The sequence below is a fragment of the Kitasatospora sp. NPDC127035 genome (assembly GCF_042726075.1).
GTDB lineage: Bacteria > Actinomycetota > Actinomycetes > Streptomycetales > Streptomycetaceae > Kitasatospora.
This window is the reverse complement of record NZ_JBHXDN010000051.1, coordinates 1-57,671: the sequence shown is the minus strand read 5'-3', so window position 1 is coordinate 57,671 and position 57,671 is coordinate 1. Positions and strand designations below refer to the sequence as shown.

Sequence of the window (57,671 nt, the reverse complement as noted above, 5' to 3'; positions counted from 1 at the left end):
GTTCGGCGCCGTCAGACCGTTCGACGCACCATCCTGGTTCACCGCCGTGCCCCGCACCACCGCCAGGACCTGACGACCGGCAGCCCGCGCCGACGACAACCGCTCGACCAGCAGGACACCGGCCCCCTCGGACCAACCCGTCCCGTCCGCACCCGCACCGAACGACTTGCACCGGCCGTCGGGCGCCAGACCCCGCTGACGCGAGAACTCCACGAAGATGTCGGGCGTCGGCATCACGGTGACGCCGCCGACCAGCGCCATCGAGCACTCACCCGACCGCAGCGCCTGCGCGGCCAGGTGCAGCGCGACCAGCGACGACGAGCACGCCGTGTCGATGGTCACCGCAGGGCCTTCGAGCCCGAACGTGTAGGAGATCCGGCCGGACATCACCGACGAGGCCGTGCCCGTCAGCAGGTGCCCCTCCAGGCCCTCCCCGCTCTCCACCGATCCGGTGCCGTACCCCATGAACGAGGCACCGACGAACACACCGACCGGCTCGCCGCGCAGGCCCAGCGGATCGACCCCACCCCGCTCCAACGCCTCCCACGACGTCTCCAGCAGCAACCGCTGCTGCGGATCCATCGTCAACGCCTCGCGCGGCGAGATCCCGAACAGCGCGGCGTCGAACTTGCCCGCGTCGTGGAGGAATCCACCCTCGCGGGCGTAGTAGGTGCCCGCGTGCTCCGGATCCGGGTGGTACAGCCCTTCCAGGTCCCAGCCACGGTTCGTCGGGAACGCGCCGATGCCGTCCCGGCCCTCGGCCACCAGATCCCAGAACGCCTCGGGTGTCTCCACCCCGCCCGGCAACCGCAGGCCCGTCCCGACGATGACGATCGGGTCGTCGGTGGCCACGGTCGTGACCTCGGGGCCCGCCACCGGGGCGGTCGCACCGACCATCTGTTCCAGGACGAACGCGGCGAGCCGCTCGGCGCTCGGGTAGTCGAACGCCAGCGTCGCCGGCAGCGCCAGCCCGGTCGCCGACCGCAGACGATTCCGCAGCTCGACGGCGGTCAGCGAGTCGAAGCCCAGCTCCTTGAACGCCCGCGACGCCTCGACCGCCCCGGCCGACGCGTGCCCCAGCACCGCCGCGACCTCGGCCCGGACCAGCTCCAGCACGGTCCGCTGCCGCTCCGCCGACGACAGGCCCGCCAACCGCGCAGCCGGCCCGGAGCCCGACTCCGGAGCGACAACGAGCTCGACGGCCTCCGGCAAGTCGGCCAGGAACGGCCGCTCACGCGCCGCCGTGAACAGCGGCAGGAACTCCGACCACCGCACGTCCGCGACGGTGACGGCCGCCTCGCCCGACCCGACGGCCGACGCCAGCACGGCCAGCGCCCGAGCGGGATCCATCGGATTCAGACCCCGCCGGCGCAACTGCGTGGCCGACTCGTCGTCCGCCGCCATACCCACGCGGGCCCACGGACCCCAGGCGACGGCGGTACCCGGCAGGCCCTGCGCGCGACGCCGCGCCACCAGCGCGTCCAGCGCCGCGTTCGCCGCCCCGTACGCCGCCTGCTCCCCGCTGCCCCAGACACCCGAGATCGACGAGAACACCACGAACGCGTCGAGATCCGTACCGACCAACGCGTCCAGGTGCAACGCCCCGTCGACCTTGCCGTCGACGACCCGGCGGACGTGCTCCTCGTCCGCGTCCACCAGAGCCATGTGCTCGCTGACGCCGGCCGCGTGCACGACCGTGTCGACCTTGCCGACCGTTGCCAGCAACGCCTCGACCGCGGACCGGTCCGCCAGATCACAGGCGTGGATCTCCGCCATCGGCAGCTCCGCCAGCAGCTCCGCCGCCCCCGGCGCCCGCACGCCACGCCGGGAGAGCAGCACCAGCCGCTCCGCACCGTTCGCCGCCGCCCACCGCGCGACCTCGGCCCCCAGGCCGCCCGTCCCACCGGCGATCAGCACCGTGCCCCGAGGCTTCCAGACCGACCCGGAAGCCACCGGCGCATGCTCCAAGCGCCGCACCAGCACACCGCCGCCGCGAACGGCGACCTGATCCTCCGCACCCAGCGCACCACCCAGGACCGCAGCAACACGACCCGCCGCCCGACTGTCCACGACGGCAGGAAGGTCCAGCAGACCGCCCCAGCGCTCGGGGTGTTCCAGCGCCAGCGTGCGACCGAGGCCCCAGGTCTGGGCCTGGACCGGACCGGCCGGGGCGTCCGCCCTCCCGACGGACACCGCGCCCCGGGTGATCAGCCAGAGAGGTGCCGTCGACTCGACGTCCAGGCAGGCCTGGACGACGGCGAACGTGTCCAGCAGGGGCGCGTCCTCAAGAGCGGCGAGGCTCACCACGCCCGCGATCGGCTCGTCCAGCGCCCGCAGCCGCCGGGCGAGCGCGCCGCGCTCGTCCGCTCCGACCGTCAGAACCCGCGCACCGTGGCCGGTCAGGGCCGCCGCGAGTCCGACGGTGTCCGCGCCGACCAGCACCCAGGTGCCCTCCAGCACCGACGTGCCCGGCTCGGGCACCGGCTGCCAGCCGACCCGGTAGCGCCAGCCGTCCGACCGGGAGCGCTCGCGGCCGCGTGCCCGCCAGGACGTCAGCGCGGGCAGCACGCTCTCCAGCGGGGACAAGGGGTCGACGCCGAGTTCCGTGGCGAGCGTGGTGAGGTCGCCACGGTCGATCGTGGCCCAGAACCCGGCCTCGGCGGGATCGGCGGCCACCGCCTTCGCGGGCCGGCTCTCCAGCCAGTACCGCTGGTGCTGGAAGGCGTAGGTCGGCAGCTCGGCCGGTCGGACGCCGGTGAAGAAGGGCGCCCAGTCGACCGGAACGCCGTTGACGTGCAAGGTCGCCAACGCCGTGAGCACGGTGGTGACTTCGTCGCGGTCGCGGCGCAGCAGCGGCGCGGTGACGGCGTCGGGCTGCTGGACGAGCGCGGACAGGACGCCGTCCGGGCCCAGTTCGACGAACCTGGTGACGCCGTCGAGGGCCGCGAGGGCGTCGGCGAAGCGGACGGGCTTGCGGACCTGGTCGACCCAGTACTCCGGGTCCGACCACTGCCCGACACCGACCGGGCGGCCTGTCACCGACGAAACCGCCGGGACCGAAGGCTCGGCGAAGGACAACCCACGCACCACGGCGCGGAAGTCCTCCAACATCGGCTCCATCAACCGCGAATGGAAGGCGTGACTGGTCCGCAGACGGCTGGACTTCCAGCCCCGCTCGCCCGCCGCCTCCGCGACAGCGTCGATCTCGGCTTCCAGGCCCGCGACCACCACGGCCCCAGGACCGTTCACCACCGCGACGTCCACATCCGGGAACGCGGCGAGGACGTCCGCCTCGGAGGCTCCGACGGCGAGCATCGCCCCACCGGCCGGAAGGGCCTGCATCAGTCGGCCGCGTGCGGCGACCAGCGTGGCGGCGTCCCCGAGGGACAGCACCCCGGCCACATGCGCGGCAGCGATCTCACCGATCGAGTGCCCGACCAGGACGTCCGGCCGCACACCCCAGCGGGTGAGCAGCGCATGCAACGCCACCTCGACGGCGAACAGGGCCGGCTGCGCGTACCCGGTGCGGTGGATCAGCTCCTCGTCCGCCAGCACCTCCGCCAACGGCCGGTCCAGATGGGCATCCAGGTGCAACGCCACCTGGTCGAAGGCATCCGCGAACACCGGGAACGCCTCGTACAACCCCCGGCCCATCGACGCTCGCTGCGCGCCCTGACCCGTGAACAGGAACGCCACCCGCCCGGCACCCGTCGTGCCCCGGAGTGCCGCAGCACCTATGGCGACTCGGCGCATGCCCTCGACGAGGGTCTCCCGGTCACCGGCGAGCACCACGGCCCGGTGCGGCAGTGCCGCACGGCGGATCGAGGCGGCGCCGAGTTCCACCGGGCGAGCGATGTCCACCCCGGCGCTGTCGATCAGCTGTTGAGCCTGAGCACGCAGGGACGCCTCGTCCGTACCGGACAACAGCACCGGAGCAAGCGGTAGTTCGACCGACACCGGGGCAGTGGGCTCGACCGTCGGCGGCTCCTCCACGATCACGTGCGCGTTGGTGCCACTGACGCCGAACGCCGACACACCCGCCCGACGAGGCCGGTCCCCGGGGTTCCAGGGCCGCGACTCCGTCAACAGCGACACCGCGCCGGAAGCCCACTCCACGTGCGGGGAACGCTCGTCGGCGTGGAGCGTCGCGGGCAGGGTCCCGTGCCGCATGGCCAGCAGCATCTTGATGATGCCCGCGACACCGGCCGCCGCCTGCGTGTGCCCGATGTTGGACTTCACCGACCCCAGCCAGAGCGGGTCGCCGCCGTCCCGGTCCTGACCGTAGGTGGCCAGGAGGGCCTGGGCCTCGATCGGGTCGCCGAGCGTCGTGCCGGTGCCGTGCGCCTCGACCGCGTCCACGTCGGACGCCGACAGGCCCGCCTGCGCCAACGCGGCCCGGATCACCCGCTGCTGCGACGGACCGTTCGGCGCCGTCAGACCGTTCGAAGCACCGTCCTGATTGACCGCGGTACCCCGGACCACCGCCAAGACCTGGCGACCGGCAACCCGCGCCGACGACAACCGCTCGACCAGCAGCATGCCGACACCCTCGGACCAACCCGTCCCGTCCGCGCCCGCACCGAACGACTTGCACCGGCCGTCCGGCGCCAGACCCCGCTGACGCGAGAACTCCACGAACACATCCGGCGTCGGCATCACCGTCACACCACCGACCAGCGCCATCGAGCACTCACCCGACCGCAGCGCCTGCACCGCCAGATGCAGGGCGACCAACGACGACGAACACGCCGTGTCCACCGTCACCGCCGGGCCTTCGAGCCCGAACGTGTACGAGATCCGCCCCGACATCACCGACGAAGCCGTACCCGTCAGGAGGTGCCCCTCCACACCGTCGGAAGCCTCGACCGGTCCGGAGCCGTATCCCATGAAGGAGGCACCGACGAACACGCCGACCGGGTGTCCGGCCAGTCCGGCCCGTGGGTCCACGCCTGCCCGTTCGAACGACTCCCACGAGGTCTCCAGCAACAGGCGCTGCTGCGGATCCATCGCCAGCGCCTCACGCGGCGAGATCCCGAACAGCCCCGCATCGAACTCGCCCGCGCCGTACAGGAACCCGCCCTCCCGGGCGTAGAACGTCCCCGCATGCTCCGGATCCGGGTGGTACAACCCCTCCAGATCCCACCCACGATCCGTCGGGAACGCCCCGATCCCGTCCTCGCCTGCGGAGAGCAACTCCCAGAACCGTTCCGGAGAGTCCACCCCGCCGGGCAGCCGCAGGCCCATCCCGACGATCACCACCGGATCGTCGTCGGTGGCGACAGCGAGCGCCGGAACGGCAGGACCGGCCGCCTCCGCGCCTCCCACCTCGGCCAGGACGAACGCGGCGAGCCGCTCGGCGCTCGGGTAGTCGAACGCCAGCGTCGCCGGCAGCGCCAGCCCGGTCGCCGACCGCAGACGGTTGCGCAGTTCGACGGCGGTCAGCGAGTCGAAGCCCAGCTCCTTGAAGGCCCGAGACGCCTCGATCTCCCCGGCCGACGCATGGCCGAGAGCCGCCGCGACCTCGGCCCGGACCAGCTCCAGCACGGTCCGCTGCCGCTCCGCCGACGACAGACCCGCCAACCGCGCGGCCAGCCCGGTACCCGGCTCCGGCACGGTGGCCGACTCGGCGGCCTCCGGCAGGTCAGCCAGGAACGGCCGCTCACGCGCCGCCGTGAACAGCGGCAGGAACTCCGACCACCGCACGTCCGCGACCGTGACCAGGTCGTCCCCGGCGCCCACGGCCCGGGCCAGTGCGGCCACGGCGCGATCGGGAGCCATCCCCACCAGGCCCTGCCTGCGGAGCGAAGCGGCGGCCTCGACGTCGGCCGCCATGCCGACGCTCGCCCAGGGACCCCAGGCGACCGACGTGCCGGGGAGCCCGGCGGCCCGTCGGCGCAGGACCAGGGCGTCGAGAGCGGTGTTCGCCGCCCCGTACGCGGCCTGCCGACTGCTGCCCCATGTCGCCGAGATGGACGAGAACACCACGAACGCGTCGAGATCCGTACCGACCAGCGCGTCCAGGTGCAGCGCCCCGTCGACCTTGCCCCGGATCACCCGGTCCAGATGCGCCTCGTCCGCGTCGACCAGCGCCACGTCCTCGCCCACACCGGCCGCGTGCACGACCGCGTCGACCCGACCGACCACGGCCAGCAACGCCTCCACCGCGGACCGATCCGCCAGATCACACGCATGGATCTCCGCCATCGGCAGCTCCGCCAACAACTCCGCCGCCCCGGGCGCCTGAGATCCACGCCGGGAGAGCAGCACCAACCGCTCCGCACCGTTCGCCGCCGCCCACCGCGCCACCTCGATGCCCAAGCCACCGGTCCCACCGGTGATGAGCACCGTGCCGCGCGGACTCCACGCACCGGCAGCACCGACCGCACCGGCCGGCGCATGCGCGAGCCGCCGTACGAGCACGCCACCACTACGCAGCGCGACCTGGTCCTCCGCGCCCAACGCGCCACCCAGGACCGCGCCGAGGCGACCGGCCGCCCGGGTGTCGACGACCGGCGGCAGGTCGAGCAGACCGCCCCAGAATTCCGGGTGCTCCAGCCCCACCGCCCGGCCGAAGCCCCACAGCTGCGCCTGACCGACGTCGACCGTGTCGTCCGCCCGGCCGGTGACCACCGCGTTCCGGGTGACCGTCCACAGCGGGGTCGTGCTCCGTACGTCCGTCAAAGCCTGCACCAGCGCCAGGTTTTCACCGACCGATCCGAGGACCGAAACGACGCCCTCCGCCTCCTGCCCGGCCAGCCGGGCCGCCAGCTCGGAGCGGGAGCCCGTCGGCACGGTCATGACCTCCGCGCCGAGCCCGGAGAGGACCGCAGCGAGGCCGAACCCGTCGTCGCCGACCAGCAGCCACGTCCCGCTGATCCGCCCGTGGCCCGCGACGGTGGTGGGGTTCCAGACGGCGCGGTAGCGCCACGCGTCGATCAGCGTCCGCTCCCGGCCACGCGCACGCCAGGCGGCCAGCGCGGGAACCAGGCCCGCCAGCGCCTCGGCCTCCACGCCGAGGCGGTCGGCGAGCGTAGCCACGTCGCCCGACTCGACCACGGTCCAGAACCCGTCGTCGTCACGGTCTGAGCGGGGCCGGGCCCCCTTCTCGGGCCAGAACCGCTCCCTCTGGAAGGCGTAGGTCGGCAGCTCGGCCGGTCGGACGCCCGTGAACAGCGGCGACCAGTCGACCGGGACGCCGTTGACGTGCAGGGTCGCGAGTGCCGTCAGCGCGGTGGTCGCCTCGTCGCGGTCGCGGCGCAGCAGCGGCGCGGTGACGGCGTCGGGCTGCTGGACGAGCGCGGACAGGACCGCGTCCGGGCCGAGCTCGACGTAGGTGGTGACGCCGTCGAGGGCGTCGAGGGCATCGGCGAACCGGACGGGCTTGCGGACCTGGTCGACCCAGTACTCCGGGTCCGACCACTGCCCGAGCCCCACATGGCGTCCCGTCACCGCAGACACCGCCGGGACCGAAGGCTCGGCGAAGGCCAGGGACCGCACCACGGCGCGGAAGTCCTCCAACATCGGCTCCATCAACCGCGAATGGAAGGCGTGACTGGTCCGCAGACGGCTGGACTTCCAACCCCGCCCACCCGCAGCCTCCGCGACGGCCTCGATCTCGGCTTCCAGGCCCGCAACCACCACGGCCCCAGGACCGTTCACCACCGCGACGTCCACGTCCGGGAACGCGGCGAGGACGTCCGCCTCGGAAGCACCCACCGCGAGCATCGCCCCACCGGCCGGAAGGGCCTGCATCAGTCGGCCGCGTGCGGCGACCAGCGTGGCCGCGTCCGTGAGCGACAGCACCCCGGCCACATGAGCGGCAGCGATCTCACCGATCGAATGCCCGACCAGCACGTCCGCACGCACACCCCAGTGCGACAGCAGCGCGTGCAACGCCACCTCGACGGCGAACAACGCCGGCTGCGCGTACCCGGTGCGGTGGATCAACTCCTCGTCCGCGAGCACCTCCGCCAACGGCCGGTCCAAGTGAGCATCCACGTGCAACGCCACCTGGTCGAACGCGTCCGCGAACACCGGGAACGCCTCGTACAACCCCCGGCCCATCGACGCACGCTGCGCACCCTGCCCCGTGAACAGGAACGCCACCCGGCCCGCCCGTGCGGTGCCGGTCAGACCACCCGCACCGGACACCACCGCATCCAGCCCGGCCGTCAGCTCGTCGGTCCCACCCGCGAGCACCACCGCACGATGCGCCAGCACCGGACGCCGCGCCGCAGCCGCCGCCACGGCCGGCACGTCGGTACCAGACACCGTCCTCAGCCGCTCCGCCTGCGCCCGCAGCGCGGCCGGGGTCCGGCCGGACAGCAGCACCGGCACGGTCGGGTACGGCGCCGGTCCGGTCACGGTCTCGTCGGCCGGCGCCTCCTCCAGGATCACGTGCGCGTTGGTGCCGCTGATCCCGAACGAGGACACGCCCGCCCGACGCGGCCGGTCCCCCGAGGTCCACGGACGCGACTCCGTCAGCAGCCGCACCGCACCCGACGCCCAGTCGACGTGCGGGGACGGCCGGTCCGCGTGCAGGGTGGCGGGAAGGGTCTCGTGCCGAAGCGCCAGGACCATCTTGATGATCCCAGCGACACCGGCCGCCGCCTGCGTGTGGCCGATGTTGGACTTGATCGACCCCAGCCAGAGCGGAACGTCTCCGTCCCGGTCCCGGCCGTACGTCGCCAGCAGCGCTTCCGCCTCGATGGGGTCACCCAGCGTCGTGCCGGTGCCGTGCGCCTCGACGGCGTCGACGTCCTGCGGGGAAAGACCCGCCTGCGCCAACGCCGCCCGGATCACCCGCTGCTGCGACGGACCGTTCGGCGCCGTCAGACCGTTCGACGCACCGTCCTGGTTCACCGCCGTGCCCCGCACCACGGCCAGCACCCGACGACCGGCCGCCCGTGCGGACGACAACCGCTCGACCACGAAGACGCCGGCGCCCTCGCCCCAGGCGGTGCCGTCCGCGTCGGAGCCGAACGACTTGCACCGGCCGTCGGCGGCCAGCCCGCGCTGACGGCTGAAGTCCAGGAAGGCCGTCGGGGTCGCCATCACGGTGACACCGCCGACCAGCGCCATCGAGCACTCGCCCGAACGCAGCGCCTGCGCGGCCAGGTGCAGCGCGACCAGCGACGACGAGCACGCCGTGTCCACCGTCACCGCCGGCCCCTCCAGGCCGAACGAGTACGAGACGCGGCCGGACAGCACGCTCGCCGCGTTCCCGGTGCCGATGTGGCCCGCCGAGTCCGCGACGTCCTCGGACCCGTCGTCCAGCAGCGCGACGTAGTCCTGACCGTTGGTTCCGGCGAACACGCCGACCTGCTCGCCGCGGAGCGACAGCGGGTCGACCCCGGCCCGTTCGAACGCCTCCCACGACGTCTCCAGCAGCAACCGCTGCTGCGGGTCCATCGCCAGCGCCTCGCGCGGCGAGATCCCGAACAGCCCCGCGTCGAACTCACCGGCGGCGGACACGAAGCCGCCGTCCCGGGTGTACGTGGTGCCGGGGTGCTCCGGGTCCGGGTGGTAGAGGGCTTCCAGGTCCCAGCCGCGGTCCGTGGGGAACCCGCCCATGGCGTCGGTCCCGGAGGCCAGCAGGTCCCAGAGGTCCTCCGGGGTGTCGGCCCCGCCCGGGAACCGGCAGGCCAGCCCGACGATGACGATCGGATCGTCGGTGACCGGCGCGGCCGGAGCGGCCGGTACCGCCGCCGCAGCCCGTCCGCCGACGAGCCTTTCCAGCAGGAACCCGGCAAGCCGGTCGGCGTCCGGGTAGTCGAAGACCAGTGCCGCCGGGAGGGTGAGTCCGGTCGCGGCGGCCAGCCGGTTCCGCAGTTCCATCGCGGTGAGCGAGTCGAGGCCGAGGTCCTGGAACGAGCGGTCGGGCGCCACCGCACCGCCCGACCCGTGCCCGAGCACCGCGGCAGCCTGGTCCCGCACCTCGGTCAGCAGGGTCCGGCGCGCCTCGGCGGGCGAGAGGTCCGCCAGCCGCAGCGCGAGCGGCAGCCGGCCGGTCACGGTCACCTCGCGGACCGACGCCCTGACCTCCGGCAGGTCGGCCAGCACCGACGCCGGCCGCAGCACGCCGGACTCGGCGGCGAACCGGTCCCACCGCACGTCCGCGACGACCACCGCCGGCTCGCCACCGCCCACTGCGGCGGCCAGCGCGGCCAGCGCGGCCGCGGGGGGCAACAGGGAGAGGCCCGAGCGGCGGAACTGCGCGGAGCCCGCGTGGCCGGCCATCATGCCGGCGTCGGCCCAGGGTCCCCAGGCGATCGAGGTGGCCGGCAGCCCGCGGGCCGCGCGGTGCTCCGCGAGCGCGTCGAGCGCCGCGTTGGCGGCGGCGTAGTTGGCCTGGCCGGGGTTGCCGAGCACGCCGGCGGTCGAGGAGAACAGGACGAACGCCGAGAGCGGGCGGTGCTCCGTCAGTTCGTGCAGCTGCCAGGCCGCACCGGCCTTGCTCGCCAGCACCGCGTCCAGGCGGGCCGGGTCGAGCCCGGCGACCACGCCGTCGTCCAGGGTCCCGGCGGCGTGCACGATCGCCAGGTCGGGCTCGTCGTCGAACTCCCGCACCAGCGCCGCGACCGCGTCGCGGTCGGTGAGGTCGCAGGCACGGGCCTCGACGTTCTCGAACTCCGCCGTCAGCTCGCGGACACCCTCCGCCCCGGTCCCCCGTCGGCCGACGAGCACGACCCGTCGGGCGCCGTGCTCCACCGCCCACCGGGCGACCTGGCGGCCGAGACCACCGGTGCCTCCGGTGACCAGAACCGTCCCACGCGGCTCCCAGCCGCCTCCCGACCGCCGAGGCGCCGGGGTCAGGCGACGGACCAGCAGCCCGCCGCCCCGGACCGAGACCTCGGTCTCGTCACCCAGCCCGCCGGCGAGCACGGCCACCAGACGGCCGCCCGCACGGACGTCCAGGTGCTCCGGCAGGTCGATCAGCCCGCCCCAGCGGTCGGGGTGTTCCAACCCGACGACGCGGCCGAAGCCCCACACCTCCGCTCGGTGCGGGTCGACCGCCGGATCGGCGGACCCGGTCGCGACCGCCCCCCGCGTGAGGAGCCAGAGCGGCGCCGCGATTCCGGCGTCGCCCAGTGCCTGGACGGCGGCGAGCACGCCGGTGAGCGAACCCGCCGGTACCAGCACGCCGACCGGCGGTGCGTCGAGCGTCCGCAGCCGGTCGGCCAGCTCGGCCCGCACCCCGATCTCCAACCGGAGCACGGTCGCGCCGTGACCGGTCAGGACATCGGCGAGGGCGGCGGTCTCCTCGTGGTCCTCACCGAGAAGCAGCCAGGATCCGTCGACCCGGGCCGCGCCGGGATCGGCGACCGGCTTCCAGGTGACGCGGTATCGCCAGCCGTCGATGAGCGACCGTTCCTGGCCGCGCGCCCGCCAGGTCGACAGCGCGGGCAGCACGGTGGCGGCGGCATCGGTATCGACACCCAACTCCGCTGCGAACGACGGGAGATCGCCCCTCTCAACGACGTTCCAGAAGCCCGCCTCCGCAGGTTCCACCGAACGGCCGGGCGCTGCTGCTTGCAGCCAGTACCGCTGGTGCTGGAAGGCGTAGGTCGGCAGCTCGGCCGGTCGGACGCCCGTGAACAGCGGCGACCAGTCGACCGGGACACCGTTGACATGCAGGGTCGCGAGCGCCGTCAGCGCGGTGGTGACTTCGTCACGGTCGCGGCGCAGCAGCGGCGCCGTGACGGCGTCGGGCTGCTGGACGAGCGCCGACAGGACGCCGTCCGGGCCCAGTTCGACGAACCTGGTGACGCCGTCGAGCGCTTCGAGGGCGTCGGCGAAGCGGACGGGCTTGCGGACCTGGTCCACCCAGTACTCCGGGTCCGACCACTGCCCGACACCGACCTGGCGACCAGTCACCGACGACACCGCCGGGACCGAAGGCTCGGCGAAGGCCAGGGACCGCACCACTGCGCGGAAGTCCTCCAACATCGGCTCCATCAACCGCGAATGGAAGGCGTGGCTGGTCCGCAGGCGGCTGGACTTCCAACCACGCTCGCCCGCAGCCTCCGCGACGGCGTCGATCTCGGCTTCCAGGCCCGCAACCACCACGGCCGCAAGGCCGTTCACCACCGCGACGTCCACGTCCGGGAACGCGGCGAGGACGTCCGCCTCGGAAGCACCCACCGCGAGCATCGCCCCACCCGACGGAAGGGCCTGCATCAACCTGCCGCGCGCCGCGACCAGCGTGGCCGCGTCCGGCAGAGACAGCACCCCGGCCACATGCGCGGCAGCAACCTCACCGATCGAATGACCGACCAGCACGTCCGCCCGCACACCCCAGTGCGTGAGGAGCGCGTGCAACGCCACCTCCACCGCGAACAGCGCCGGCTGCGCGTACCCGGTGTGGTGGATCAGCTCCTCGTCCGCCAGCACCTCCGCCAACGGACGGTCCAGATCGGCATCCAGGTGCAACGCCACCTGGTCAAACGCGTCCGCGAACACCGGGAACGCCTCGTACAGGCCCCGGCCCATCGACGCTCGCTGCGCACCCTGACCCGTGAACAGGAACGCCACCCGACCAGAAGCCGCCGTACCGGTCAAGCCACCCGACCCGGAAGCTACCGCGCCCAGCCCGGTCGTCAACCCCTCGGTGTCACCGGCGAGCACCACCGCCCGATAGGCCAGCGCGGCACGCCGGGCTGCCGCTGCGGCGAGCGCGTGGAGATCCCGATCAGCCACAAGTCGCACCTGCTGTGCCTGGGCACGGAGCGCCGCCTCGTCCGCACCGGACAACAGCACCGGCACCAAGGGAAGTTGCACTGCCACGACGGCGGCGGACTCGACGGCCGGGGGCTCCTCCACGATCACGTGCGCGTTCGTACCGCTGACGCCGAACGCCGACACACCCGCCCGACGAGGCCGGTCCCCGGCGCTCCAGGGCCGCGCCTCCGTCAGCAACTCGACGGCGCCCGCCGACCAGTTGACCTCGGTCGACGGCTCGTCCGCGTGCAGGGTGGCGGGCAGGGTCTCGTGCCGCATCGCCAGAACCATCTTGATGATGCCGGCGACACCGGCCGCCGCCTGCGTGTGCCCGATGTTGGACTTCACCGACCCGAGCCAGAGCGGGTCGCCGCCGTCCCGGTCCTGACCGTAGGTGGCCAGGAGGGCCTGGGCCTCGATCGGGTCGCCGAGCGTCGTGCCGGTGCCGTGCGCCTCGACCGCGTCGACGTCCTGCGGGTTCAACCCCGCCTGCGCCAACGCGGCCCGGATCACCCGCTGCTGCGACGGACCGTTCGGCGCCGTCAGACCGTTCGACGCACCGTCCTGATTGACCGCCGTGCCCCGCACCACCGCCAGCACCCGACGACCCGCAGCCCGCGCCGACGACAACCGCTCAACCAGCAGCATGCCGACACCCTCGGACCAACCCGTCCCGTCCGCACCCGCACCGAACGACTTGCACCGGCCGTCCGGCGCCAGACCCCGCTGACGCGAGAACTCCACGAACACATCCGGCGTCGGCATGACCGTCACACCGCCGACCAGCGCCATCGAGCACTCACCCGAACGCAGCGCCTGCGCGGCCAGATGCAGGGCCACCAGCGACGACGAACACGCCGTGTCCACCGTCACCGCCGGGCCTTCGAGCCCGAACGTGTACGAGATCCGCCCCGACATCACCGACGAAGCCGTACCCGTCAGCAGATGGCCTTCCAGGCCCTCCCCGCTCTCCGCCGCCCCGGTGCCGTACCCCATGAACGAGGCGCCGACGAACACGCCCACCGGCTCGCCGCGCAGGCCCAGCGGATCGGCACCCGCCGCCTCCAGCGTCTCCCACGACGTCTCCAGCAACAGGCGCTGCTGCGGATCCATCGCCAACGCCTCGCGCGGCGAGATCCCGAACAGCCCCGCATCGAAGTCCCCCGCCCCGTACAGGAACCCGCCCTCCCGGGCGTAGAACGTCCCCGCATGCTCCGGATCCGGGTGGTACAACCCCTCCAGATCCCACCCACGATCCGTCGGGAACGCCCCGATCCCGTCCCTCCCGGACGCGACCAGATCCCAGAACTCCTCGGGCGTCCCCACACCACCCGGCAACCGCAGACCCATCCCCACGATGACGATCGGGTCGTCGCCGGTGGCGGCCAAGGGCACCGGAGCGGCGGGACCCGCGGCGTCCGCGCCGCCGACCACCTGCTCCAGAACGAACCCGGCGAGCCGCTCGGCGCTCGGGTAGTCGAACGCCAGCGTCGCGGGAAGCACCAGCCCGGTCGCGGCCTGCAACCGATTCCGCAGCTCGACGGCCGTCAGCGAGTCGAAGCCCAGCTCCTTGAACGCCCGCGACGGTTCGACCGCCCCGGTCGAGGCATGACCGAGGGCAGCGGCGACGTGCGTCCGTACGACGTCCGCGACGAGCCGCTGCCGGTCGGCGACCGGCACGCCCGCCAACCGCTGGACGAACGCGGACGACTGGGAGCCACCCAGCGGCTCGGGGACGGCAAGGTCACGGGCGGCCGGGAGATCCGCGAAGAACGGCCGGGCGCGCGTGCTGGTGAAAGCGGGCAGGAAGTCGGCCCACCGGATGTCGGCGACGGTCACCTGGTCCTCGCCGGCCCCGACCGCGCCGGCCAGGGCGGCCAGCGCGAGCGCCGGGTCGACCGGGGTGATGCCGCGACGGCGCAGCCGGTCGGCGACCTCGGCCTCGGCGGCCATGCCGACCTCGGCCCACGGGCCCCAGGCGACGGCGGTGCCCGGCAGTCCTCGGGCACGGCGTCCGGCGACCACGGCGTCCAGCGCCGCGTTCGCCGCCGCGTAGGCGGCCTGGTCGGCGCTGCCCCAGATTCCGGCGATCGAGGAGAAGACCACGAACGCGTCGAGACGCGTACCGACCAGCGCGTCCAGGTGCAACGCCCCGTCGACCTTGCCGGACAGCACACGGTTCAGGTGCCCGGCGTCGGCGTCGGCCAGCCCGGCGTCCTCGGCCACACCTGCGGCGTGCACGACCGCGTCGACCGCACCGACCTGTGCGAGCAGCGCCTCGACGGCGGCCCGGTCCGAGAGATCGCACGCGTACGCCTCGGCACCCGGAAGTTCGGCGAGCAGTGCTTCCGCGCCGGGCGCGGCGGGGCCCCGCCGGCTGACCAGCACGATCCGCTCCGCGCCGTTCGAGGCCGCCCATCGGGCGACCTGGGCGCCGAGCCCGCCGGTGCCTCCGGCGATCAGCACGGTGCCGCGCGGACGCCAGGTGGCTCCGCCGGTCGCCGGGGCCGCCACCAGACGCCGGACCAGAACGCCGCTGCTGCGAACCGCCACCTGATCCTCGGGGCCGAGCGCACCGGCCAGCACCGGACCGAGCCGGGCGACCGCCCTGGCGTCGAGGGTCTCCGGCAGGTCCAGCAGTCCGCCCAGGAGCTCCGGGTGTTCGAGGCCGACCACGCGGCCCAGTCCCCACTTCGCCGCCTGCAAGACGTTCGGCGCGCCGTCCGCCCGGCCGACGGACACCGCGCCCCGGGTCGCCAACCACAGCGGCGCACCGCCCGCGACCTCGGCCGATGCCTGGACGACGGCCAGTGCGCCCGCGAGGGACACGGCCGGGAGCACGAGGATGCCTGCGGGCTCCAGCTCACGCAGACGCGTGGCCAGGTCGGCGCGGTCGCCGAGCGGTACGACCACGGCGTCGGCGCCGAGCGCGGTCAGCGCCTCGGCGAACTCGGACGCTTCGACGCGTACGGACGCCTCGTCACCGACGATCGCCCAGCGGCCACGGGGCGCCGCCTCGGCCAGATCGGTGACGGGCTTCCAGGTGACACGGTGACGCCACCCGTCGATCAGCGAGCGCTCCCGACCGCGGGCCCGCCAGGACGCCAGCGCGGGAACGAGCGGTTCCAGGGTGGTGACCGGGACACCGAGCCTGGAGGCGAGTCCGGCGGTGTCGCCACGGTCGATCGGGTCCCAGAACGCCTCGTCGGCGGCCACGGCCGGCGCTTGGGCGCGGGTCTCCAGCCAGTACCGCTGGTGCTGGAAGGCGTAGGTCGGCAGCTCGGCCGGTCGGACGCCGGTGAAGAAGGGCGACCAGTCGACCGGAACGCCGTTGACGTGCAAGGTCGCCAACGCCGTGAGCACGGTGGTGACTTCGTCACGGTCGCGGCGCAGCAGCGGCGCCGTGACGGCGTCCGGCTGCTGGACAAGCGCGGACAGCACGCCGTCCGGGCCCAGTTCGACGAACCTCGTAACACCGTCGAGGGCCGCGAGGGCATCGGCGAACCGGACCGGCTTGCGGACCTGGTCGACCCAGTACTCCGGGTCCGACCACTGCCCGACACCGACCGGGCGGCCCGTCACCGACGACACCGCCGGGACCGAAGGCTCGGAGAAGGACAACCCACGCACCACGGCGCGGAAGTCCTCCAACATCGGCTCCATCAACCGCGAATGGAAGGCGTGACTGGTCCGCAGACGGCTGAACTTCCAGCCCCGCTCGCCCGCAGCCTCGGCAACGGCGTCGATCTCGGCTTCCAGGCCCGCAACCACCACCGCCCCAGGACCGTTCACCACGGCGACGTCCACGTCCGGGAACGCGGCGAGGACGTCCGCCTCGGAGGCTCCGACGGCGAGCATCGCCCCACCGGCGGGAAGGGCCTGCATCAGTCGGCCCCGGGCCACGACCAACGCCGCCGCATCACCGAGCGACAGCACCCCGGCCACGTGCGCGGCAGCAACCTCACCGATCGAATGACCGACCAGGACATCCGCCCGCACACCCCAGTGCGTGAGGAGCGTGTGCAACGCCACCTCGACCGCGAACAGGGCCGGCTGCGCATACCCCGTCCGGTGGATCAACTCCTCGTCCGCGAGGACCTCAGCCAACGGCCGGTCCAGATGGGCATCCACGTGCAACGCCACCTGGTCGAACGCGTCCGCGAACACCGGGAACGCCTCGTACAACCCCCGGCCCATCGACGCACGCTGCGCACCCTGGCCCGTGAACAGGAACGCCACCCGGCCCGCCCGTGCGGTGCCGATCAGACCACCCGCACCGGACACCACCGCATCCAGCCCGGTCATCAGCTCGTCGGTGTCACCGGCGAGCACCACCGCCCGGTGAGCGAGCGCGGCACGGCGGATCGACGCCGCGCCGAGTGCCACCGGGTGAGCAGCGCCCACCTCGGCGCTGTCGATCAGCTGTTGAGCCTGAGCACGCAGGGACGCCTCGTCCGTACCGGACAACAGCACCGGAGCCAGTGGCAGTTCCACTGCTGCCACGGCGGCGGCCTCGACCGTCGGTGGCTCCTCCACGATCACGTGCGCGTTGGTGCCACTGACGCCGAACGCCGACACACCCGCCCGACGAGGCCGGTCCCCGGGGTTCCAGGGCCGCGACTCCGTCAACAGCGACACCGCGCCGGAAGCCCACTCCACGTGCGGGGAACGCTCGTCGGCGTGGAGCGTCGCGGGCAGGGTCCCGTGCCGCATCGCCAGAACCATCTTGATGATGCCGGCGACACCGGCCGCCGCCTGCGTGTGCCCGATGTTGGACTTCACCGACCCGAGCCACAACGGCTCGCCGTCACGGTCCTGACCGTACGTCGCCAGGAGCGCCTGGGCCTCGATGGGGTCGCCGAGCGTCGTGCCGGTGCCGTGCGCCTCGACCGCGTCGACGTCCTGCGGGTTCAACCCCGCCTGCGCCAACGCGGCCCGGATCACCCGCTGCTGCGACGGACCGTTCGGCGCCGTCAGACCGTTCGACGCACCGTCCTGATTGACCGCCGTACCCCGCACCACCGCCAGCACCCGACGACCCGCAGCCCGCGCCGACGACAACCGCTCGACCAGCAGCATGCCGACACCCTCGGACCAACCCGTCCCGTCCGCGTCCGCGCCGAACGACTTGCACCGGCCGTCGGCAGCCAGCCCCCGCTGACGCGAGAACTCCACGAACACATCCGGGTTCGGCATCACGGTGACGCCGCCGACCAGCGCCATCGAGCACTCACCCGACCGCAGCGCCTGCGCGGCCAGATGCAGGGCCACCAGCGACGACGAACACGCCGTGTCCACCGTCACCGCCGGGCCTTCGAGCCCGAACGTGTACGAGATCCGCCCCGACATCACCGACGAAGCCGTACCCGTCAGGAGGTGCCCCTCCACGCCGTCGGAAGCCTCGACCGGTCCGGAGCCGTATCCCATGAAGGAGGCACCGACGAACACGCCCACCGGCTCGCCGCGCAGGCCCAGCGGATCGGCACCCGCCGCCTCCAGCGTCTCCCACGACGTCTCCAGCAACAGGCGCTGCTGCGGATCCATCGCCAACGCCTCACGCGGCGAGATCCCGAACAGCCCCGCATCGAAGTCCCCCGCCCCGTACAGGAACCCGCCCTCCCGGGCGTAGAACGTCCCCGCATGCTCCGGATCCGGGTGGTACAACCCCTCCAGATCCCACCCACGATCCGTCGGGAACGCCCCGATCCCGTCCCTCCCGGACGCGACCAGATCCCAGAACTCCTCCGGCGTCCCCACACCACCCGGCAACCGCAGACCCATCCCCACGATCACCACCGGGTCGTCGCCGGCAGGCGCGACGGCTGCCGCGACGGTCGCGTCCGACACGAAGGTGCCCGGAGCGAAACGTCCCAGCACGAAGGCGGCGAGCCGCTCGGCGTCCGGGTAGTCGAAGACCAGCGTCGCGGGAAGCACCAGCCCGGTCGCGGCCTGCAACCGGTTCCGCAGCTCGACGGCCGTCAGCGAGTCGAAGCCCAGCTCCTTGAACGCCCGCGACGCCTCGACCGCCCCGGCCGACGCATGGCCGAGCACCACGGCCACCTCGGCCCGCACCAGGTCCAGCACCGCCCGGTGCCGCTCCACCGCCGACAGGCCGGCGAGCCGTGCGGCCAGACCGGTCTCCTCCGGCACGGGACCTCCCGTCATGGCGGGGGCCAGCCTGGCGAACAGCGGCCGCTCGCGAACGGCAGTGAACAGCGGCAGGAAGTCCGCCCAGCGGACGTCCGCGACGGTGACGGCCGCCTCGCCCGAGCCGACGGCCGATGCCAGCGCGGCCAGCGCCCGAGCGGGATCCATCGGGCTCAGACCCCGGCGGCGCAGCTGCGTGGCCGTCTCGTCGTCGGCCGCCATGCCGACCCGGGCCCACGGACCCCAGGCGACGGCGGTACCCGGCAGGCCCTGCGCGCGACGCCGCGCCACCAGCGCGTCCAGCGCCGCGTTCGCCGCCCCGTACGCCGCCTGCTCCCCGCTGCCCCAGACACCCGAGATCGACGAGAACACCACGAACGCGTCGAGATCCGCACCGACCAACGCGTCCAGGTGCAACGCCCCGTCGACCTTGCCCCGGATCACCCGGTCCAGATGCGCCTCGTCCGCGTCCACGAGTGGCACGTCCTCGGCCACACCGGCCGCGTGCACGACCGCGTCGACCCGACCGACCACGGCCAGCAACGCCTCCACCGCGGACCGATCCGCCAGATCACACGCATGGATCTCCGCCATCGGCAGCTCCGCCAACAACTCCGCCGCCCCCGGAGCCTGAGATCCACGCCGCGAGAGCAACACCAACCGCTCCGCACCGTTCGCCGCCGCCCACCGCGCCACCTCGACGCCCAGACCACCCGTCCCACCGGCGACCAGCACCGTGCCCCGAGGCTTCCAGACCGACCCGGAACCCACCGGCGCGTGAACGAGACGACGAACGAGCACGCCACCACCGCGCACCGCGACCTGGTCCTCCGCGCCCAACGCGCCACCCAGGACAGCAGCAACACGACCCGCCGCCCGGCGGTCCAACTCGACCGGCAGATCGAGCAGACCGCCCCACATCCCGGGGTGCTCCAACCCCACCGCCCGGCCGAAGCCCCACAGCTGCGCCTGGTCGATCTCTCCAACGCCGTCCGCCGGTCCGGTGACCAACGCGTTCCGGGTCACGAACCACAGCGGCGTGCTGCACCCGGTGTCCACCAGCGTCCGGACCAGGTCGAGCGCATCGGCCAGGGACGTCGGCGACGCGACGAGACCCGTGACGTCCAGACCCGCCAGCTGCTCCCGGCCGGTCACCTGCACCACTGAAGCGCCCAGTGCCGCCAGCACCTCGGCAAGGCCGTGGACGTCCTCGCCGACCACCGCCCACACACCGTCGAGCCGGGCTTCGGCGGACACGGTCGCCGGCTCCCAGTCGACCCGGTACCGCCAGCCGTCGACCAACGACCGTTCCCGGCCCTGCGCCCGCCAGGTGGCCAGCGCCGGAACGAGGCTCTCAAGTGCCGTCGCCGTGACGCCCAGCTGGTCGGCCAAGGTCCGCAGGTCACCGCGCTCGACGGTGGCCCAGAAGTCGGCGTCCTCACGGTCCGGCCCGGAGGTCCGGCCGACGGGCGCCTCGTCGGGCCAGTACCGCCGGCGCTGGAAGGCGTAGGTCGGCAGCTCGGCCGGTCGGACGCCGGTGAAGAAGGGCGCCCAGTCGACCGGAACGCCGTTGACGTGCAAGGTCGCCAACGCCGTGAGCACGGTGGTGACTTCGTCACGGTCGCGGCGCAGCAGCGGCGCCGTGACGGCGTCGGGCTGCTGGACGAGCGCGGACAGCACGCCGTCCGGGCCGAGTTCGACGAACCTCGTAACACCGTCGAGGGCCGCGAGGGCGTCGGCGAAGCGGACGGGCTTGCGGACCTGGTCGACCCAGTACTCCGGGTCCGACCACTGCCCGAGCCCGACCTGACGACCCGTCACCGACGACACCGCCGGGACCGAAGGCTCGGCAAAGGACAACCCACGCACCACGGCGCCGAAGTCCTCCAACATCGGCTCCATCAACCGCGAATGGAACGCGTGACTGGTCCGCAGACGGCTGGACTTCCAACCCCGCCCGCCCGCAGCCTCCGCAACGGCGTCGATCTCTGCTTCCAGCCCCGCGACCACCACGGCCCCAGGACCGTTCACCACCGCGACGTCCACGTCCGGGAACGCCTCCAGCACCTCCGCCTCGGAAGCACCCACCGCGAGCATCGCCCCACCCGCCGGAAGGGCCTGCATCAACCTGCCGCGCGCCGCGACCAGCGTGGCCGCATCACCGAGCGACAGCACCCCGGCCACGTGCGCGGCGGCAACCTCACCGATCGAGTGCCCCACCAGCACGTCCGCCCGCACACCCCAGTGCGACAGCAGCGCGTGCAACGCCACCTCGACCGCGAACAGCGCCGGCTGCGCGTACCCGGTGCGGTGGATCAACTCCTCGTCCGCCAGCACCTCCGCCAACGGCCGGTCCAAGTGAGCATCCAAGTGCAACGCCACCTGGTCGAACGCGTCCGCGAACACCGGGAACGCCTCGTACAACCCCCGGCCCATCGACGCACGCTGCGCACCCTGACCCGTGAACAGGAACGCCACCCGACCAGAACCCGCAACACCCGTCAGACCACCCGCCCCGGAAGCTACCGCGCCCAGCCCGGTCGTCAACCCCTCGGTGTCACCGGCGAGCACCACCGCGCGATGCGCCAGCGCAGCACGCCGGATCGAGGCCGCGCCGAGCGCCACCGCCGGGTCCCCGCCTTCTCCGGCGGAGGCCAACATGCGCGCGGCCTGAGCCCGCAGAGCTTCGGAGGTGTGACCTGAGAGCACCAGCGGCACGATCGGCAACCGCGTCGGCACCGGCGCGGACACGGGCTCGGTCGCCGGGGGCTCCTCCAGGATCACGTGCGCGTTCGTGCCGCTCATGCCGAACGACGAGATGCCGGCCCGGCGCGGGCGGTCCCCGGGGTTCCACGGCCGGGACTCCGTCAGCAGCTCGACGGCGCCGGACGCCCAGTCCACGTGCGGGGACGGCTCGTCGGCGTTCAGCGTCGCGGGCAGCACACCGTGCCGCATCGCGAGAATCATCTTGATGATGCCCGCGACACCGGCCGCGGCCTGCGTGTGCCCGATGTTGGACTTCACCGACCCCAGCCACAACGGCTCGCCGCCGTCACGGTCCTGGCCGTACGTCGCCAGGAGCGCCTGGGCCTCGATCGGGTCGCCCAGGGCGGTACCGGTGCCGTGCGCCTCCACCGCGTCCACATCGGACGCCGACAGGCCCGCCTGCGCCAACGCGGCCCGGATCACCCGCTGCTGCGACGGACCGTTCGGCGCCGTCAGACCGTTCGACGCACCGTCCTGGTTCACCGCCGTGCCCCGCACCACCGCCAGCACCCGACGACCCGCAGCCCGCGCCGACGACAACCGCTCGACGAGCAGCATGCCGACACCCTCGGACCAGCCCGTCCCGTCGGCACCCGCGCCGAACGGCTTGCACCGGCCGTCGGGCGCGAGGCCCCGCTGGCGCGAGAACTGAACGAAGGTCTCCGGGCCCGACATCACGGCCACACCGCCGGCCAGCGCCATCGAGCACTCACCCGAACGCAGCGCCTGTGCGGCCAGGTGCAACGCCACCAGCGACGACGAGCACGCCGTGTCGATGGTCACCGCCGGGCCTTCGAGCCCGAACGTGTAGGAGAGCCGCCCGGAGACGACGCTGCCGGCCGTTCCGGTCAGGAGGTGGCCTTCCAGCTCGTCCGGGAGCCCCGCCGCCAGGTCTGCGTAGTCGATGCTGTTGGCACCGGCGAACACGCCGACCTGCTCGCCGCGGAGCGACGACGGATCGATCCCGGCCCGCTCGAACGCCTCCCACGCGGTTTCCAGCAGAAGCCGCTGCTGCGGATCCATCGCCAGCGCCTCACGCGGCGAGATCCCGAACAGGTCGGCGTCGAACTCCGGTGCCTCGTAGAGGAATCCGCCCTCGCGGGTGTACGTGGTGCCGGCGTGGTCCGGGTCGGGGTGGTACAGCCCGTCCAGGTCCCAGCCACGGTCGGTCGGGAACGCCCCGATCCCGTCCCGACCGGAGGCGACCAGCTCCCAGAACGCTTCCGGGGTGTCCGCCCCGCCGGGGAGCCGCAGGCCCATGCCCACGATGACGATCGGATCGTCGTCGCCTGCGGCCACCGTGCCCACCGGCGCCAGCACCGCGTCCACCGAGCCGCTCAGCTCGCCCAGCAGGTGGGCCGCGAGCCGCTCGACGCTCGGGTAGTCGAACACCAGCGTCGCCGCGAGCACCAGTCCGGTCGCTCCCTGGAGGCGGTTCCGGAGCTCCACCGCCGTCAGCGAGTCGAAGCCGAGCTCCTTGAACGCCCGCCCCGGTTCCAGTCCCTCGGCCGAGGTGTGACCCAGCACGGCGGCGACGTGCGACCGCACGACCTCGCCGACCAGGCGCTCCCGCTCCCCTGCGGCGAGGCCCGCCAGCCGCTGCGCCAACGTGGAGAACACCGTGCCGCCGACGGCCGGCGCCGCCTCCACCTCGGGCAGACCGTCGAACAGCGGACGGGCCCGCGTCGCCGCGAACACCGGGACGAACGCGTCCCACCGGACCTCGGCGATGGTCAGTGCGGCCTCGTCGCCGTTCACCGCGCCGGCCAGTGCGGCCACCGCCAGTCGCGGGTCGAGCGGCACGAGGCCGCGGCGCCGGAGCTGGGTCGCGACCTCGTCGTCCGCGGCCATGCCGATCTCGGCCCACGGCCCCCAGGCCACGGCCGTTCCCGGGAGCCCGTGCGCGCGCCGCCTGGCGATCAGGCCGTCCAGGGCCGCGTTCGCCGCCCCGTACGCGGCCTGGTCACCGCTGCCCCAGACACCGGAGATCGACGAGAACACCACGAACGCGTCGAGACGCGTACCGACCAGCGCGTCCAGGTGCAACGCACCGTCGACCTTGCCGGACAGCACGGCGCGGAAGTGCGCCTCGTCGGCGTCGCGCAGCGGCACGTCGGCAGCGACGCCCGCCGCGTGCACCACCGCGTCGACGTCGCCGACGACGGCCAGCAGGGCCTCGACCTCGGCCCCGTCGGCCAGATCGCAGGCGTGCACCTCGGCGTTCGGCAGCTCGGCCAGCAGCTCCGCCGCACCGGGCGCCCGCGCTCCGCGCCGCGACACCAGCACCAGCCGCTCGGCGCCGTTCGCCGCGGCCCAGCGCGCGACCTCCGCGCCCAGGCCGCCCGTGCCACCGGTGATCAGCACCGTCCCGCGCGGACGCCAGGCGGAGGCCGCCGTGCTCGCCGGGGCGTGCTCCAGCCTCCGGACGACCACCCCGCCGCCGCGCACCGCGACCTGGTCCTCGACGCCGAGCGCTCCGGCCAGCACCGCACCGACCCGCGCGGCCGCACGGGCGTCGACGACCGGCGGCAGGTCGAGCAGCCCGCCCCAGAACTCCGGGTGCTCCAGGCCGACCACCCGGCCGAAGCCCCACAACGCGGCCTGGTCGACGTCGACCGGGCTGTCCGCCCGGCCGGTCGTCACGGCGGCCCGCGTCACCAGCCACAGCGGGCTCTCGTTCCGCACGTCCGTCAGGGCCTGAACCAGCGCCGACGCGTCGCCGAGCGAGGTCGTCGAGGCCACGACGCCGGAGATGTCGAGCCCTTCGAACCGGGCGGCCAGTTCGGCGCGGGTCCCTGCGGGCACCCGGACCACCGAGGCGCCGAGCCCGCTCAGCACCTCACCGAGCCCGTGGACGTCGTCCCCGACCACGGCCCACCGTCCGGCCGGTTCTGCGGCCGGCAGGTCGGCGGGCTTCCAGGTGACCCGGTAGCGCAGGCCGTCGATCAGTGACCGCTCCTGGCCCCGTGCCCGCCAGGACGCGAGCGCGGGCAGCACGTTCTCCAGCGACGCGGTCGGGACGCCGAGCTGCGCGGACAGGCCGGACAGATCGCCCTGCTCCACCGTGGCCCAGAACCCGGCCTCGACGGGGTCGGCGGCCACCGCCTTCGCGGGCCGGCTCTCCAGCCAGTACCGCTGGTGCTGGAAGGCGTAGGTCGGCAGCTCGACCGGTCGGACGCCCGTGAACAACGGCGACCAGTCGACCGGGACACCGTTGACGTGCAAGGTCGCCAACGCCGTGAGTACGGTGGTGACTTCGTCGCGGTCGCGGCGCAGCAGCGGCGCGGTGACGGCGTCGGGCTGCTGGACGAGCGCCGACAGGACGCCGTCCGGGCCGAGTTCGACGAACCTGGTGACGCCGTCGAGGGCCGCGAGGGCGTCGGCGAAGCGGACCGGCTTGCGGACCTGGTCGACCCAGTACTCCGGGTCCGACCACTGTCCGACACCGACCGGGCGGCCGGTCACCGACGAAACTGCCGGGACCGAAGGCTCGGCGAAGGACAACCCACGCACCACGGCGCGGAAGTCCTCCAACATCGGCTCCATCAGCCGGGAGTGGAACGCGTGACTGGTCCGCAGACGGCTGGACTTCCAGCCCCGCTCGCCCGCAGCCTCCGCAACGGCGTCGATCTCGGCTTCCAGACCCGCGACCACCACCGCCCCAGGACCGTTCACCACCGCGACGTCCACATCCGGGAACGCCGCCAGCACCTCCGCCTCGGAAACACCCACCGCGAGCATCGCCCCACCCGACGGAAGGGCCTGCATCAACCTGCCGCGCGCGGCGACCAGCGTGGCCGCGTCCGACAGGGACAGCACCCCCGCCACATGAGCGGCGGCAACCTCACCGATCGAATGACCGACCAGGACATCCGGCCGCACACCCCAGTGCGACAGCAGCGCATGCAACGCCACCTCGACCGCGAACAGCGCCGGCTGCGCATACCCCGTCCGGTGGATCAGCTCCTCGTCCGCCAGCACCTCCGCCAACGGCCGGTCCAGATCGGCATCCACGTGCAACGCCACCTGGTCGAACGCGTCCGCGAACACCGGGAACGCCTCGTACAACCCCCGGCCCATCGACGCACGCTGCGCACCCTGCCCCGTGAACAGGAACGCCACCCGCCCAGAACCCGCAACACCCGTCAGACCACCCGACCCGGAAGCTACCGCGTCCAGGCCACCGATCAACTCACCGGTCCCACCGGCGAGGACCACCGCCCGGTGAGCCAATGCCCCACGGGAGAGCGACGCGAGGCCGATTCCGGGCAGGTCCTCGCCCGCCACCGCCCCCAGCCGCTCGGCCTGGGCCCGCAGCGCGTCCGGGGTCCGGCCGGACAACAGCACCGGCACCAAAGGCAGTTCCGCCGCCGTCACGGCAGCGGGCTCGACCGCCGGGGGCTCCTCCACGATCACGTGCGCGTTCGTCCCGCTCACACCGAACGCCGACACACCCGCCCGACGAGGCCGGTCCCCGGCGCTCCACGGACGCGGCTCCGTCAACAGCGACACCGCGCCGGACGCCCACTCCACGTGCGGGGACGGCTCGTCGGCGTTCAGCGTCGCGGGCAGCACACCGTGCCGCATCGCGAGAATCATCTTGATGATGCCCGCGACACCGGCCGCGGCCTGCGTGTGCCCGATGTTGGACTTCACCGACCCCAGCCACAACGGCTCGCCGCCGTCCCGGTCCTGCCCGTACGTCGCCAGGAGGGCCTGGGCCTCGATCGGGTCACCCAGCGCCGTACCCGTGCCGTGTGCCTCCACCGCGTCGACGTCCTGCGGGGAAAGACCCGCCTGGGCCAACGCGGCCCGGATCACCCGCTGCTGCGACGGACCGTTCGGCGCCGTCAGACCGTTCGACGCACCGTCCTGGTTGACCGCCGTACCCCGCACCACCGCCAGCACCCGACGACCCGCAGCCCGCGCCGACGACAGCCGCTCCACGAGCAGCATGCCGACGCCCTCGCCCCAGGCGGTGCCGTCGGCGCCTGCGCCGAACGGCTTGCACCGGCCGTCAGGGGCGAGTCCCCGCTGACGGGAGAAGTCGATGAACGCGTCCGGCGTGGACATCACCGTCACACCACCGGCCAGGGCCATCGAGCATTCGCCCGACCGCAGCGCCTGCACCGCCAGGTGGAGGGCCACCAGCGACGAGGAGCAGGCCGTGTCCACCGTCACCGCCGGGCCTTCGAGCCCGAACGTGTAGGAGAGCCGCCCGGAGACGACGCTGCCGGCCGTTCCGGTGCCGAGGTACCCCTCCAGGTCGGTGGGGACGTCGTGCCGCTGGCTGGCGTAGTCCTGGCCGTTGGAGCCGGCGAACACGCCGATCTGGGCACCGCGCAGAGCCGTCGGGTCGAAGCCGCCGCTCTCCAGCGCTTCCCACGTGGTCTCCAGCAGCAACCGCTGCTGCGGGTCCGTCGCGAGCGCCTCGCGCGGCGAGATCCCGAACAGGTCGGCGTCGAACTCGCCCGCGCCGTAGAGGAATCCGCCCTCCCGGGCGTAGGAGGTGCCCGCGCGGTCCGGGTCGGGGTGGTACAGGCCGTCCAGGTCCCAGCCGCGGTCGGTCGGGAAGCCGCCGATCGCCTCGGCGCCGGAGGCCACGAGGTTCCAGAACGCCTCGGGGGTGTCCGCGCCGCCCGGGAACCGGCAGGCCATCCCCACCACGACGATCGGGTCGTCGTCGGCCGCGGCCGTCCGCGGGACGCCGACGGCGTCGACCGCGTCGACGGAGCCGCCGAGTTCTTCGAGGAGGTGGGTGGCCAGCCGCTCGACGCTGGGGTGGTCGAAGACCAGGGTCGCCGGCAGCGCCAGGCCGGTCGCGGCCTGCAGCCGGTTGCGCAGCTCGACGGCGGTGAGCGAGTCGAAGCCCAGCTCCTTGAACGCGCGGTCGAGCGCCACCGCCTCGTCGGACGTGTGGCCCAGGACCACGGCGACGTGCGTGCGCACCAGGTCCGCGACGAACCGCGCCCGTTCCCCTGCGGCGAGGCCCGCGAGGCGCTGACCCAGGGTGGAGAACACGGTGCCGCCGACGGTCGGCGCCGCGACCTCGGGCAGAGCGTCGAACAGCGGGCGCGGGCGGGCCGAGGCGAACAGCGGGACGAACTCGGCCCAGCGGACGTCGGCGACGGTGACGGCGCCGTCCCCGCCGCCTACCGCGGCGGCCAGGGCGGTGATCGCCTGGGCGGGCGCCAGCGGGAGGAGGCCCTGGCGGCGCAGCAGCTCGGTCTCGCCCTGGTCGGCGGCCATGCCGATCCGCGCCCAGGGGCCCCAGGCGATCGCGGTGCCCGGCAGTCCGTGGGCGCGGCGGCGGGTGACGAGGGCGTCCAGGGCGGCGTTGGCCGCCGCGTACGCGGACTGGCCGCCGCTGCCCCAGACTCCGGAGATGGAGGAGAAGACCACGAACGCGTCGAGACGCGTACCGACCAGCGCGTCCAGGTGCAACGCCCCGTCGACCTTGCCGGACAGCACGCGGTCCAGGTGGGCGTCGTCGGCCTCGACCAGCGTCGCGTCCTCGCCGACGCCTGCCGCGTGCACGACGGAGTCGATCGGGCCGACCGCCGTCAGCAGGGCTTCGACCGCGGACCGGTCGGCCAGGTCGCAGGCGTGGATCTCCGCGGTCGGCAGCTCGGCCAGCAGCTCCGCCGCGCCGGGCGCCCGCGCTCCGCGCCGTGACACCAGCACCAGCCGTTCGGCGCCGTCGGCCGCCCACCGGGCGACCTCGGCCCCGAGGCCGCTCGTGCCGCCGGTGATCAGCACCGTGCCGCGCGGGCGCCAGGCGGGGGCCGCCGTGCTCGCCGGCGCGTGTTCCAGCCGGCGTACCAGCACGCCGCCGGTGCGCACCGCGATCTGGTCCTCCGTGCCCAGCGCGCCGCCGAGGACGGCGGCGATCCGGGCCGCCGCACGGGAGTCGACGGCCTCGGGCAGGTCCAGCAGGCCGCCCCAGAACTCGGGGTGCTCCAGGCCGACGACGCGGCCGAAGCCCCACAGCGCGGCCTGGTCGACGTCCACGGCGCTGTCCGAGCGGCCGGTCGAGACGGCGCCGCGCGTCACCAGCCACAGCGGGGCGCGGCAGCCGGTGTCGGCCAGCGCCCGGACGTGTCGCAGTGCTTCGCCCACGGAGGACGGGGAGGCCACCACGCCGGTGAGGTCGAGGTCCGCCGCGGCCGCCGCGTCGGTCAGCGGCACGACGGTCGCCCCGAGCTCCGCGAGCAGCGCGCCGAGGCCGTGGGCGTCGTCGCCCACGAGTGCCCAGGTGCCGGTGAGGCCGGCCCTCCCGGCCTCGGTCGCCGCCACCGCCGTCGCGGTCGCGGTCGCCGCTGCGCCCACGGCCGGGGTGCCCGCCTCGGCCGCCGGCTGCCACGTGACGCGGTACCGCCAGCCGTCGACGAGCGAGCGTTCGCGGCTGCGGGTCCGCCAGGAGGCGAGCGCCGGCAGGACCTCGGCCACGGCCGCGGTGTCGACGCCGAGCTCCGCGGCGAGCGCGGGGAGGTCGGCGCGGTCGACCGCGGCCCAGAAGCCGGCGTCGCCCGGGTCGGTCGGGTCGGTCGGACCGGAGCGCGCCGGAGCGCTCTCCAGCCAGAAGCGCTGTCGCTGGAACGCGTAGGTCGGCAGGTCCACCACCCGGGCGTGCGGGAAGAGGGCGGGCCAGTCCACCGCCGTGCCGTTGGCGTGCAGTGCGGCCAGGGCCGCGGCCGCGGTGGCGGCTTCGTCCCGGTCGCGCCGCAGCAGCGGGACGCAGAGCGTCTCCGGGGCGGCCTGCTGTGCGAGCGCGGTGAGGACGGCGTCCGGCCCGAGCTCCACGTGCACCGTGACACCGTCCAGCGCGGCCAGCGCGTCGGCGAAGCGGACCGGCTCGCGGACCTGCTCGACCCAGTACGCGGGGTCGCTCCACTGGCCCGGCTCGACGGGCCGTCCGGTCACGGTGGAGACGACCGGCAGCTTCGGCTCGTGGAACGTCAGGAAGCGCAGGACACGGCGGAACTCGGCGAGCATCGGTTCCATCAGCCGCGAGTGGAACGCGTGGCCGGTCCGCAGCCGGGTGGTCCTCCAGCCCCGCTCGGCCGCCACCGCCTCGGCCCGGTCGATGTCGCCCGCGGCTCCCGAGAGCACGACGGCAGTCGGTCCGTTGACCGCCGCGACGTCGATCTCCGGGAACGCCGCGCGCACGTCGGTCTCGGTCGCGCGGACGGCCAGCATCGCGCCGCCGGGCGGCAGTTCCTGCATCAGCCGGCCGCGTGCGCCGACCAGGGCGGCGGCGTCGGCGATCGACAGCACTCCGGCGGCGTGGGCGGCCGCGATCTCGCCGATCGAGTGGCCGACCAGGACGTCCGGGGTGACACCCCAGTGCCGGAGCAGCGCGAACAGGGCCACCTCGACGGCGAAAATCGCCGGCTGGGCGTACTCGGTCCGGCCGAGCAGGTCGCCGTCCGTGAGCGCGTCGGCCAGCGGCCGGTCGAGTTGCAGGTCGAGGTACCAGGCTGCCTCGTCGAAGGCTGCGGCGAACACCGGTTCGGTGGCGTACAGTTCACGGCCCATCGCCGTCCGCTGCGAGCCCTGGCCGGTGAACAGGAAGGCGGTCCGGCCCGGGCCCGCGGCGGTCCCGGTGACCACCCGGGCGGACGGGTTCCCGGCGACGAGCGCGGCGAGGCCCTCGGCCAGCTGCTCGCGGTCCGTGCCGAGGACGACGGCGCGGTGGGCGAAGTGGGTGCGCGTGGTGGCCAGGGACAGGCCCAGGTCGGCGAGGCCGGCGTCCGGCCCGTCCAGCCGCGACAGCAGCTGTGCCGCCTGCCCGGCGAGCGCCTCCGGGGTCCGTCCCGAGACCGGCAGCGCGAACGTCCGGGCCGCCGTGGTGTCCCGGTCCGTGGTGTCCCGGGCCGCGGTGTCCCGGGCCGCGGTGTCCCGGGCCGGTGCGCCCTGTGCGGGGGCCGAGCCGGGCGCCGGGGCCACCGCAGGCGCGGGGTCCTGCGCCGGCGGTGCTTCGAGGATCAGGTGGGCGTTGGTGCCGCTCATGCCGAACGAGGAGACCGCCGCCCGCCGGGGCCGGTCGGTCTCGGGCCACCCCTGGGCCTCGGTGAGCAGCCGCACGGCGCCCGTGGTCCAGTCCACGTGCGGCGTCGGCTCGTCCACGTGCAGGGTCTTCGGGAGCAGGTCGTGGCGGAGGGCCTGCACCATCTTGATGACGCCGCCCACCCCGGCCGCGGCCTGGGCGTGCCCGATGTTCGACTTCAGGGAGCCGAGCCAGAGCGGTGCGGCCCCGTCCCGGTCGCGGCCGTAGGTGGCCAGCAGCGCCTGGGCCTCGATCGGGTCGCCGAGCGTGGTACCGGTGCCGTGCGCCTCGACGGCGTCGACGTCGGTCGGCTCCAGCCGCGCGTTGGCCAGGGCCTGCCGGATCACCCGCTGCTGGGACGGGCCGTTCGGCGCGGTGAGTCCGTTGGACGCGCCGTCCTGGTTGACGGCGGAGCCCCGGATCACGGCGAGCACCCGCCTGCCGGCGGCCTGCGCGGAGGAGAGCCGCTCGACCAGCAGCATGCCGACACCCTCGGCCCAGGCGGTCCCGTCGGCCGCGGCCGCGAACGGCTTGCACCGGCCGTCGGCGGCGAGCCCGCGCTGCCGGGAGAACGCCACGAACGACGCCGGGCTCGCCATCACGGCGACGCCGCCGGCGAGCGCCATGGTGCACTCGCCCTGGCGCAGCGCCTGCGCGGCCAGGTGGAGTGCGACCAGCGAGGACGAGCAGGCCGTGTCGACGGTGAGCGCCGGGCCCTGGAGGCCGAGGGTGTAGGAGACGCGGCCGGACGCGACGCTCGCCGCGTTGCCGGTGACCAGGTAGCCCTCCAGGGCGTCGGTGGCGTCCTGGAGCCGCGGCCCGTACTCCTGCGCCTCGGCGCCGACGAAGACGCCGACGCGCTGTTCGCGCAGCGTCTCCGGCGGGATGCCGGCGCCCTCCAGCGCCTCCCACGAGGTCTCCAGGACGAGGCGCTGCTGGGCGTCCATGGCGAGCGCTTCGCGCGGGTTGATCCCGAAGAAGTCGGCGTCGAACCCGGCCGCCTCGTAGAGGAATCCGCCCTGGCGGGTGTAGCTGGTGCCCGGCTCGTCGGGGTCGGCGGAGTAGAGCGCGTCGAGGTCCCATCCGCGGTCGGTCGGGAACTCCCCGATCGCGTCGGTCCCCGACTCCACGAGGTGCCAGAGGTCGTCGGCCGAGCCGACCCCGCCGGGGAAGCGGCAGGCCATGCCGACGATCGCGATCGGCTCGTCGGCGTGTCCTTCGGCGGTGTCGCCGTCGGCCCGTTCCGGGGCGAGGCCGAGCAGTTCGGCGTAGAGGTGGCGGGCGAGCGCGGCGGGCGTCGGGTAGTCGAACGCCAGCGTCACGGGGAGCGCGAGTCCGGTCGCGGCGGTCAGCCGGCTGTGCAGCTCCACCGCGGTCAGCGAGTCGAAGCCGGTCTCGAAGAAGGTGCCGTGGGCGGCGACCGGCTCGTCGGCCGGGCGGCGCAGCGCGGCGGCGGCGAGCTCGGTCACCAGGCCGGTGAGCACCTGCTGCGCCTCGGGCGCCGGCAGGGCGGCCAGGCGCGACCGCAGCTCCGGCCCCGCCCCGGTGCCCGTTCCGGCACTGCCGCTCGGCACGGATGCTCCGAAGTCCCCGGACGAACTCATCATCAAGCGCTCACCTTCGGCGAGAAGAACCGTGGATAGCCCACACCGTTCGGCGAGGCTAACCAGCCGGTTCCCGGGGCACAGCTCCTACCGCACCCCTAGGGAGCAGGGGGTCTGTCCCGGGGGTCGGGGGGCGCGGCCGGGTGCCGGCGGACGTGCGGGCCGGCGCGCGGGCGCGCCCGCCCGCCGGGTCGGTGCCCGGTGTCCCCGCGGCGGGAGGGCCCGGTGGCGGATCCGGGTTCAGGCGGAGGGGGACCGCTCGTCCGGGCGGGCCCGGAGCGCTCCGTGCCGCGTGTCCTCGGCGGCGGCATCACCGGCGGCGGAGGGGGCGGCATCACCGGTGGCGGCGGGGGCTGCGTCATCGGCTGCGTCGTCGGCGGCGGCGGGAGCCGGGATCCCGGGCCGACCGGGCGTTCCGTCAGGTGCCGCCTCGAGGAACTCGTCGAGGATTCCGGGCGTCGCCTCGCGGACCAGCGCGAGACCGTCGGCGAGGGCGACGTCGCGGATCCGGTAGCCGCCGCGGCCGGCGGCGACCACCGCGACCAGCGTGGCCAGGCCGGCCCTGCGCTGGGACGCCGACTGGTGGACGGCCCAGCCGAGGATTCCCGACCGGTCGAGCAGGACGGTGCGCCGGGCGTAGGTGCCGTAGCGGGTGACCACGTACCTGCCGTGCAGGCCGCAGCCGAGGCTGCGGTAGGCGTCGACGGCGGCGGCCAGCGCCGACGGCAGCAGCACGAGGGCCGAGATCCAGGCGATGTGGAGCAGCACGTCGGTCAGGAGCACGCCGAGGACCACCAGGGGCGTCTCGACGAGGGCGACCGCCGCCAGGGCCCAGGTGATCCGGCGGCGCAGCGCCGCCCGGGGTGCCGGGGCCAGCCGCAGGGCGGCCAGGAAGTCCGGGTCCTCGCCGAGGACGGCGGTGGCGACCCGGTCGGTCTCCTGCCGTGACGTCGGCGGGAGCAGCGCGCTCTTGGTGGCCGTCGACCGGTCGTCGGCGGTGCCGAGTCCGGTGGCGATCGCGTTGAGCCGGGCGCCGCGGGCGAGCCGCAGGGGTTGGGGCTCGGCGATCTGGATGCCGCGCAGCCGGCGGCGTTCCAGCCAGAGCGAGCGGGTGCTGAACAGGCCGCGGCGCAGCCGGAGGGTGCCGTCGTCGACCTCGTCGAGCCGGTAGTCCCACCAGGTCTCGACGAAGGTCACCAGGGAGGTGAGCGCGCCGAGCAGGAGGACGGCCAGGACCGGCACGGTGACGGCGGCCCAGAGCGGCAGGGCGGTGAGTCCGGTCCAGGCTGCGCGCAGGAAGCCGACGTCGGCGGGGTTGATCCGCAGCGAGTCGAGCAGGCGGGCGAATCCGCCGGCGACGAATCCGATCCAGGCGAGGCCCCAGACGGTCAGCGGCGCGTACCGGAGCCAGCTCAGGCGCAGGACGGCGAGGGTGGTGTCCGCGGTCGCCCCGTCGGGTGCGAGTCGGCGCCGGACGTGTTCGGCGGAGGTCCGGGACACGCCGTCGAGGGCGAGTTGCCGGTCGTCGGCGGCGACGTGCGTGCCGGTGCTGATCCGGACGGTGCGCAGTCCGAGCAGCCGGTGGAGCGGGCTCGCGGTGATGTCGACGCTGCGGATCCGGTCGCGGGGCACCGCGCGGTGCCGTCGGAAGAGCAGGCCGCTGCGCAGTTCGACGCGCTCGTCGGTGATCCGGTAGCGGGTGGTCAGGAGCCGGACGCCGAAGAGTGTCGCGATGACCAGGCAGGTGAGGCCGATGGAGCCCAGCGTGATGGCGGCGGCGAGGTCGAGGGTGCCGCCGGTGATCAGCAGGGTCAGCAGGGTGGAGCAGAGCGGCGGGACCAGCCAGGTGAGGCAGGTCGCCGGCATGCGCGGGTCCAGCCGCTGCCAGCGCTCTGCGGTCACTGGCCGTCTCCGGGCAGGGCCTGGGCGCGGGCGGCCAGGGTCTCGGCCAGGTCGGCGGCGACCTGGCGGTCCAGGCCCTGGATGCGGACCGGGCCGGCGGCCGACGCGGTGGTCACCACGAGGCCCGCCAGTCCGAACAGTCGCTGGACGGGCCCGCTGGCGGTGTCGACGGTCTGGATCCGGGCCAGCGGGGCGATCCGGGCCCGCTGCCAGAACCAGCCGGACACCGCGTAGACCGCGTCGTCGGTGGCTTCCCAGCGGTGGACGCGGTACCGCCAGGCGGGCATCACCAGCAGGTAGGCGAGTGCGGCGGCGGAGACGATCGCGAGGGCGAGTCCGAGCCAGGTGCGGGCGGGCGGGATCAGCGCGGTCAGCAGCGCCAGCACCAGGACGGGGGGCAGTGCGACGAGGGCGGCCTGGGCGCTCCACCAGCCCAGGGCGCGGCGTTCGAGCCGGTGTCGGGGGGGTCGGAGGCGCGGTACTTCGCGGCGGGACACCTCGTCACTCTAAAGGCCGATCCAATTCACGGACAACCTCCGCCGGGGGCACTGGGGTATCCGAGGCGATTAGGGGTTGTCGGCCGGGTCGGGCCCGGATATCAGTTCTCCGTCACCTCATCACGCCCTCGAATTTCGGGACGAACGAACGATGACTTCTTCGGAAACAGCGAAGGCGACGCGCGTCGCGTGCTGGCAACCCGCTTGGATCGGCGGGGAGTCGGGCCGTGACGACTTCCTGGAGCGGCTGGCCCGGGCCGCCGCGGCGGCGGCGGACGGCGGTGCGGAGCTGCTGGTCACGCCGGAGATGTCGGCGACCGGCTACCAGTTGGGCCTGGCCCGCACGGTGGAGCTGGCGGAGCCGGCCGACGGGGCGCTCGCCGACGGCGTGCGCGAGATCGCCGTGCGCAACCGTCTGGCGATCGTGTACGGCTGGCCCGAACTGGCCGACGGGGGCGTCTACAACAGCGTCCAGCTCGTCGGCTCCGACGGCGCGGTGGCGGCCCGGTACCGCAAGACCCACCTGTACGGCGAGTTCGACCGCTCGGTGTTCGCGCCCGGTGACCGGCTGGTGGTCCAGGCGAAGCTGGGCTCGCTCACGGTCGGTCTGCTGATCTGCTACGACGTGGAGTTCCCGGAGACCGTGCGGGCGCACGCACTGGCCGGCACCGAGTTGCTGGTCGTGCCGACGGCGCTGGTCCGCCCGTGGGAGTTCGTCCCCCGGACGCTGGTCGCGGCGCGGGCCTTCGAGAGCCAGCTCTTCGTGGCCTACGTCAACTGGTACGGCGCGGGGCCGCACGGCTACTGCGGGCTCGGCCGGGTGGTCGGCCCGGACGGGGTGCTCCGCGCCGAGGGGCCCGGGGACGCCGAGGCGCTGTTCGTCGCCGAGGTGGACCGCGCGGCGATCGACGCGAGCCGGCGGGCCACCCCGTACCTGCTGAACCGGCGGCCCGAACTGTACGGCGCTGCGCAGTGACCGCCTTCGCGGCGGACCTGTCGGCGCCGCCGGTCACCATGCTCGGCCCCGACTTCCCCTTCGCCCACGACCGGTGGGTGCGTCACGCCGACGGTCTGGGGTCGGTTCCGCCCGGGCGGCTGGGTACGCCGGTCGCGGTGGTCGGCGGCGGGATCTCCGGGTTGGTCGCCGCGTACGAGCTGATGCGTCTGGGTCTGCGTCCGGTGGTGTTCGAGGCGGGGGAGCTCGGCGGCCGGATGCGGACCGCGAGTTTCCCGGGGCATCCCGGGACGGTCGCGGAGCTGGGCGCGATGCGGTTCCCGGCCTCGGCCACGACGCTGTTCCACTACATCGGCCTGGTGGGGCTGGAGACCCGGCCGTTCCCGAACCCGATGGCCGCGGCGACGCCGCACACCGTCGTCGACGTGAACGGCGACCGGCACTTCGCCCGGGTGCCGGAGGACCTGCCGTCGGCGTACCAGGAGGTCTACGACGCCTGGACCAAGGTGCTGGAGGAGGGCGCCGACTTCAGCGCGATGGACTCGGCGATCCGCCGCCGGGACACGGCCATGATCAAGGCGATCTGGAACCGGCTGGTGCCGCTCCTGGACGACCAGTCCTTCTACGGCTTCCTGGCGTCCTCGTCGGCGTTCGCGTCGTTCCGGCACCGGGAGATCTTCGGTCAGGTCGGTTTCGGTTCCGGCGGCTGGGACACCGACTTCCCCAACTCGATGCTGGAGATCCTGCGGGTCGTCTACACCGGGGCCGACGAGGGTCACCGGGAGCTGACCGGCGGCGCCCAGCAGCTCCCCCTGCGGCTGTGGCGGCACGCGCCGGCCCGGTCGGCGTACTGGCCGGCCGGCACCTCGCTGGCGGATCTGCACCCCGACGGGCCGCGGCCCGCGGTCACCCGGCTCTCCCGGAGCGACGGGGGGATCGTGGTGGAGACGGCCGAGGGGGCCGCCGAGTTCGCGGCGGCCGTGCTGACTCCGCAGGTGCGGCTGCTGCTGTCCGGGATCGACACGGCCGAGGACCTGTTCCCGAACGACGTGTGGACCGCGGTCGAGCGCACCCACTACATGGGCGCCTCGAAGCTGTTCGCGCTGGTGGACCGGCCGTTCTGGCAGGACGTGGACGACCGGACGGGGCGTCCGGTGATGGGGATGACGCTCACCGACCGGGCGCCGCGGGGCGTCTACCTGTTCGACGACGGCCCGGACGCGCCGGGGGTGATGTGTCTGTCGTACACCTGGAACGACGACTCCTTGAAGACCGCCGCGCTGTCGGCCGGCGAGCGGTTGGACGTCATGCTCCGGCACCTGCGCAGGATCTATCCGGACGTGGACGTCCGCAGCCGGATCATCGCGCCGCCGGTCGCGGTGACGTGGGAGACCGAGCCGCACTTCATGGGCGCGTTCAAGAGCAACCTGCCCGGCCAGTACCGCTACCAGCGGCGCCTGTTCACGCACTTCGTGCAGGACGCGCTTCCCGCGCACCAGCGCGGGGTCTTCCTCGCCGGTGACGACGTGTCGTGGACCGGCGGGTTCGCCGAGGGGGCGGTGACCACCGCGCTCAACGCCGTCTGGGGCGTCCTGCACCACCTCGGCGGCCGGACGCCCGCCGGCAACCCGGGCCCGGGGGACGACTTCCCCGCGCTCGCGCCGATCGAGCTGCCCTCCTGAACGGGACGGTCCGCCGGTCGGAGGGCACCGGGCGGCGGTCCGCCGTCCCGTTCAGAGGATTCCGGCCTGCACCGCCGCCATGACGGCGGCGGTGCGGTCGGACACGCCCAGCTTGGTGAAGATCCGTACGACGTAGGTCTTCACGGTGGCCTCGGTGATGTGCAGGGCGCGCCCGACGGTGGCGTTGGTCAGCCCTTCGGCGACCAGGCGCAGGACTTCGGCCTCCCGGCGGGACAGCGTCTCCGTGCGGGGCTGGCGGACCCGGCCGAGGAGCGTGGCGGCGACCGCCGGGGAGAGCACGGTCTCGCCGCGCGCGGCGGCCCGGACGGCCTGGGCGAGTTCGGCCGGCGAGGTGTCCTTCAGCAGGTAGCCGACGGCCCCCGCCTCGACCGCGCGGAGGATGTCACCGTCGGTCCGGTAGGTCGTGAGGATCACCACGCGGGTCGCGGGGAGCTCGGCGAGGATGGCCTCGGTGGCGCCGACCCCGTCGCCGTCGGGCATCCGCAGGTCCATCAGGACGACGTCGGGCGTCAGTTCGCGGGCGGCGGCCAGGGCGGCGGAGCCGGACACCGCCTCGCCGACGATGGTCAGTTCGGGCTGGTCGTGGAGCATCGCGCGGATGCCGGCCCGGATCACCGGGTGGTCGTCGACCAGCAGGACGGTGATCGTCATGCGGGCACCCGGATCCGGAGGGAGGTGCCTTCGCCGGGCGCCGAGTCGACCTCCAGCTCGCCGCCGGCCTGGCGCAGCCGCCGCCGCATCAGCGGGAGGCCGTGGCCGGCCGTGGCGGTGTCGGCGGCGAACCCGCCGCCGTCGTCGTGCACCTCCAGCCGGACGCCGCCGGCGTCGGTGGCGAGGACGACCTCGACGCGGCCGGCCGCGGCGTGCTTGCGGACGTTGCTCAGTGCCTCCTGCGCGTGCCGGAGCAGGTCGACGTTGAGCGCGGTGTCCGCCGGATCGGGGGCGCCGTCCACCTGGAGGGTGGCGTCGATGCCGTGCACGTCCCGGAGGCGGTCGACCTCGCGGCGGAGCCCGTCGACGAGGGAGGCGGAGGTGGCCTCGGGCAGGGGGCGGGCGGTGATCAGCGCCCGGGCGTCGGCCAGGTTGTCGCGGCTGGTGGCCTCGGCGACCTCCAGGTAGTGGCGGGCCCGTGCGGGGTCGGCCTCCAGCGCCGAGCCGGCGGCCTGCAGCAGCATGATCGTGCTGGACAGGCCCTGGGCGAGGGTGTCGTGGACGACGTCGGCGACCTGCTCGCGTTCGGCGGCCCGTCCGGCTTCGTAGGACACCCGGCCGAGCTCGGCCCGGGCGGCCTCCAGTTCCCTGATCAGCACGGCCCGTTCGGTGCTCTGCCGGATGATCTGGCTCACCCAGACGCCGAGGACGACCGAGAGCGCCGCGACCGTCGTCCCGAGGACGGCCGGCAGCCCGCCGGAGCCGGGGAAGGTGTCCCCGGCCAGCGCGACCCCGAGCCAGACCAGGTTCATCGCCAGCACGGCGAGCGTGCCGGCGACCGGGCCGGTGGTCATGAACGCCGGCGCGCACAGCGCGAACAGGACGAGCGCGCTGCTGGTCGTCAGTCCGACCGCGGCGGCGAACACCAGGACCACGCCCAGCTGGTAGAGCAGGGCCTGCCGGGTGCCCCGGCCGGTGCGGATCAGCCGCCGGCCGAGCACCAGGTGCGCGGCGACCAGCAGGACCAGCAGCGCGGCGGCCCCGGCCCGCCGGGCGGGGCCGGGGCCGCCGGTGAGCAGGACGCCGCCCAGGCCGGCCGCGCTGACCAGGACGAAGTACGCGTCCCAGACCGGCTGCCAGCGCAGCCACTCGTCGGGGGCGCGACTCAACCGTCCTTCCTTCCCTGCCAGCGGAACGTGGTCAGGCACAGGATCAGACCTCCGAGGCACCAGGCCGCCAGCACCAGGGCGATGCGTCCGTGCTCCCAGGCGCCGGCCGGTTCCGCACCGGCCGCCGAGTCGGGGAGGAACACCGAGCGGAAGCCCTGTGCCATCCACTTGAGCGGGAACACGGCGCCGATGTGCTGCAACGCCGTCGGCAGCGTGGTCAGCGGCACGATGAAGATACCCGAGACGAACTGCAGGACGAGGAACGGCAGGTTGACGATGGGTGCCGCGCCGCGCACCGAGCGCGGAACGCTGCTCATCGCGGTGCCGAGCAGCGCGCAGCCGGTCACGCCCAGCAGGAAGACCCAGGCGAACGTCGCCCAGCGCGTGACGTCGGTGGGCAACGGCAGGTCGTAGAAGAGCACGCCGACGGCCAGGACGATCACCATCTCGGCCACGGCGGTCACCAGGACCAGCACGATCTTCCCGACGAAGTAGGCGATCGGCGGCATCGGTACGCCGCGCAGCCGCTTGAGCGTGCCGTCCTCGCGGTCGCTGGTGATGCTGACGGCGAGGTTGACGAAGCAGGTCGAGCCGATCCCGCCGGCGATCATGCCGGCGGCGAGCAGCTGGCTGGAGGGGATGCCGGAGGCACCGAGCTGCCGGTCGAAGATCGAGCCGAGCAGGGTCAGCAGCACGACCGGAAGTGCGAACGTGAAGATCACGGCGGTGCGTTCGCGGAAGAACTGGCGGAGCTCGACCCCGCCGCGGGCCAGGCAGAGGCCGAGGACCGACGGTTCCCGGGCGGTGCCCGGGGCCGGGCGCCCGGTGGACGCGGCGGGCGCGGTGGTCCCGGCGGGCGCGGCGGTTTCGGTGGACGCGGTGGTCATCGGGAGCCTCCGATCAGGTCGAGGTAGACGTCCTCCAGCGAAGGCCGGGTGACGACCAGTCCGGGGACCTCGCCGTCGAACCGGGCGGAGAGCTCCGCCACGGCGGCGGTGGGGCCGGCGGTGCGCAGCTGACGCGGCTCGCCGTTCTCGGACCAGCTCACGGTGGCCTCGGCCGACGCGCGCCCGCCGAGGTCGGCCGGGGTGTCGACGGCGAGGATCCGGCCGGCGGCGATGACGCCCACCCGGTGCGCGAGTGCCTCGGCCTCGTCCAGGTAGTGGGTGGTCAGCAGGATCGTGGTGCCGTCCTCCTCGGAGAGCCGGCGGATCAGCGACCAGAACTGGCGGCGCGCCTCCGGGTCGAATCCGGTCGTGGGCTCGTCGAGGAACAGCAGCCGGGGCCGGCCGACGACGCCGATCGCGACGTCGACCCGCCGCCGTTGCCCGCCGGAGAGCGTCCGCACCTTGCTCCCGGCCTTGCCGGTCAGGCCGACGAGTTCGATCACCTCGTTGACCGGGCGGGGGGCGGGGTAGTACCCGGCGAAGTGGCGCACGGTCTCCGTGACGGTCATGTCGGCCATGTCGGAGGCGTTCTGCAGCACCAGTCCGATGCCGTACCGCCAGCGCCGGGGCGCGCGTTCCGGGTCCTCGCCGAGCACCCGGACGCTGCCGGCGTCGCGCTTGCGGAACCCTTCGAGGATCTCGACGGTCGTCGTCTTGCCCGCTCCGTTGGGGCCCAGCAGCGCGAAGATCTCGCCGTCCCCGATGTCCAGGTCCACGCCGTCGACGGCGGGAGCCCCTTGATAGGCCTTGCGTAGGCCGCGTACCTGCACCGCTTCTGTCACCGTGCCAGCTTCGGCCGCCGGGCCGGTGGGCCGCGACGGCCGGTGGACCGACAGTTGTCCGTCGATCGGACGACACCGGTCGGCGGACGTCGTGCGCGGACCGTCCGGGCACCGACCGACCGGGGTCCGCTAGGGGTTGGGCCCGGTGGGCGCCGGGTCTAGCCTCCGAGCGTGGACACCCGTCGGCCGGTCGACCCCTCGTGGGTGCCCGGCGGAGCACCCCGACGCGGGTGCTCCGCCGGGCACCTCGCCGAGTCCGTGAGCCGGCGGGCGGGCGGGCCGCCCACCGGGCCGCCCGCCGGCCGGCGGAGCTCACGCGACGTTGCTGACCCTCGGCCCGAGTTTCGCCAGGAGGTCGGCCCGCCGGGTCACGCTGAGCTTGCGGTAGACCTTGGTCAGGTGCTGCTCGACGGTGCTCAGGGTGACCAGCAGCCGGTTGGCGATCTGCCGGTTGGTGTTGCCCTGGGCCGCCAGGACGGCGACCCTCCGCTCCGCGTCGCTGAGCGAGTTGAGGGCCTCCGTGTAGGACTCCTCGGCCTCCTCCGGCGCCGCGTCGTCGACGTCGGGGAGCAGCCGCTGGCGCAGGCCGTCGGCCTGGCAGTCGCCGGCCAGGCCGTAGGCCCGCCGGACGGTCATCCGGGCGCGGTGGAAGTCGCCGAGCGAGCGCTGGGCCTGGCTGAGGTCGGCCAGCGTGTGGGCCAGCTCCAGCAGGTCGCCGCAGCCGCGGAGCATCTCGGCGGCCTCGCGCAGCAGCGTGGGGCGCTGGGCGAGCGGGGAGACCGCGGCCAGCACGCGCAGGGCGGCCGCCTTGGTCCGGCTCGGTTCCTGGCCCAGCTGGGTCAGCTGGCTCTCGGCCAGCATGCGGGCCTGCTGCGGCCGGCCGAGGGCCAGGTGCGCGCGGGCCGCGTGGATGCGCCAGGGCGCGAGCGCCGGCAGGTCGAGGTTCCAGCGGGCCATCAGGTCCCCGCAGGTGGTGAAGTCGTCCAGGGCGGCCTCCGGCTGACCGGCCGCCAGGTAGTAGGTGCCGCGTGCCCGCAGGTAGTGCAGGCCCCAGACGGTCTCGAACATCGCGTCCGGGACCGGCTCGTCGAGGTAGCGGGCGGCTTCGGCGAGCCGGCCGCGTGCGGTGAGCGCCAGCAGCAGGGTGCCCAGCGGGCCGCCGACCGCGGTCGACCAGCTCTCGCGGCACATGGTGGCGAGCGCGGCCTCGGCGTGGCGCTGCGCGTCGGCGAGCCGGCCGGAGCGGTACGCGATGTCGGCGCGGATCGCCGTCAGGATGCCCTCCATGGACGACACGCCGCGTTCGCGGGCCTGGGTCAGCAGGCGGTCGGTCCACTGGGTCGCGGTTTCGAGCTGGTCGGCGTAGATGAGGATGGTGAGCGCCGCGACGTGCATGGTCAGGGCGTCGCCGCGGGCCGACGAGCGGGGCAGTGCCTGTTCGGCCGTGATCACCGCCGCGCTGTTCGGGCCCTTGACCAGGACGGTCTCCAGGGCCTGGGCCAGCGCCTCCTTGGTGTTGACCACGGTCTCGGCGGCGCGCTGCGGTGCCCAGGGTTCGGCCGGGTCGTCGCGGAGCAGGCCGGGGTGGGTGAACCGGGTCCATGCGGTGAGGAGCCGGATCCTGGCGCGCTCCTCCGTGTCGGCCTCCAGCGTGGCGAGGCCGTCGAGCACCTCGACCGTCTCGGCCGTGCGCCCCAGCCAGAGCAGGCAGTACGCGGTGGTGACGCGTGCGGCGACGTCGACCCGGCCGGTCCGGACGGCGTCGGTGAGCTGTCCCAGTCGGTGCCCGGCGGAGGCCGGGTCGGTACACCACTCCGCCCGGAGCAGCGCGACCTTGAACGCGACGCGCTCCGCCTCGTCGGTCGCGCCGTCGTGCGCGAGCCGCAGCAGGGCGGTGGCGAGGTCCGCGTCGCCGCTGCCGAGCAGTTCCTCCGCGGCGGCGCCGAGGACGGGGCCGGCCCAGGCCGGTGTCCGGCCGGCCGCCAGCAGGTGGCGGGCGACCGGGAGCGGCGCCGCCCCTCCCTCGTACTGGATCCTGGCCGCCCTCAGGTGGAGGTCGGTCAGGGCTTCGGGCGGCAGCTGGTCGAGCACCGCCTGGCGGGCCTGCGGGTGCGGGAGCCGGCCGTCGCTGATCAGGCCCGCGTTCTCCAGGCCGGACAGTTCCCGCCGGGCCGCCGCGGTGTCGACCTCGGCCAGTCGGGCGAGGGTGAGCAGGCCGGCCGGCGGGCGGCCGTCCAGCAGGGCGGCGGCGGCGAGGACGCGCCGCGTCGCCGGTTCGCAGCGTTCGACGTACCTGCGGGCCGCGGCGGTGTAGGCGCGGCCGGGGACGACCTGCCCGTCCCGGTCCAGGCCGGGCCCGCCGGCGCTGCGGAGGTCCGCGATCAGCGTCCGGGCCAGCAGCGGGTTCCCCCCGGACGCCCGGGTACAGGCGTCGACGAGCGGGTCGGCCGGGTGGGTCCCGAAGGCCTCGGCGAGCAGTTCGCCGACGCCGTGCCGGGAGAGCGGCGGGATCTCGATGTGGTTGTCGGCCGCCAGCACCATCAGCTCGGCGTACAGCTGCGGATCGGTCGGCTCCGTCAGGTCGCGGCCGCTGACCACCACGAGGACCCGCGCGTTGCGGATGCGCCGGACCAGGTAGAGCAGGCAGTGCAGGGAGAGGGGATCGACGTGGTGCAGGTCGTCCACGGCGACGACCAGCGGCGCCCGCTCGCTGTTGGCCAGCAGCGCCGCGGACGCGTTGTGCACCTCGCGGATCAGTCCGGCCCGGTCGGTGTGGTCGGTCGGGGACGGGAAGCCGTGGCAGAACTGGTTGACCAGGCTCAGCGGCAGCTCCCGCTCGGTCCGGGAGCCGGTGGCCCACAGGACGTGGAACCCCGCCGCTTCGGCGTGCTCCGTGAACGCGCGCAGCAGCGTGGTCTTCCCGCTGGCCATGGGGCCGACGACTGACAGCAGCCGGCCGTTTCCGGCTCGGCAATCCTCCAGCGCGGCCGTGAAACCGGCGAGCTGCTCCTGACGTTCGACAAACACCTGCGTGGTCCTCCCCGAGGGCACATCCATTGGTCCGGCGATCCGCCGATGCCCGCGGCTCTCCGCCGCACCCGAGAAAGACGGCGCGACATTCGGCCGAATGAACGTGGCATCGATATGTTTCGCCGCTATCACCGTAAAAAATGCATTTGATCTCTTCGTGCGACGGCCTCAGTATGCCCCTCGGAAGGTGATCCCCCATTGAATCGATGGAGTACGCGATGTGAACAAAAAATCATGTGCCCGAAAGGGCATCAGATGTTTGGGCCTGCCCCGCACGGGAGTTGCGGTGCTCACGGGGTCGGTCGCGCCGCCTCCGCAGGCGCGCCACCACCTCCGACGCTCCCTGGACGAACCGCGGACCACCGCTCCGCGGGGCCCCTGATCCCCGCGGCCGCGCCTCCGGTGCAAATCGGGGCATATCCTGCCCCTTCGGGCCTTGCGGGCGAATCGACCCCCTGCCACCCTCCGCCCGATAGGGGATCCGCTGGGGTTGGCCCGCTAAACACCGCTCAATAGCCTTCCGTCGGCGTTGGGAAGCCGCCGCGAGCGTGTTGACGATATCGCCGTAAAGCCAATTGACGGTCAGGCCACGGTAAGGAATCAGCGTGACGGAAAACGATGCCGAAGACTCCTGGCGCATTCCGATCGACCGGTCGCAGGCTCCCTCCCGCGCACCCGGCCCGATCGACCTCCGGCGCAACTTCCTCCAGCCGGCCTACACCGGCATCCCCACCTTCATGGGGGTCCCGGTCTGCCTCGACCAGGAGGACCTGCGCGCCGGCGGCGTCGACGTCGCCGTGTTCGGCGTCCCGCTGGACTCCTCGTCCGGCCACCGCGGCGCCGCCTACGGCCCGCGCGCACTGCGCTCCGACGAGCGCTACCTCTTCAACACCCCCGAGCTCCTGGTCAACGCCAGCACCCGGGTGAGCCCGTTCAACCTCCTCAAGGTGGTCGACTACGGGGACGCGGCGATCGACATCTTCAGTGTCGAGAAGTCGCTGCCGTCGATCGCCGCGACGGTCCGCGAGGTCGCGGACGTCGGGGCCGTGCCGGTCATCCTGGGCGGCGACCACTCGCTCATGATCGCCAGCGTCGGCGCGCTCGCCGACCTGTACGGACCGGACAAGATCGGCGTGGTGCACTTCGACGCCCACCCCGACTGCCACGAGCACATCTTCGGCCACCGCGTCACCCACGGCACCCCGCTCCGGCGCCTGATCGACGAGAAGCGGATCCCCGGCAAGAACTTCGTGCAGATCGGCCTGCGCACGCCGACCGGCCCGGACGACGCGCTGTTCAACTGGATGCGCCGCAACGGCATGCGAACCCACTTCATGGTCGAGATCGAGCGGCTGGGCTTCAACGCGGTGCTCGACAAGGTCATCGAAGAGGTGCACGACGGCCCGGAGTTCATCTACCTGTCGCTCGACATCGACGTCCTCGACCCCGCCTACGCGCCCGGCACCGGCACGCCGGAGCCCGGTGGACTGACCCCGCGTGAGCTGTTCCCGGCCTTCCGGCGGCTGTGCGCGGAGACCAACGTCATCGGGATGGACGTCGTCGAGATCGCGCCGCACCTCGACCCCGGCTACTCCACCACCATGAACGCCCGCCGGGCCATCTTCGAGGGCCTGACCGGCCTGGCGATGAAGAAGGCCGGGATGACCAGCGCCGACTACGTCAATCCGATCGCGTCGGGCCAGCTGAAGTTCCCGCTGATCTGACCCCGCCTGCATCCGACACCCGCGGAAGGACGGCATCCGCCGATGACCGCCACTGTGTTCGCACCCGACTCCGCCCAGTCCCTGACCGACGTGGAGCGATCGGCCGTCGGCGTCGCCGCGGTCCTGGCCGACCTCGGCGTCCGGCCGGGAACCCGCGTGCTGTTCAAGGCGGACAACTCGGCCGCCTGGATCACCGTGCTGCTCGGCCTCGCCCACGCCGGCGCCTCGATCGTGCTCCTCGACCACCAGGACACCGCCGAGGAGACCACCCGCATCCACCGGCTGACCCGGGCCTCGCTGACCGTCGTGGACGGCAGCGCGCTGCCGCCCGCCGGGGACCGGACCGTCCTCGTCCAGGACCTGCTGGCCGCCGCCGGGTCCCGGCCGCCCGCCGAGCTGGACGGCCCGCTCGACCTCGACCTCTGGCGCGGGCTGCCGGACGGGCTGATCATGTGGTCCTCCGGGTCGACCGGCGTCCCGAAGGGCGTGGTGAAGACCGGCGCGCGGTTCCTGCGGAACCTGGAGCGCAACGCCGCCCAGATCGGCCACCGCCCGGACGACGTCCTGCTGCCGCTGCTGCCGTTCTCCCACCAGTACGGGCTCTCCATGGTGTTCATCGCCTGGCTGGTCCGCTGCTCCCTGGTGGTCGCCCCGTACCGCCGGGTCGACCAGGCGGTCGCCATGGCCGGCCGGACCGGCGCCACCGTGCTCGACGCGACGCCGGCCACCTACCGCAGCATCTGGAACATCGTCAGCCGGCGCCCCGACCCGACGGCCGACCTGCGCGGCGTGCGGCTGTTCTGCAGCGGCGCGGCCCCGCTGGACCCCACCCTGGTCGGCCGGTACGTCGACCTGTGCGGCAAGCCCCTGCTGGACAGCTACGGCAGCACCGAGCTGGGCAACGTCGCCTTCGCGACCGCGGACAACCCCGTGGCCACCGGCCGGCCCGTCGTCGGCATGGGCGTGCGGATCGTCGACGACGCGGGCGCGGTGCTCGGCCCGTTCGAGGCGGGCGAGATCGAGGTCGACTCGCCGGAGCTCATGGAGGGCTACCTCGGCCCGGACGGCGACCTCGCCCCGGTCGCCCGCGGCTGGCGGCGCACCGGCGACTTCGGGCGCCTGGACGAGCACGGCAACCTCTCCGTCCTCGGCCGCAAGCTGGCCGTGCACCGGATGGGCTACACGCTCTACCCCGAGCGGATCGAGGCGCGGATCGCCGAGGCGGGCTGCTCGGCCAAGGTGATCGCGGTCCCGGACGAACGGCGCGGCAGCTCCCTGGTGTTCTTCGTCGAGGACGAGACCGGCGCGGACGCCGCGCACTGGCGGGAGCGGATCTGCGCGGTCCTGCCGGCCTACGAGCAGCCCAACCGGGTCGTCGTCCTGGACCGGCTGCCGCTCAACCGCAACGGGAAGCCCGACCGGAAGGCGCTGGAGAGGCTGGCCGCCCCGCCCGCCGCCCAGAAGCCGGTCCACTCGTGAGCCGCGGCCCGCACGCCGCCCCGGAGGGCGCGGCACCGACCGGCGGCGCGCCGCTCGGCGGTGCTCCCTCCGGCGGCGCCGCGCGGGCGTCGGACCGGTTCCCCCTCCCCCGCACCGCAGTCGACCGCTCCCGCTCCGCCCCGCGGGGCGGGGCACCCACGGAGGCCTCCCGATGACCGCCGCGATCGTCTTCCCGGCCCTCTCCCCGGTCCGCCGCGAGGAGCTCGGCACGTTCCTGATGATCCATCCGCTCGCGCGCCGGCGACTCGCCGAGGCCGACGAGGCGCTCGGCTACCGCCTCGCCGACGCGCTGGCCGACGCACCGGCCGACGACGACTATGCCGAACCGGTCCAGGTGGCGGTGCTCGTCGCGTGCCTGGCCCTGGCGGAGTGGGCGGAGCAGCGGCTCGGCGCCGCACCCGAGTACTGCGCCGGCCCGAGCTTCGGGGAGCGGACCGCCCTGGCCTACACGGGCGCGCTGCCGTTCGCCGACACCGTCCGGCTGGTCGACGAGATCGCCCGGGTCGAGCGCGAGTACTTCGCCACCGAGCACCGCGACATCGTCACCCACTCGTTCGTCCGGGTGCCCGAGGAGCGGCTCGACCCGCTGCTGGGCGGCCTGGAGTGGCACGACGTCTCCGGCCGGATGGACACCGACTTCCACATGGTGTCGCTGCGCGAGGCGGAACTGGCCGCCTTCAAGTCGGCGATCAGCGAAGCCGGCGGCTACTCGCTCTACACGATGCGCCCGCCCGCCCACACGTCCCTGTTCACCGGGGTCCGGGCCCGGATGGAGGAGGTGTACGCGCGGTACACCCTGGCGGCGCCCAGGATCCCGATCGTCTCCTACTACGACGGGGCCGTCCTGACCGGGCCCGCGGAGCTGCGGACCGCGCTGCTCGACGGGTTCGTCAGCCCGATCCGCTGGGTGGACACCGCGCGGTCGCTGCGCGAACTGGGCGTCGACCGGCTCTGGATCACCGGCCCGGACGCGATGCTCTCCCGGCTGCGCACCACCGCGAAGAACTTCGACGTCGAACTCTGCGACCTGCGACGGGTCATGGTCCGCCCCCGCCGGCGCGCCACGGCGTCCCGCTGACCCGGCCGCGCCTCGTGTGAGCCCCGGGCGCGGGCCCGGCGTGAGCGTACGTCACGCGCGCCGGCCCGGACGGGACTTCCCCGCGCCCGCGCTCACCCCTCCGGCTCGGCCGCCACGATGCCCAGCAGCCCGGGGAAGCGCTGCTCGATGTCGGCCCGGCGCAGGCAGGCCATCCGGCTGTTGCCCCGGTCGACCTGCCGGATCAGCCCGGCCTCGCGCAGGGCGCGGAAGTGGTACGTGACGGTCGCCTTCGAGACCGGCAGCGCGAACGAGCTGCACGTCCGCGCGGCGCCGTCGGGTCCGGTGGCCAGCTCGCGCACCACGCGGCGGCGCAGCGGATCCGCCAGTGCGGAGAGCACGGGGCCGAGCTCGATCTCCTCGACGCTCGGGTGGCCTTCGTCGTCGGGCATCCGGGACACCTCCCTCCAGGTATGGATTGCATCGTACCTGCGGGTCGGCTAGCGTCGCCCAGGTACGAGATTTCCTGTACCTATGCCTGTCCCAGGACCTCCCGGAGGGGGAACCCCGCATGTCCCAGCCGTTCACGCTCGTCGGCACCGCCCGCCCCAGGCCCGAACGCGCCGAGGAGCTGAAGGAGCTCCTGCTCTCGTTCGTCGAACCCACCCGGCAGGAGTCCGGCTGCCTGGAGTACCACTTCCACGAGGACCGCCAGGAGCCCGGCGTCTTCGTCTTCTACGAGGCCTGGCGCTCCGAGGCCGACCTCGACGCCCACCTCGCCCTGCCCCACATGCGGGCCTTCTGGGAGCGGCGGATGGACTACCTGGAGACCGACCTCGACATCCGCTTCCTCACCATGCACAGCCCCTACCGGCCGAGCGGGGATCAGTAGACGTCCCGGACGTAGCGCTTGTCGCCCGCCAGCTGCCGGACGTACCCGGCGGCCGACTCCTCGTCCATCCCGCCGTGGGCGGCGACGATCTCCCGCAACGCCCGGTCGACGTCCTTGGCCATCCGGCCGGCGTCGCCGCAGACGTAGACGTGGGCACCGTCCTGGAGCCACCGCCACAGGCGCGGCCCGTGCTCGCGCATCCGGTCCTGGACGTAGACCTTGTTGCGCTGGTCGCGCGAGAAGGCGACGTCGAGGCGGTCCAGGTGACCGGAGGCGCGGAACGCCTCCAGCTCCTCCCGGTAGTAGAAGTCGGTGGCTTCGCGCTGCTCGCCGAAGAACAGCCAGTTCGCGCCGGTGTGGCCACGGGCCCGCCGATCCTCCAGGAATCCGACGAACGGCGCGACGCCGGTGCCGGGACCCACCATGATCATCGGCGTCGTGGAGGAGACCGGCGGGCGGAAGTGCGGGGAGCGCTGGACGAACACCTGCACCGGGCCGTCGTCGGCGCAGTCGGCGAGGTAGGTCGAGCAGACGCCGTTGCGGTCGCGGCCGAGGTCGTTGGTGTAGCGGACCACGGACACCGTGAGGCGCACCTCGCCGGGGTGCGCCAGCGGGCTGGAGGAGACGGAGTACAGCCGGGGCTGGAGCCGCCGGAGCACGCCGGCCCACTCGGCGGCGCTCGCCCGGACCGGGAAGGCCGCGACCACGTCGGCGGCCTGCCGGCCCCAGCTCCACCGCGCCAGCTCGCCCTTGTTGTCCGGCCGCAGCAGCCGCTTGAGGTCGCGGTCGCCGGTGCGCTCGGCGACGAAGCCGAGCAGGTCCGGGGTGATGCGGGTGATGTCGAGCCGGGTCCGCAGGGCCTCGCCGAGGGGGAGGTCGCCGACCCCGGGCAGGGTCACGCCCCGCTCCGCGTCGAGGCCCGTCAGCGCGAGCCACTCCGCGACCAGCCCGGACCCGTTGGCCGGCCACACCCCGAGGGCGTCACCGGCCTCGTAGGCGAGCCTGCCGCCGTGGGTGTCGAACGCGAACTGCCGCACCTCCTTCTGCGCCCCGGGCAGGCTCAGCACCCGGTTGCCGATGAGGAGGGTGGTGAAGGGGGACGCCTTCGAGGAGGCGGCCGGCGCGGCGGCCCGGTCCGTGGAGAGCAGGGCGGCGGACGCGGCTGCGGGCGGTACGGCGGGGGCCGTCGCGGCGGCGGGCGCGGGAGGCTCCGGTGCGCCGCCCGCCGTGACGGGCGGCCCGGCGGCGGACGGCCCGGCGGGGGCCGGCCGGCCGCCCGCGTCGGCGACGGAGCCGGGAAGGGGGCCGACGGGGGGAGCGGCGAGGGGAGCGGCGGGGGGAGCGGCGAGCACGCCGGCGACCTGCTCCAGCCACGTCCCGGCGGCCTCGTCGTCGTCCGCCTCGCAGTCGGTCCGCGGGTGCAGGCGGGTGGCGCCGAGCTCCGCGAGCCGTTCGTCGAGGCGCCGCCCGTGGCCGCAGAAGTCGTCGTAGCTGGAGTCGCCGAAGGCGAGGACGGAGTACCGCACGCCGTCCAGCCGGGCCGCGCCGCCGTCGGCCAGCGCCTGCCAGAAGTCGGCGCCGTTGTCGGGTGCGTCACCGTCGCCGAAGGTGCTGGTGACGATGAGCAGGTCGGTGCCCGCGGTGAGCCGTCCGGGCGTGGTGTCGGCCATGGCGAGCAGGGCCGGGGGGCGGCCCGCCTCGGCCAGCCGGGCGGCGGCCCCGGCGGCGAACTCCTCGGCGGTGCCGGTCTGCGAGGCCCACAGGACGAGCAGTTCCCGGGCCCGGACGGGTTCGGGGGCGGCGCCGGCCGGCCCGTGGAGCGGGGCGGCGGGGGCGGGCGCGGGGGGAGTCGCCGTCCGGGAGAACGCCCCGGCCAGCAGGCCGTCCACCCACCGCGCCGTCTCCGGGGCGAACGGCGCGTCGGCCGGCAGCACCGGCACGCCGCCGGGCGGCGCCAGCGCGACCCCGGCGAGGAAGCCGGACAGGTAGCGGCGCTCCGGTTCGGTGAGCACCGGCGGCGCGAGGTGCTCGATGCCGAGCAGCGCGGCCAGGGCGGGCAGGGCACCGGCCCTGTCCCCCTCCACCGCCGCCCCCGGCCCCGCGTCGACGCCCGGGACGGCGCCGACACCCGGCGGCGGGGCGGCCGGGGCCTGCGGCGGGACGGCGGGCCCCGACACCGCCGTCCCCGGAACGGAGTCCGCGGGCACCGGGGCCGGCACCACCCGCAGCGCCACGGCACAGGCCTTGAACTCGGGCTGGAAGGAGACCGGGTCGACGGCGTCGTTGGTGACGGCGTTGATGCCGAGGTACTCGCCGAAGAGGTCGTTCCAGTGGAACGGCGCGAAGCAGTTGCCGGGGCGGACCCGGTCGGTGACGACGGCGGGCAGGACGGCGCGGCCCCGCCGGGAGGCGACCTCGACGTGGTCCCCCTCCTCCGCGCCCATCGCGGCGGCGTCCTCCGGGTGGAGCTCGACGAAGGGACCGGGGTTCAGCCGGTTGAGCTTGCCGACCCTTCCGGTCTTGGTGAGGGTGTGCCACTGGTGCTGGAGGCGGCCGGTGTTGAGGACGAACGGGTAGTCGTCGTCGGGGAGTTCGGCGGCGGGCAGGTGCGGGCGGCCGAAGAACCGGGCCCGGCCGTCGGCGGTGGGGAACGCCAACCGGGGGCGGGTGCCGTCCGCCCGCTCCAGCAGGGTCTGGCTGACGCCGTCGTTGAGGTAGCGGATCGGGTTGCGGTCGCTGCCGTCCGGGGACGGCGCCGGCCACTGCACCGGGGTCTCGCGCAGCCGCCGGTAGTCGACGCCGCGCAGGTCCCAGCCGGTCGCCGGGTTCCAGGCCCGCTTGAGCTCCTCGAAGACCTCCTCGGCGCTCGCGTAGGTGAAGGCGTCGGCGAAGCCCATCTCGCAGGCCACCCGGGCGATCAGCTGCCAGTCGGGCAGGGCCTGCCCGGGCGGGTCGACGACGCCCTGGACGAGGGTGAGGTTCCGCTCCGAGTTGATCATGACGCCGTCGGACTCGGCCCACAGCGTGGCGGGCAGCACCACGTCCGCGTACGCGTTGGTCTCGGTCTCCGTGAACACGTCCTGGGTGATGACCAGTTCCGCGGCCTCCAGGGCGGCGATGACGGTCCTGCGGTTGGCGACGGAGGCCACCGGATTGGTGCAGATGATCCAGCACGCCTTGACGTCACCGGCGGCCATCTGCTCGAACATCTCGACCGTGCCGCGCCCGACGTCGGTGCGCAGGGTGCCCGCCCCGATCCCCCACAGGTCCTCGACGAAGGCCCGCTCGGCGTCCACGAGAACCGATCGCTGGCCGGGCAGGCCCGGGCCCATGTACCCCATCTCCCGGCCGCCCATCGCGTTGGGCTGGCCGGTCAGCGAGAACGGGCCGCTGCCGGGGCGGCAGATCGCACCGGTCGCCAGGTGCAGGTTGACCAGGGCGTTGGTGTTCCAGGTGCCGTGGGTGGACTGGTTGAGGCCCATCGTCCAGCAGCTCGTCCACTCCCCCGCCGCACCGATCCACTGCGCGGCCTGCCGGATGTCGGCCTCCGGTATCCCGGTGATCTCGGCGACCCTCGCCGGCGGGTAGTCCGCCAGGAAGGCGGGCATCGCCTCCCAGCCGTCGGTGAACTCCGCGATGAACGCCTCGTCGGTGTGGCCGTTCGCCACCAGCAGGTGCAGCAGTCCGTTCAGCAGGGCGAGGTCGGTCCCCGGCCGGATCTGCAGGAACAGGTCGGCCTTGTCGGCGGTGGCGTTGCGCCGCGGGTCGACGACGACGAGCTTCGCCCCGGCCGACCTGATCCGGTCCATCATCCGCAGGAACAGGATCGGGTGGCAGTCGGCCATGTTCGAGCCGATGACGAGGAACACGTCCGCGTGGTCGAAGTCCTGGTACGAGCCGGGCGGGCCGTCCGCGCCGAGCGACAGCTTGTAACCGGTGCCGGCCGAGGCCATGCAGAGCCGGGAGTTCGACTCGATCCGGTGGGTCCGCACGAACCCCTTGGCGAGCTTGTTCGCCAGGTACTGCGCCTCCAGGGACATCTGCCCGGAGACGTAGAAGGCGAGCGCGTCGGGGCCGTGCCGGTCCAGGATCGCCCGCAGGCGTCCGGCCACCGCCGTGATCGCCTCGTCGACGTCCGCCTCGGCCGGCTCGGCGCCGCGCTCGGCACGGACCAGGGCCCTGGTGGCCCGCCCGGAGGCGGCCATCAGCTCGGCGCCGGTCGCGCCCTTCGTGCAGAGCCGCCCGCGGTTCGCCGGGTGCTTCCGGTCCCCGACCGCCTTCACGACGGTGCGCCGGCCGCTGACGGCGTCCCGGCCGATGTCGAGCACGATGCCGCAGCCGACGCCGCAGTACGAGCAGACCGTCCGCACGCTGTCCGCCTTCGAACCTGGCGTCGTCACCGAGACTCCCTCCCGAAGGACCAAGCGGTGGGAAACTCCCACGATCGTGACCCTAGGAAGGCCGCATTACCGCCTTGTCACGGCCCGTGGATCGGGGAGTTAACCGGATCGCACACATGCTCCGGGCCGCCGTGAGCGCAGCGGCGGCCGGTCCGCGCCCCGTCCGGGGCGACACCCTCGGCGTGCGGTCCCCGCTCAGGGGGCCGTGAGGTCCCGGGGGCCGGCGTCGAGGTAGGCCCAGGCCCTGGTGCCGGACCGCAGGACGACCTCGGTCCTGGCGTAGTCGTCGACCTCGTAGTCGTCCGCCGCGGCGAGCTCGGCGTCGGTGAGGGCGAAGACGCTGCCCTCCACCGCGTCGCCGCCCTCGGCGGAGGCCACCACCAGGGGGTGGCGGTCGGTGCCGCTGGCCGCGATCACCTCCGGGTCCGTGATCGCGATGGAGGTCAGGCGGAAGCCCGGCAGCGCGTCCGGCCGCCCGTCGAGGCGCCGGCCGAACCGGGCGAGCTGGACCCCGGGGAGCTGGAGCGTCCCGTAGGAGAACAGGTGGTGGACCGTCTGATCGGTCATCGAGAGAACCCCTCCGCGGACTCGGTTGCGCACGCCGGCCCCAACCTATCGAACGCGATTCGCACGGTGCAGCACCGTGACGCGAATCCTGCCCTTCGGGGCGCTCCGCCGACCAGGCCGCCGGGCCCGGCAGTATACGGGGTCCGCGCTCCACGGACTAGGGTGACGGCCGTGGAGCGGGTACTGGTCGCGGGCATCCCGGGTGCGGGCAAGACGACGGCGGCGGGGCGGCTGGCCGCGCGGCTCGGCCTGCCGCAGTACGAACTGGACGCCCTGCACCACGGGCCGAACTGGACCCCGCGGCCCGCGTTCCGCTCCGACGTCGAGGCGTTCGCGCACACCGCCCGCTGGGTCACCGAGGACCAGTACACCGGGCTGCTCGGGGATCTGCTGACCACCCGGGCCGACACCTACGTCTGGCTCGACCTGCCCCGGTACACCGTCATGCACCGCGTCCTGCGCCGCTCGCTCGCCCGTGCGCTCACCCGCCGCGAGCTGTGGAACGGCAACCGGGAGCACTTCCGGGAGTGGCGCGACCCGGAGCACCCGATCCGCCGGGCCTGGAGCCAGCACTCCGCGTACCGCCGACGGACCCTGGACCGCCTCGCCGCCCACCCCGGGCTGACGCTGGTCCACCTCACCTCGGCCCGGGCCGCCCGCGCCTGGCTGCGCACGGTCCCCCGGCCGCTCCCCGCCCGCCCCGGCACCACGACGGAGCGGTAGGTCCGGTCGGTGCCGGCTGGGGGCGGCCGGTCAGCCGTGGCCGGCGGTGGACGCCCGGACGCGCAGTGCCCAGTCGTGCCGGCGCACCACGCCGGGGACCGCCGCTCCCGCCAGCAGATCGCTCAGCAGCTCCGCGCACGCGCGTCCGTACTGCGCCGCGCGCAGGTCCACCGCCGTCACCTGCGGGCTCGCCCCCCGCGCCGCGGGGCCGTCGACGCACGCGGCCACCAGCAGGTCCGCGCCGACCCGCAGGCCCGCCCGGGCCGCGGCCGTCAGCACGCCGGGCACCGCGCCGTCGGGGGCGCACACCACCGCGTCCAGGCCCGGGGTGCCGGCGAGCAGCTCCGCGGTGGCGGCCTCCGCCTCGGCGGGCGTGGCCGCGAACGGGACCGTCCGCACCGTGACCTCGACGCCCTGCTGCCGGGTCCAGTCGGCGGCGGCGGCCCGCAGCGCGGCGGCCCAGTCGGACCCCGGGCCGGGGGCCAGCAGCGCCGGGCGGCGTGCTCCGCGCGCCGCGAGGTGATCGAGCAGCGAGGCGAGCGAGGCGGCGTTGTCGCACACCACCGCGCCGCTGGGGGCCACGCCGCCGCCCAGGTAGCGCTCCCCCGTCACCACCGGCACGCCGGAGCCCAACAGGTACGGGACCTCCGGGTCGTCGACCTCGGGGTCGATCACCAGCAGGCCGTCCACCCGCGCGGCGAGTCCGCCGCCGGACGCCGTCCCCGGGGCCAGCAGGACGAGGTCCAGTCCGTCCTCCCTGGCCCGCTCGACCGCGCCGAACGCCAGGTTCATGTAGTACTCCAGGCGCGTCGCCGTCCGCGGCAGGTGCAGGCCGATCGCCCCGGTGCTGGAGCGGCGGAGGCTGCGAGCGGCCGAGTTGGGGCGGTAGCCGAGCTCGCGGGCCGCCGCCCGGACGCGTTCACGGGTGGCCTCCGCGACCCTGCCGGAGCCCTGCAGCGCGTCGGAGGCCGTGCTCTTGGACACCCCGGCCGCCCGGGCCACGTCGAACAGGGTCACAGGTTGGCTGGTCACAGCCCGGAAGTCTAGACACCGCCCCGGGGCGCGCTCCCCACCTCGGGCCCGCCCTCGATCCCGTTCGCCGGCCGGGGCACGGCGGGCGGTCTCCGGCGCGTATTGCCGGAACGTTCCGGCATGGCTACTCTTCCCCGTGCCGGAACGTTCCGGCACGGCGGCGACGAGGCCGCCGGCCCAGCCACCCCCGGGAACCGCCATGCGTCTGATCACCGCCCTGAACCCGCCGGCCTCCCCGGCCCGCACCCGCGCCCCGCAGCGCGCCGCCCTGCGGGTGGCCGTCGTCCAGCAGCGCTGGCACCAGGACCCGGAACAGCACCGCGCCGGTCTGCTGGAGGGCATCCGCCTGGCCGCCGAGCAGGGCGCGAGCCTGGTCGCGCTCCAGGAGCTGACGCTCTCCCCGTACTTCGCCGTCCTGCGCCAGGCGGACCACCCGCAGGCCGTCGAGCCCGAGGACCTGCTGACCGGTCCGACCTTCGCCTTCGCCGCGGCCGCGGCCCGCGAGCACGGCCTGCACGTCCACGCCTCGCTGTTCGAGAAGGCCGACGGCCCGGAGGGCCCCGACGGCCTCGGCTACAACACCGCGATCCTGGTGGCACCCGACGGCACCCTGGTGCAGCGCACCCGCAAGCTCCACATCCCCGTGACCGAGGGCTACTACGAGGACACCTGGTTCCGCCAGGGCCCCGCCGGCGACGACGCGTTCCCGCTGGCCGAGGTCGGCGGCGCCGCCGTGGGCATGCCCACCTGCTGGGACCAGTGGTTCCCCGAGCTCGCCCGCGCCTACTCCCTCGCCGGCGCCGACGCCCTCATCTACCCCACCGCCATCGGCTCCGAGCCCGGCCACCCCGGCTTCGACACCCAGCCGCTGTGGCAGAAGGTCATCACCGGCAACGCCATCGCCAACGCCACGTTCATGATCGTCCCCAACCGCACCGGCGTCGAGGGCGAGCTCACCTTCTACGGCAGCTCCTTCATCGTGGACCCCTACGGCCGCGTTCTCGCGCAGGCCCCGCGCGACGAGGCCGCCGTCCTGGTCGCCGACCTCGACCTCGACCAGCGCCACGACTGGCTCGAACTCTTCCCGTTCAACTCCACCCGCCGCCCGGACGCCTACGCGCCGCTGACCGCCCGGGGCTGACGCGCGGGAGCGCCGGATGCCGGTGCCCCCGACTGCGGGGGCACCGGCACCGACGGCACCGACGTCCGGCGACGTCGGCTGTCCGGAGTGGTCGGCGGAGCGGGCGTCAGAGGCGTTCCTCCATGCGGATCGCCTTCCGGAGCTGCCGGTGGGCCTCCCCCTCGTGGCCCTCGTGCTGTTCGAGGAGGGCGGCGGCGATCGCGTCGAGCTTGCGCTGGACGGCGTGCTCGGCGCGCCGCTCGGCGTTCTTGAGCAGCGCCAGCAACAGCAGCGTGACCGCGGCCATCGTGTCGCCGACGAGGATCTGCCACTCCGTCGACAGACCCGCCGCGTGGACCGCGAAGAAGGCGGCCACCAGCACGACGCAGAACACGGAGAACGCCGGCGAGCCGGTCAGGTTGGAGGCGTTCTCGGCGAGCCGCTCGAACCGGCCCCGCTCGCCGTCCTCACCTCGGGTGGCGGGGTGGGAGAGCGTCATGTCCCTCGCCCTCCCGTCCACCGCGAGCGGACCCGGCGGGCGCCGCGCGGCCCCCGCCGGGTCCCTGCCGCAACCCCGGCCGTGCTCCGGGCCGGGGCGCACTCCTCACCGGAGCGGGCGGCGCCGAACTCGGTCATCCTCCACCGGTCCTTCCGGGACGGGGGGGCCCCCCACGGGGGGCGCCGGGCCCCCCCGGCAAACGGGTCGTGCGGGGGCCGGGGGTCGTAACCCCCCGCGGCAGCCCCCCCCGGGGGCG

The 57,671-nt window shown here is 74.2% G+C and carries 21 protein-coding genes (1 of these 21 running past the window's edge); 8 read left to right on the top strand and 13 right to left on the bottom strand.

What is annotated here, in order from left to right:
* The 3 genes from ACFWIC_RS28895 to ACFWIC_RS28885 form a co-directional block, all read right to left on the bottom strand.
* A protein-coding gene (locus tag ACFWIC_RS28895; protein WP_380520366.1) for a type I polyketide synthase crosses the window boundary here: on the bottom strand, positions 1–32,289 show its 5' portion. The gene continues 8,925 nt to the left of window position 1, outside the view; the window shows 32,289 of its 41,214 coding nt (coding positions 1–32,289); its start codon is at positions 32,287–32,289; the stop codon falls past the left edge of the window.
* A 237-nt stretch (positions 32,290–32,526) separates the two neighbouring features.
* Positions 32,527–34,188, bottom strand: a complete 1,662-nt coding sequence (locus tag ACFWIC_RS28890; RefSeq protein WP_380520365.1) for a PH domain-containing protein — start codon at positions 34,186–34,188, stop codon at positions 32,527–32,529.
* Entirely contained in the window at positions 34,185–34,685 is a 501-nt protein-coding gene (locus tag ACFWIC_RS28885; protein WP_329948479.1) for a PH domain-containing protein, read from the bottom strand. The genes ACFWIC_RS28890 and ACFWIC_RS28885 overlap by 4 nt, the downstream gene beginning before the upstream one ends.
* Positions 34,686–34,836: 151 nt before the next feature.
* On the opposite strand from ACFWIC_RS28885, the gene ACFWIC_RS28880 reads away from it, so the two are divergent.
* Both ACFWIC_RS28880 and ACFWIC_RS28875 read left to right on the top strand, forming a co-directional pair.
* Positions 34,837–35,661 (top strand): carbon-nitrogen hydrolase family protein, encoded by an 825-nt coding sequence (locus ACFWIC_RS28880; protein WP_329948480.1) that lies wholly within the window; start codon positions 34,837–34,839, stop codon positions 35,659–35,661.
* 38 nt (positions 35,662–35,699) lie between these two features.
* On the top strand, positions 35,700–37,322 hold the full coding sequence (locus ACFWIC_RS28875) for a flavin monoamine oxidase family protein (protein ID WP_380520370.1): 1,623 nt from the start codon (positions 35,700–35,702) through the stop codon (positions 37,320–37,322).
* 51 nt (positions 37,323–37,373) lie between these two features.
* On the opposite strand, the gene ACFWIC_RS28870 is transcribed toward ACFWIC_RS28875, so the two are convergent.
* The 5 genes from ACFWIC_RS28870 to ACFWIC_RS28850 all read right to left on the bottom strand — a co-directional run bounded on the left by ACFWIC_RS28870 (position 37,374) and on the right by ACFWIC_RS28850 (position 43,919).
* A complete protein-coding gene (locus tag ACFWIC_RS28870) occupies positions 37,374–37,994 on the bottom strand; it encodes a response regulator (protein WP_380520364.1) in 621 nt (206 codons plus the stop codon).
* Complete coding sequence (locus ACFWIC_RS28865) at positions 37,991–39,163, bottom strand: sensor histidine kinase (RefSeq protein ID WP_329948481.1); 1,173 nt, start codon at positions 39,161–39,163, stop codon at positions 37,991–37,993. Before ACFWIC_RS28865 ends, ACFWIC_RS28870 begins: the two co-directional genes overlap by 4 nt.
* Entirely contained in the window at positions 39,160–40,050 is an 891-nt protein-coding gene (locus ACFWIC_RS28860; RefSeq protein WP_380361880.1) for an ABC transporter permease, read from the bottom strand. The genes ACFWIC_RS28865 and ACFWIC_RS28860 overlap by 4 nt, the downstream gene beginning before the upstream one ends.
* The gene (locus ACFWIC_RS28855; protein WP_380520363.1) at positions 40,047–40,892 is read right to left on the bottom strand and encodes an ABC transporter ATP-binding protein; all 846 of its coding nucleotides are present in this window, start codon (positions 40,890–40,892) and stop codon (positions 40,047–40,049) included. The genes ACFWIC_RS28860 and ACFWIC_RS28855 overlap by 4 nt, the downstream gene beginning before the upstream one ends.
* Before the next feature lie 312 nt (positions 40,893–41,204).
* A complete protein-coding gene (locus tag ACFWIC_RS28850) occupies positions 41,205–43,919 on the bottom strand; it encodes an AAA family ATPase (RefSeq protein ID WP_329948484.1) in 2,715 nt (904 codons plus the stop codon).
* A gap of 608 nt (positions 43,920–44,527) precedes the next feature.
* Between ACFWIC_RS28850 and ACFWIC_RS28845 the strand changes: the two genes are divergently transcribed.
* The 3 genes from ACFWIC_RS28845 (at position 44,528) to ACFWIC_RS28835 (ending at position 48,224) form a co-directional block, all read left to right on the top strand.
* Complete coding sequence (locus ACFWIC_RS28845) at positions 44,528–45,646, top strand: agmatinase family protein (RefSeq protein WP_329881429.1); 1,119 nt, start codon at positions 44,528–44,530, stop codon at positions 45,644–45,646.
* 42 nt (positions 45,647–45,688) lie between these two features.
* A complete protein-coding gene (locus tag ACFWIC_RS28840) occupies positions 45,689–47,125 on the top strand; it encodes a class I adenylate-forming enzyme family protein (RefSeq protein ID WP_380520362.1) in 1,437 nt (478 codons plus the stop codon).
* Positions 47,126–47,297: 172 nt separating this feature from the next.
* On the top strand, positions 47,298–48,224 hold the full coding sequence (locus ACFWIC_RS28835) for an ACP S-malonyltransferase (protein ID WP_329881431.1): 927 nt from the start codon (positions 47,298–47,300) through the stop codon (positions 48,222–48,224).
* 92 nt (positions 48,225–48,316) lie between these two features.
* Here the strand turns inward: ACFWIC_RS28835 and ACFWIC_RS28830 are convergent, their stop codons facing one another.
* A complete protein-coding gene (locus ACFWIC_RS28830; protein WP_329881432.1) occupies positions 48,317–48,634 on the bottom strand; it encodes a helix-turn-helix domain-containing protein in 318 nt (105 codons plus the stop codon).
* Positions 48,635–48,753: 119 nt separating this feature from the next.
* Here ACFWIC_RS28830 and ACFWIC_RS28825 point away from each other — a divergent pair, with 119 nt between their 5' ends.
* The gene (locus ACFWIC_RS28825; protein WP_329881433.1) at positions 48,754–49,074 is read left to right on the top strand and encodes a putative quinol monooxygenase; all 321 of its coding nucleotides are present in this window, start codon (positions 48,754–48,756) and stop codon (positions 49,072–49,074) included.
* Here the strand turns inward: ACFWIC_RS28825 and ACFWIC_RS28820 are convergent.
* Positions 49,068–53,474 (bottom strand): molybdopterin-dependent oxidoreductase, encoded by a 4,407-nt coding sequence (locus tag ACFWIC_RS28820; RefSeq protein WP_380520361.1) that lies wholly within the window; start codon positions 53,472–53,474, stop codon positions 49,068–49,070. The two genes, ACFWIC_RS28825 and ACFWIC_RS28820, sit on opposite strands and share 7 nt — an antisense overlap.
* Positions 53,475–53,669: 195 nt before the next feature.
* On the bottom strand, positions 53,670–54,041 hold the full coding sequence (locus ACFWIC_RS28815) for a gamma-glutamylcyclotransferase family protein (protein WP_329948487.1): 372 nt from the start codon (positions 54,039–54,041) through the stop codon (positions 53,670–53,672).
* Positions 54,042–54,212: 171 nt separating this feature from the next.
* On the opposite strand from ACFWIC_RS28815, the gene ACFWIC_RS28810 reads away from it, so the two are divergent.
* Positions 54,213–54,764, top strand: a complete 552-nt coding sequence (locus ACFWIC_RS28810; protein ID WP_380520360.1) for an adenylate kinase — start codon at positions 54,213–54,215, stop codon at positions 54,762–54,764.
* 30 nt (positions 54,765–54,794) lie between these two features.
* On the opposite strand, the gene ACFWIC_RS28805 is transcribed toward ACFWIC_RS28810, so the two are convergent.
* Positions 54,795–55,796: a LacI family DNA-binding transcriptional regulator gene (locus ACFWIC_RS28805; RefSeq protein WP_329881437.1), complete on the bottom strand. Its 1,002-nt coding sequence runs from the start codon at positions 55,794–55,796 to the stop codon at positions 54,795–54,797.
* A gap of 199 nt (positions 55,797–55,995) precedes the next feature.
* On the opposite strand from ACFWIC_RS28805, the gene ACFWIC_RS28800 reads away from it, so the two are divergent.
* Positions 55,996–56,937, top strand: coding sequence for a nitrilase-related carbon-nitrogen hydrolase (locus ACFWIC_RS28800; protein ID WP_329881438.1), 942 nt, complete (start codon positions 55,996–55,998; stop codon positions 56,935–56,937).
* Between the two features lie 106 nt (positions 56,938–57,043).
* Here the strand turns inward: ACFWIC_RS28800 and ACFWIC_RS28795 are convergent, their stop codons facing one another.
* Positions 57,044–57,415, bottom strand: a complete 372-nt coding sequence (locus tag ACFWIC_RS28795) for a low affinity iron permease family protein (RefSeq protein WP_329881439.1) — start codon at positions 57,413–57,415, stop codon at positions 57,044–57,046.
* Positions 57,416–57,671 lie beyond the last annotated feature (256 nt).

Bases quoted from the DNA above. Each gene is read 5' to 3' on its own strand.
- ACFWIC_RS28815 (WP_329948487.1), bottom strand. From the start codon at position 54,041: ATGACCGATCAGACGGTCCACCACCTGTTCTCCTACGGGACGCTCCAG.
- ACFWIC_RS28880 (WP_329948480.1), top strand. From the start codon at position 34,837: ATGACTTCTTCGGAAACAGCGAAGGCGACGCGCGTCGCGTGCTGGCAA.
- ACFWIC_RS28830 (WP_329881432.1), bottom strand. From the start codon at position 48,634: ATGCCCGACGACGAAGGCCACCCGAGCGTCGAGGAGATCGAGCTCGGC.
- ACFWIC_RS28795 (WP_329881439.1), bottom strand. From the start codon at position 57,415: ATGACGCTCTCCCACCCCGCCACCCGAGGTGAGGACGGCGAGCGGGGC.
- ACFWIC_RS28875 (WP_380520370.1), top strand. From the start codon at position 35,700: ATGCTCGGCCCCGACTTCCCCTTCGCCCACGACCGGTGGGTGCGTCAC.
- ACFWIC_RS28825 (WP_329881433.1), top strand. From the start codon at position 48,754: ATGTCCCAGCCGTTCACGCTCGTCGGCACCGCCCGCCCCAGGCCCGAA.
- ACFWIC_RS28835 (WP_329881431.1), top strand. From the start codon at position 47,298: ATGACCGCCGCGATCGTCTTCCCGGCCCTCTCCCCGGTCCGCCGCGAG.
- ACFWIC_RS28860 (WP_380361880.1), bottom strand. From the start codon at position 40,050: ATGACCACCGCGTCCACCGAAACCGCCGCGCCCGCCGGGACCACCGCG.
- ACFWIC_RS28870 (WP_380520364.1), bottom strand. From the start codon at position 37,994: ATGACGATCACCGTCCTGCTGGTCGACGACCACCCGGTGATCCGGGCC.
- ACFWIC_RS28800 (WP_329881438.1), top strand. From the start codon at position 55,996: ATGCGTCTGATCACCGCCCTGAACCCGCCGGCCTCCCCGGCCCGCACC.
- ACFWIC_RS28840 (WP_380520362.1), top strand. From the start codon at position 45,689: ATGACCGCCACTGTGTTCGCACCCGACTCCGCCCAGTCCCTGACCGAC.